Source organism: Bacillus cereus group sp. MYBK108-1 (assembly GCF_051917185.1).
Taxonomy (GTDB): domain Bacteria; phylum Bacillota; class Bacilli; order Bacillales; family Bacillaceae_G; genus Bacillus_A; species Bacillus_A cereus.
On sequence record NZ_JBQAHZ010000009.1, the window covers coordinates 57,672 to 115,342 of the forward strand.

Below are 57,671 nucleotides of genomic sequence, written 5' to 3' on the forward strand. Positions count from 1 at the left end.
AATTTCCGGATGCAACTTCACTGCACATTCTGCAGCCGTTTGTGCATGGAATTCTGCTGGATATGACACTTTAAATAATACATTTTCCATTACATATGACTCTAGTGGTCTTGCTAATTTTAATTCTTGTTTATTGAATAATACATCTTGGAATCCCCATCCTGGCGCAGATAATGCTGTTGGATAACCCATTTCACCTTTTAGAGCAGTCATTGCAAGATGAACACCGCGGCTCGTTGCGTCACCTGCAGCCCATGATTTACGTGAGCCCGTATTTGGAGCATGACGATATGTACGAAGACTAGAATTATCAATCCACGCATGTGATAATGCATTAAAGATTTCTTCACGTGTTCCGCCAAGCATTTTCGCAACTACTGCAGTTGTTGCTACTTTTACATATAATACATGGTCAAGACCAACTCTGTTTAAGCTGTTTTCTAAAGCAAGCACGCCTTGAATTTCATGTGCTTTAATCATCATTTCTAATACTTCACGTACTTTTAAAGCTTCTTTTCCTTCTGAAATACGAACACGGCTAATATAATCTGCAACTGCTAAAATTCCGCCTAGGTTATCAGATGGATGTCCCCACTCTGCTGCAAGCCAAGTATCGTTATAGTCTAACCAACGGATCATACATCCGATATTAAATGCACCTTTTACTGGATCTAGTACATAAGACGTACCTGGTACACGTGTACCATTTGGCACGATTGTTCCTGGCACAACTGGTCCTAGTAATTTCGTACATTCTGGATATTGCAGTGCTAAAATTCCACATCCAAGTGTATCAAGTAATACGTAACGAGCTGTACTGAATGCTTCTGCACTAGTAACCTCTTTATTTAATACATAATCGGTAATCTCTTCTAATAATGCATCTTTTTGCTTAATTTCATTTGTTTTAATCATGCTATTCTTCCCTTTCTGTCGAAAATTCGTTATTATTAATGATGGGTGTCGGTCAAACACCCATCTGGCGGGCGGCGCTAACAACTCCCCAGTTGTTCTTATTTACTAAGTACATGTCGCTCGCCAATATAATTTACACGAGGACGGAACAAACGATTATTTGCATGTTGCTCAATAACGTGCGCACATAACCCCACTGTTCTAGAGCTAAAGAAGATTGGTGTGTAAAGTTGAATTGGAATACCTAGCATCCAATATACTGGAGCTGCATAATAATCAAGATTTGGATAAATTCCTTTTTCTTTTTCCATAATCTTTTCTCCAGCTTCACACATTTCATATAGTGTATAATCACCTTTTACATCACATAACTGTTTTAAAGCTTCCTTCATCATAAGTGCTCTTGGATCCATCTTCTTCATATAAACACGGTGTCCAAAGCCCATAATTTTTTCTTTGTTATATAGTTTCTTCTGTAATAACTCTTCAAATTTCTCAACATTACCAGCTTCTAAAAGCATGTACATAACCGCTTCATTTGCACCGCCATGTAAACTTCCTTTTAAAGATGCAACTGCACCTGTTAAAGCACCGTATAAATCTGATTGTGTTGATGCAATAACGCGAGCTGTAAATGTAGAGTTTGGCATTTCATGCTCACTATATAAAACAAGGGAACGATCAAAGATCTTTTCCTCAAGTTCAGTTGGTTTTTTACCAGTTAACATATAGAAGAAATTCGCACTATAAGATAATTCTTTAAGAGGTTCAATTGGCTCCTCATTATTTAAAATATGATAGCTATTCGCTACAATGTTTGGCACTTTACTTAACAGCTTGTACCCTCGGCTTTTATTCACTTCTAACGAGCGGTTTTCGATATCATTATCGTAACCAGCTAACGCTGACACACCTGTACGTAATCCATCCATGGGATGCGTCTCTTTAGGCAATGCCTTTAGTACGTTGAATACACCTTCTGGTACTGCATATTCTTCTTTTAATTTCTTTTCAAGTGTTACTTTTTCATCTTCATTCGGTAGGTGTTCCTCCAATAAAAGGTGCACAATGTCTAAATACTCTTTTGTTTTTGAGAGTTCGATTAAGTCATACCCTTGAATTACAATTTCACCTTTTACTGTGTCAAGAAACGAGATTTTCGTCTCCGCTGCCACTATACCATCTAATCCCGGGGAAAATTTCTCTTCAGCTTTCATCATTATTTCCTCCAATCCTAATAGATCTTCGTGCACATAACTGTAAGCCTTTACAATATTGTGAAACTACATTTCTATTTCAATGTATCAGAGTTTTTAGAAGATTTCAATTTATTTTATAATGATAAGTTTCCTACACTTTTCTTACTGTAACAATACAATTTTTTGAAAATAATTCTTATATTTTATAAAGAAAGGATAGACTTCTTTGCGTATTTTCAAAAACAAGATATAAAGATTTTTCATATAACACCGCCAAATATACAATTATTCTAATTTTATTTGAGAAATAGAAAAAACGAGCTGTACATAAATACAGCTCGTTACTATATGATATTTATTTCACTATCTCTTAAATATAATTTTTATATAAAACTTATTCATTTTTAATAAAGTTATTATTTTACATAATTAAATTGAATTTCTTCCATTTCCTCATGATAACTTACAAATAAATCATAGTTTTGAAAATACCAAAGATCATCAGAATCTACAAAAAATATAATACCTTCCTTCTCAACTGACACTATTTCGCCATCGGGTTTCTCAGCAACAACCCCTAAAGAATATCCGGGCTGAATTGAACTATCCCCTCCGTACCTTACAGTAAAACGTACAGATTCACCGTGCTTTATACGTAATTCTTCCTGGAACCATTGCAGAGCTTTACGATTAATTGAAATTCTCATCTTTATTCCTCCAGTTTACGCAAACTCTTTTTTTCCTAATCGTTGTTTTACAAAGAAGACGAAAATAATTAAGGCTATCAATGCTGAAATTGCACTCCCTGAAAATAAAATACGATAACCAAACATTTGTGAAACAACTCCAAGTAAAATAGCACCTAACCCGATTCCTAAATCAAACGCTGTAAAAAATGAAGCATTTGCAACTCCTCTTTTACTCGGATCGACAATTGTAAGCATTGCCGCTTGCAAAGCTGGCTGCGCTGAACCAAATCCAATACCGTATAATGTTGCTGCGATAATTACACCTATCAAACCATTTGAAATAGTTAAAACAACTATAGCTAAAATAGTAATACATAATGCTGGAAGTATAATGAATACTTCTCCATACTTATCTAATAGTTTCCCTGAAATTGGTCTTACAATTGTTAATGCAATTGCATATACAAGAAAGAAAGTTCCCGGGTTTACATGAATTGATGATGCAAATAACGGTAAAAAGGTTGTTATTCCTCCATATGCAAACGATAAAAAGAATACTACAATCGTGATTGTTAATACGGATTTCTCAAATAGCTGAATTTTCCCTTTTTCTTTTTGTGGCGTAAATGGGATCTTCGTTATTAATGATAATACGACTGCCATAAAAGATAACAACGTCGCTAATAAAAATAGACCATCAAATGAATAATTTTGCACAACCCATAATCCAATCATAGGTCCGATCGCCATTGCAATTGTCATCGCCATCCCGTACCAACCCATACCTTCACCGCGGCGTGAATCTGGAATAATATCCGTTATTGCTGTTCCAACAGCTGTTGTAGAAACAGCCCATGTTACTCCGTGAATAACACGTAAAACAGCTAAAAGAATAATAGTCGATGCTATATTATAGGAGTACATCGTTAAGCCAAAAAAGATGAGTCCGAAAATAATAAATGATCTTCTACCATATTGATCTAACATTCCTCCAATAATCGGTCGTATTACAACAGCAGCTATTGTAAACATTCCCATCATGAGTCCAACTTGCGATTCATTGCCACCTATCTCTTTAATAAAGAGCGGGAGCGTTGGAACAAGTAAATAAAATCCTGTAAATAAAAATAACATTGCGAAAGTCATTTGAATAAATGATTTCGTCCATAATCGTTCCATAAAAATACCTCCATACACTCGTAAAATATTACGATTAACACCCTCATTGTATATTTTTTTTATCTCTTTTCCCTCCGCAAATAGACGTATCTTTTCATATTAAATAGTCCACCATCAGCTTACATTAGTCTTAAGACTTTGTACGCATATTTTAAACGAAAGTCCTATATATGTACCTTTATACGTGTGAAAAGAATATACTAATTTATTATCACAACTTAGGAGTGATTATTTTATGTGGGTATTATCATCAAGAGTAACTGTCGCGGTTCCTTCGATACCCGAAATACATGCCCCCGCCGTTCATACAGCAAGTTCCGATGTCGGCATTGAACTTCCAGCAATTTGGCAACAATACCAATCACCAGGTCAAGCTACCCCTTCATTTTGGCATCATGGTGCCCATCCAAGTAGCACTACCTTTTATCATCCTAGCCACGCTCCACTACCTCAGGCTCAAGTCTTTTATCATTTCCCATCAATTTATTTTCAAAATTTTTATGGTACGTTTAACATTTAAAACACATCATTTCATAGCTACTACATTTAAACGAAAAAAGCACTTAAGATTGTAATTTTCACAAATCTTAAGTGCTTTTTAATATTTTTTATAAATTTTTCTTATTGCCCATTATTAACAGGGGTCTCTCCTGCATTACCGCCAGTCTCTGGTTGTGTGGTCGCTGGTGGAGTTGTATTTCCTTGACCTCCTCCGTTATTTGCTGGAGGTGTCGTATTTCCTTGACCTCCTCCATTATTTGCTGGAGGTGTCGTATTTCCTTGACCTCCTCCATTATTTGCTGGAGGTGTCGTATTTCCTTGACCTCCTCCGTTATTTGCTGGAGGTGTCGTATTTCCTTGACCTCCTCCGTTATTTGCTGGAGGTGTCGTTCCTTGACCATTTCCGTTATTTTGTTCATTTTGTTTCTTTTCTTCTTCTTGTTTCTTTTGTTCTTCTTGCTTCTTAAGTTCCTCTTGTTTCTTTTGTTCTTCTTGTTTTTTCAGTTCTTCTTGTTTCTTTAATTCTTCTTGCTTTTTCTCTTCTTCAGTTTTTTGCTGTTGATCTTGTTTTGGTTGCTGCGTTGTATCCGGTACGCTAGTATTTGGCGATGAATCACGTTTTTCACCTTTTATACGTAGCTCACTACCTTCTTGAATAACACTACTTGGCATTTTAAAGCGTGATTTATCTGTAGCCATTTCGCTCATCATTTCTTTAAAGATCAACTGTGCAATTTTCGTATTCTTACTACTAATATACTCGTCTTTACCATCTTTCATATACCCAGTCCATACTGCCATCGTATATTGCGGTGTATATCCAGCGAACCAACTATCACGAGTTGCACTTTCTGGAATTTTATATTGAGCTAATTGCTTTGATGAATAGTTTGTCGTACCCGTTTTACCAGCTACATCTAAGGAGCCTACATTTGCCGATGTACCAGTACCAGATGTAACTACAGAACGAAGCATATCTGTAATCATGTATGCTGTAGAATCTGTCATAACTTGTTTTGGTTTTTGTCCAAAACTTTGTGACTTACCGTCTGGATAAACGACTTTCTTAACAAAATGCGGTTTCGTATATTTACCTTCATTACCAAATGCCGCATAAGCACCCGCTATTTCAGTTGGCGATACTTCATTTGTACCAATCGCTGTCGATTCTGTCGGTGCTGTATTAAATGTAATACCTAGTTTCTCAGAGAATTCTTTCGATTTACTAATCCCTACTTCTTTTGCAGTTTTAATTGCAGGAATATTACGCGACATTTTTAATGCTTCACGCATTGTAATTGGACCCATATGACTTCTATCTGCATTTCGTACTTCTTGTCCCGTTGAATACTTAAATGGAGAGTCATCAATTTGATGGTACGTAGCCCATTTTAAATATTCAATTGCAGGAGCGTAGTCGAAAATCGGCTTCATCGTTGAACCAGCTGCACGATCTAATTCAATTGCCATATTATGCCCTTTAAATACAGCTTTATTTTCTCCACGGCCACTACCTATAGCACGAACTTCTCCTGTTTTCGTATCCATAAATGTGAATGCACCTTGGAATTTATCGTTCGGATAATCAATGATATTATTATTTAAAATATTATCAGCAAGTTTCTGTGCTTTCGGATCTAACGTTGTATAAATTTCTAAACCGTCAGAACCGATATTAGCATCTGGTAATTCTTTTTCTACTTCTTTCACAACTGCATCCATAAATGCAGGGTATGGCATTGTTTGTAGTTGAGCTGCAGGCTTAAGCCCCTTTTCTACGTCAACTTTTGATGCTTCTTCCATTTCCTGTTTTGTTATATATCCATGTCGGTTCATTAAACTTAGAACAACATTTCTTCTTTCTGTTGCTTTTTGAACATTTTCTTTTTTCGTTGGATCATAGTTATTCGGTGCTTTCGGTAAACCTGCAAGCATCGCAACTTCTGGTAATGTTAAGTCCTTCAATTCTTTACCATAGTAGTTTTGTGCTGCTGTTGCGATCCCATATGAACGGTTTCCTAAGTTAATTTTATTTAAGTACATCTCTAATATTTCATGTTTTGAATACTGTTGTTCTAGCTTATAAGCTAAATATATTTCTTGCGCCTTACGCTTTGGTGTTTTGTCCATTGATAAGAAGTAGTTTTTTATAACTTGCTGTGTTATCGTACTTCCACCTTGAGAACCATAATCCCCTTTAAGACTTACTAGAACAGCACGGGCAGTACCTTTAAAATCTACTCCGCTATGCTCATAAAAACGTGAATCTTCTGTCGCTAAAAATGCATTTTCTACTAATTTAGGTATTTGCTCATACGTAACATTCGTCCTTTTTTCTTTTCCATATTCATATACCAAATCCCCGTTTTTATCATAAATTTTTGAGGATAACGGATTAACAAGTTTTGCTTTCTCAAGTTTTGGTGCATCCTTAATCATTACGAAAAAGGTAGCAACCCCCGCCACTAAACCAACAATACCAAGTAATAAACAAGTAATTAAAAACTTGCGAAAGAATGATGTTTTACCTTTTGGCTTTTGTGTTTTAGAAGCTGGTTGTTTTTTCTTTTTAACTTGTCGTCGTTCCTCTCGAGAACGATAATTTTCTGACATGTTACTTTCTCCTGCCTTTCAATTCTCCCGTTGATTTACTTAAAAATATTGAGGTCACTTTCTAAAATAAATTTGATTAAGAAAGTATATTGACCTGGAGCATTCAATATTTTCCTAATTCACAGATTATAAATTTTAGAATACTTCTTATACAAACTATTTTCACTTCTATTTTTCCTAATAACGCTGCCCCTTGAAGCATAGAATGTAAAAAGTGAATTTTTAATACCTCGTATAAATAATATACCTTTTTTTCAAATGGTCAATATTTTCTTATTTATAAATCAAAGGTGAAATAAAAATAGCACAACGATATGTACTTCGTGTGAACTTCCTTATAATTACGTATAACAAACATTTAATATATTGCATATAAGTATAATACCTCTTAAATTATAAGGATTTCAACATCACAACCTCAACATCTACAAAGAAGTATTAAAAATGAAAAGTGAGGAGTTGCGTAATGATGAAGCTATCTCCCGTAATTTCAAAAAATATAGTTGCTGTTGGTTATAATCCTTTTTCTATGATTTTGCGAATCCAATTAAAGAATGGTATGTACGATTTCTTTAATGTACCAGAAAGTATTTATACTGGCCTATTACATGCACAATCTAAAAGTTATTATCATAATACTTACATTAAAAATTCTTTCCGCCACACAAAAATCTAAACTTAACACCCACTAAAAAAGAAAGGAGGTTAATCCTCCTTTCTTTTAAAAACATTTTGCAGATGAATTATCTTCGATTCCTCTTATTAATTTCATCATATGCTTGAATTTGTTTTTTCAAACGCCGATCAGCTTTTTTATCATGCACTACAAGAATTGCATGTATAACTCCTGGAACCCAAAATATTAATGTTAATATGAAATTTATGATTGCCTGAATTGGTTTTCCACAAAATAATACAGCAACAGGTGGAAGAAGAATTGCTAATAAATACATCATCCCTTGAAAACTCCTTATTTTGTATTTTATATATCACTTTTCAAAATATACGCAAAAAAACCTACTACCATTTTAATCTTAACCTACCTCTAAAATCAATGTATCTCCTTCTATTTAAATAAGTATTTCAGACTTTTTATTGTTTTCTAGCCTATTTTCTTCCTCTATTGCAGTTACTCCAATTGCAGAAATTAACGTTCCTATCGCTTGTATCCAAATACCAATGAGTGCAATGATTCTCTCATCCTTCTTATCAAAAATACTATCTTCATTTTCTCTCTCATCTTTCAATACATTTGAAACACCTTGATACGCTTGTAATCCAGCCCCTAAACTTTGCATGGAGTTACCCAGTATAATAATTTTCTGTAATACATTTATATCCAACAAAGCTGCTTCTACTCCTAAAAAAGCACCCATCGATTGTAAACTGTTCCCTGTAATGATAAGATAATCATTTTCTTTCAATTGTTCATTTATATTAAAATATGTTCCTATTACATTTGATATATTGCCTAATGCTAATAACTCAATTCCTATTTGATCAAGTAATTTACTTTGATTCTCTAAGCCTATATTTTGATTTTCTCTTTTTTCTTCCCCATCATCATAATTGCTCGCAATGATTTGTAATATATATCCGAGGGCTTGTAATGAGCTTCCTACAATAACAAGATCCGATTCAACTTTCTCTTCTCCAATAAATCCTCTTGTCGTTCCAATAGCAGCTGTAAGATTCCCTCCCACTTGAAACCATGCCCCTGTCACTTTTAAACTGCTTGGATTCATTTTTATCACCTATTTAAATATTTTCTAAAGCTTTCAAAACAAACAAATCTCACCCTTAATCTTTTATTTTATTTTTTAGATGTAATTTTGTGAATGATATAATGTGCTACTAATATAAAAGCACCTTAAAGGTGCTTTTTATATGCATGCTGGGCATTTCAATGAATCTCCATTTTTATCTATTGTTATATTCAATATATATTCAATTGCTTTATGTGACCAAGTTTCAGGTGTAGGCGATTCATTTATATATTGTGGCGCACATGACTTCAGCATTGGAGTACTAATACTCCCTCCAGGATCTAAAGCAACTACAGCCATGCCATGGGGTAATTCCAGGGCCATAGATTTAGTGATACCTTCAATAGCAAATTTCGAGGCACAATATGGCGCAAGCTCAGCCTCACCTTCTCTCCCCCAACTAGAACTCATATTAATGATAATTCCTTCTTTCCTAGCTACCATCGCTGGAACAAATGCTCTTATTACATTTACTACACCATTCACGTTTACATTCATTACATTTTCGAATTCTTGAGCCGTAATTTTCCAAAGTTGTGCATTTTGATTTACAATCGATGCATTATTTATTATCATATCGGGAGCTGTATGTGTATTAAGTATATAATTTGCCCAATTGTTAACTTGCTGAGAATCTGAAACATCAATTACTTGGAAATCATGTATTTTACTGTACTGTTTTTTTAGTTCTTCAATTTTATCTTTTGAACGTCCACAACCATATATGTTCCACCCTAATTCATGAAATCGATCAACCATCGCACGCCCTAACCCTTGTGTCACGCCTGTAATAATTACAGATTTACTAATTTCTTTTCGCTTCATTTCTCTCATCCTCCTTCCCTATATCTTACTCTCTTCATTTTTATTCAGCGATTTACTATAGTATCAACTCAACTCATACTTTAGTAATGGTTTTGATATTGTATACATAAACCAAAAAAGTAACCATCATGGTTACTTTTTGCTATATATCTAAAAATTCATTGTTTATTTCATTATTGTTTTTACATTTCAACTTCTCTTTTCCACATTTCTCACACTGGTAAATATAAACTACACCTAATGTACCTTTTTTAAAATTCTCATTATCCTGCATCTTAATAAAAATATATTTATGTTTACAATGCGATTCACCCAAATAATTTTTAAACCACTTTTTCAACACAACACATTCCACCTTTATGATAGAACCTTTATTTAGCTGCTTTATTACATACTTTTATTTAAATGTTCAATCTCATCTTGCAACTTTTTAAATTGCTCAAAATGCATGGTAATAGATTGGCTACTACCATAATCAACATTTTGTTTCACTAATATAACACCCGTATCATGAAAAAGCGCTTCAAGTTCTTTCCTAATAGACACTTTCGCAATATGAGCTGTTTTAATTGCAGATAAAATTGCAATTTCATTAAACTTTAATTTTATTTCATTTGGACAAAATGCGTCTTCAACTAATATAACTTCATTACTATAAATTAGTGCAACAAGATTACTTGATTTGGCATCTGTTAAATCAACTTTTTTCATAATATCTTTCATTACATTTTGCCTCCTTTATTTTCATATATATCAATTATACAAATTTTTTTAAAAAAATTACTCAACTTTATTATATTAATTTTAACACACTTTTATTGAAATCCATGCTCCAAACGTTTTACTATTCCACAATTTTTATTATATGAACCATCTGGACTATAACTCCATATAGTAATGTTAACAACTTATTATAAAGCAGGTGAAAATTATGCCATCAGTTGTAGGAAATTTAGTTGTACAAAATAGTAATGGATCATTTAACTTAGGTGATTTCTACAACGTTTCTCCGAAAGAAAATACGAAAGCTTATAATGGTTCCGGCGCATCAAACGTTGGTTTTGTTGTTAATACTTTTAGCGGTGTTAGCGCGACCAATACATTTGATTCTGACCTTGCAGATCAAAACCAAGTGGGTACAGCCTAATCTTATGTTCAACTTTTTGTATAGAAAATTTTAATTTGTCTATACTATAATCAGGCTGTTTGACAGCTCTTATCGATTTTGGAGTACCCTATCTTTTTCTCCCTTTCCCTGGGGCTCAGCAGCTAGCACAAAGCTAGCTGCTTTTTCTTATATTATTTGTCTCATAAATCAGAAATAAAAAAAGCTGCCATTTAATATTCAGCTTCTTTTACATTATTTCAATAATATCCATAGCGTTAAATACGTAAGTTTTATAAAAGGCGTCTGTACAAATTACAATTTGTTTTACCGGATTGATATGTACAACAGTCATGTAGCTTGTTAATATGTAACCATCTTCAAAATATGTTACCAATATTTCTTTCTCAGACAGTAATGACGTTAATAATTTATCAGAAATCCTCTCTTTTGCTTCATTTGTTAAAAGCGGTTTTTGTACTTTTAATTTCTCTCCAATAATCTTTCTCATATTTAAAAGTTGTTCGGACATTACTGTAAACGGAACCCACTCTCTTTCTTCTTTTTGTATCTTTACATCGTTCATTTTTTATCTCCTTGATCATTTATACATTTATTTATTCATGCTATCCCTTAGTTATTTTTAATACTTACTAAACTCGAATTTACTTCTAAACTATAATTAGGTTACCTCTTAAAAGAACATTCGTTCTTATTATACACGAACTTACGTTCCTTTGAGAAGAGCTATACTTATTATTTCTTAACAAAAAACATAAATTTATTTATCTCCATATTTTTTCCTTTATCAAATAAACTTTTCATTTCTTATATAAAATGCATATAAAAACTAAAAGGCGACTTCACACAAAGTGAAATCGCCTTTTTCTAAAAAATATTCAAAGCTTATTTTTCTATCCTAACTAATGTTCTTTCTGGAATACATAATTCATCTATATTAAAATGATTTATTTTTAAGTTCAATTCCCCTACTCGTTCCTTATCTTCATCACCAACCCAACAACTAAATAATTCGAAATAGTCTCCATCTTCCAAATAACTTTCCATAATCTTGCATAAAGTTAAAAGTTTTTCTTTCGCTTCTTTTTTTTCCTTTACATTTTGCCACTCGACAAGTTCAATTCCCCAATTAGTTGAAACCTCATATGTGTAATTTGTTTGGAATTGATAATCTTGTACAATTTCAAGCATACTTTCATCTGAAAAACACGGTCCAAAAACAATTACATCATTAGAATCTGGATCCGTTAACGGAATTTCTACATTACAGCCTATGTAACTTGCTAAACTCATTTTATACTCCTCCAATATTCGTATAAAAAATACTTCATAGTATATTTATTTACTCAAATATAAAATCCCTGCCTAAACGAAAAAGTTTTAAATTTTTATCGTTTATTAACCATCTATAACTGAAAACATATACTATGATGAACGAACTCACAAAGCATAAGAAAAGAGAGTGTTGTAAATGCTCTCTTTTCTTACATACTCTATGGAACTTTACAAAACTGAATCAGTGATTTTTATTATTATATTTTATTACATATACTTAGGTTGTACTATTATATGTAACTCTCTCTCTGTATCCGCTTTTTTCGGATGACGAAAATAATTAAGTTCGTACTTTAACACTTTATACTCAACCATCCCAATTATAATCCCTTTCGTTTCTTTTAATATAACTAATAAATCACTTATATTTTCATCATATGACTCAAAAATTTTCGCTCCGCCCTCTCCTTGAAAGATTACTTTCATATATTCTCCCCACCTTAATTTATTGATGTGGTAAATGATGCGTTTAAAACGATTCATTCTTTATCCTAAAATTTTCACAACAAAAAGAACATCCTTTCCAATCGAATGCTCAGCTTTTTACTAATTATCCATGTTAAATATTTATTCAAAAACATTATATGTATTATTTTTTTAATTATGTTCGATATACATTATTAAAGAGTAAATATATGTAATAAACTTGCATAATGAAAACCGTAGAATATCCACTTTCGTTGAAATAATTATAAACCATAATTTCCCATTGTAATTCTTAATATTTAAATGTAATATTGTATTGTCTTACTATCTATTTATAACTCACACACTAATTAGAAAAGGGAACTCTATATGAGTTCCCTTTTCTAATTATGATTACAGTCATTATTTCTTTTCTAAAAATTTAAATGTATCTTTAAATTCTTTATTATTCACTTTAATATCAGCATCTTTCAATAAATCATTGACTACTTGTTGTTTCCATTTACCTGTCGTATCTTGTAGTCTTTGTTGTTCTATATCTTTACGAATTTTATCCTTTACTTCATCAAATGGCTTCAATTCTTTTTTATCCGTCACTTTAATAATATGGTAACCGTAAGTTGTTTTAACCGGATCACTTACTTGGCCTGCATCTAATTTATACGCAGCTTCCTCAAATTCTTTCACTGTTTGCCCAGGAGCAAAACCAGATATTTCCCCGCCCTGTTCCTTTGAATCAGTATCCTCTGAATACTGTTTTGCTAAGGCAGCAAAATCTTCACCATTATTTACTTTCTCTTTTATTTCTTTAGCCGTTTTTTCATCTTTCACTAAAATATGACTTACTTTCATTTCTGGTTTATAGTTATCTTTCACATCTTTTTCTGTGACTGTTGCTTTAATCGCTTTCTCAAATGCAATTTCTGGCTTCATTTTTTCTTTTAATTCATCTTCATTTTTCAATCCAAGTTGTTCTAAAGTCGATTTAAAGTTCTCACCCATTTTATCTTTTGCTTCTTCTACTTTCTTTTTTGCTTCCTCATCTGAAACTTTATATTTATCTAACAATGTCTTACTTAACATCATTTGATATAAAGTACTTTCTCCATATTGTTGTCGTAATTCTTTACTTAATTCTTTCTCTGTAACATTCCCTACTTTTGATGTTACTACGTTGTCTGAGGAACCACATGCAGATAATGCTAGCATCACGCATGAAATAATTGTTCCAATAAATATTTTTTTCTTTTTCAATTCAAATACCTCACTTTTATCATTATGCAAATTAACTATACACAGTCATTGTGAAAACAGTGTGTTTTCTACATGTAATTCATTTCATATGAGTAGACTATATATCATGTATTTTCATTTTTAAACGTAAAGAGTCTTCTTACTATTATGTATAGTAAGAAGACTCTTTACATACTCCTTAAAAACAATACTGCCGCTATAGTTACTTAATAATTACATGTTTTTCAGGTATCCAACTATTCTGCCCGATATCTACCGCATTTCCCACTCTACCCCACACTCGAAAAGATGTCGATCCATCTATATTCCCTTTATAATTCATACATTCAGGCTCTTCATAATAATTTACTCCGTAACCGACAGGATATTTCGAAGTTGCATAAAACCATTTCACATTAAAATGTTTTAAATATGCCCACTGCTTATCGTTCCCTAAACAAATCATATCTTGCTCACCGCCTCCCCAATAACCTGTTAAGATTAAATATGGAATTTTCTGAGTGAGTGCACCTGTAAATTGAGGGGTCATGGGAGTTTCATATAAATTTATTCCGTATCCATCAGGATATTTCGAAACTGCAATACCAATGCCATTCGGTTGCTGTGTATACACTATGTTAGATTGATTTGCTTTGTTGGAATCTATAAACCAAGAAAGTGACTTATTTCCTACTAATCGATTCAGATCACATTTCCCAATCCCAGGAACATTCCCTGAATCCGTATATTGCCACATATCGCATGGATATGCTGGCTTATTCCCTCCATAACGAGGGATCCATACGAAATCAGCTTCAATATTACATGCTCCAAATGATAAATACGTGTGATGCCCTACGTATAATCCTACTTTTTCCGCACCTAAACGGCGTAATTCATCAATAAATGCCTGTGTCCCGCCTTGCATATCTACCATCGTTTGAACTTCTATGTCTGCTACCCAAAACTTAGCAGATTGATCACCACGATTCCAAAAATCTTGTGCCTCTTTCTTTGCATCAGCAATAGATATAAAACGGCAAAAAGCATAATTACCGAATGGGATACTATGCTTTTTCATTTCACTAACATAATTTTGATACATAAAATCCACCGTATTAGAGCCGTCTTGAACTCTAGCAATCACTAAATCTAGCTGAGATGCTGCAATATCCCAATTAATAGTTCCATTCCATTTTGAAATATCTACAATATACCCCATACATTCCAGCTCCTTTTGAATGTCTTATTCATAGCTTGTTTTATTGTAAGCTTCCTCCCTCTAAAACTAGCTATCTATAATATAAATAAAAAGAATCTTTACTGTTTTTCAAAATATATTCTCTTTCAGAAATATTTCTATCAACTTTAACATGTATGCCACATAAACATTCGAAATATACCCTACTATTCATTTATTATGTAATCTCGTCCTATCAATCATTTTTACAGATATTAAAAAAAATCTCCTGTATTATTAAATTATAACTTTCAGTATCGATTTCCTTTCAACTAAAAAATTTCATCCCTCATTTTCTATATATTCTTAAGTCAAAATTACTACCTCTACATGAAATTTGAGATTTAGAAAAATTTTAATTAATTGAAGTTTACTCCTATTAAATTGCAATTTTCCAACCTGAACACTATTGGTGCATAAAAAAGACATTTTCTATTACTGAAAATGTCTTTTTACAGTTTAATAAAACAACTTTGGTGCTAAATCTGTATTTTGTAATTGTGAGTTTTCACTGCTCATAACACAACTTGTGGAAAATAGAATTGGGATACCACAAACCTCATCATTCATTACATCACGAAACACATTGGCCGCAACACCTGTAAACGTTTGACATAAGTTAGAAATATCGTCATTGAAAAACTGAATGACTTCCGCAGCGAAAACCGGAAAAACAACATTCGGTCCGCCAGGGAACTGAGGCTGTACCACAACTTGTTCAAAATAAGGATTATTTTCTAGTGCTACTTGAAATAAATGAGCTATTTCAAATGCATCTAGTGGACAAGGAAATGGATTTACAATTTCATTCTCATTATTCGTTACAATAACTGTCACACTTACATTCCCAAATTGTACAAAAGATTTTAAAAGCGTTGCTAATGCTCTCGCTTTTTCGTTGCTTAACGCATGCACTAAAATAATATAATTACCACCAACAGGAATAAGCGGCCCAACTGTAACAGTTGGATCAGCACCTATTGAATTTTTTAATTCATTAAAATATGTGATCCACGGTGGCGAAAGCTGAGCTTGTACATTTTCTTCCACTATTTTATACTACCTCCTTATACCATTCTTACTAACATAATATGTAACAAACAAAAAAATGCATTAGTTATATTAACCATTTGCGTATTTATTGATTATATTAATTAAACATTTTATTTCCCATTCTCAATTTCCCCTTTACATCTTTAAGCACTTTTACTACTATAAAATTCTTTATTATAAGCAAATCCACTGAAATTTCATATTATACTAATACGACTCTATATCCATTAAATTAATAATACTCAATATTAGGAGCTGATTTCATGGAAAAAAAACCTATCGTGTTCAAAATCCCACCAAATTCAAAGCTAAAAATTACATTTTTCGGTCCTTGTAACGAAGTAATTACAAATGTGTCTATAATTAATCAACTATGCACCCCTAAATGTCAAACTATCACGCAATACCCAGACTTTAAGAAATATGTAACGGAAGTACGATCGCTATCCCGTTGTTAGTCCGCATAATGCACGATTTTCACAACTTTATTACCTAAAATAACCGAGAAAGAAAATAACTGCATTCCTAGACTAAAATTACTCATGTTATGATATTCCATTGATAATTCATTGATTTTTTACACGTTTTTATGAAAAGAACATATATTATCGTATGGAGATTATCCACTCATAAAACCTATCTTTCTTTGGAGCGTACTTTTTATGTATGCTCTTTTTTTATGTAACCGTCCCCCTTCTAAATTGACCAACAATATATTAAAATTCTTTATATACTCAAGGAGGTCAAATATGTTCAAGTTGCATCCAATACTACTCATCTTAGGATTGATTTTGTTTTTATATAGTGTAATCGCCTTTATGCTATTCTTTTCAGTGTATTAGCATTCCCTACACAAATCTATGTTCAATATATAATTTCTATATAGTAAAGAAAAAACATAATGATACGATCTTTTATGTATTCCGTCTTTCTTGTTCTATAAGAAAACTAGTAAACTTACTAACAATGTGTTTTTACAAGCATGTTACTTATTATTCTGTTTATTATCTGAAGAAGGTTGAAGCCCCTACAAATTAAACTACGTTTTACCTATTTACTTATATATTTTAGAAAAACAATAATAATCCCCCACCATTTGGTAAGGGGATTAACTAAACCTACTAAAAAACATTTAATAATCAGTTTTATTTAGTTGGAGAAGGAAATCTTGCCGCTTCAAAGTGAACCGTATTTACACCATTAACATTTTGTACAATTACGCCAGCAATACTACTTTCTGCAAAAACTTCAACTAAATCTCCTGCTTCTAATTGAAGAATAGTAGTTACGGAAACATCATTATTAAAAAATACTCCTGTTCCAAAGAAATCATTATCTATCGCTATTGCCGGATTGCCATTTACACGAATTTCTACTCTAGCTCTGTAATTTACATTAAAATCATTTGGAGAAAATGTTATATTTCCTAATACACTATATACCCCTCTAGTTTTCGGAGTAAAAATCGACGTTACTGGATTATATTCATTCGCTAGATCAAATTGTTCATTTTGAAATAATACTTTAACAGGAGTATTTGCTAGAACAGGTTGATTAACTGTATTCACAGCTCTAAATGCCGATGCCCTTACAAGCTCCTCTTTCTTATCATCACAACACTTCACCTTTACATACTTCCTATCACATTTACTACTTTTCCTATAACAATCATGACTTTCCTTTTTGTAATCTTTACAATACTTACAGTAATAATAAGACATAGTGAGTCCCCCTTTACACTTATTTTTACATAGTATGCTATATAGATTAGAATAGCTTGGACGACCTGTTACTATTTTTAATAGATTAAAAAACCCTCACCATTTCGGTGAGGGTTTACCTTTAAGCTTCTGCAAACTCATTGTTTAATGACTTTATTTAATTGGCGAAGGAAATCTTGCTGCTTCAAAATGTGCACCATCTTCTAAAGGACTTAAAACTCCATCTATACTACTTTGTGCATAAATCTCAACTTCATCCCCTGCATTCAATTGAACAATCGTCGAAACACTTACGACATTTCCAAAACTTATTGGACCAAAAAAGTCATTATCTATAGCTATCGCTGCGTTTCCATTCACACGAATTTCTACACGCGCTCTATAATTTAAAGTTGGATCGTTTGGAAAGAAACCAATCGTTCCAATAATAGAATATACACCTTTAGTCTTCGGCATAAAAATAGATGTTGCTGGATTATACTCATTCGCTAAATCAAATTGTTCATTTTGAAATAACACTTTCACAAAAGTATTAGCAGGAACATTTTGATTCACAGTATTTCTAGCTCTAAACGCCGATGCTCTAACAAGATTGTCCTTGTTATCATGGCACTTACAAGTGTTCTTACAACAATCATGATGCTTCTTTTTATACTCCTTACAATACTTACAGTAGTAATAACAAGACATACTAATTCCCCTTTCAAACTTATTACTACATATTATGTAAGATTGATTTATAAGGTTTGGACTAGCTATTTTATTATTCATAAGGGCGCTATTAACCTGCACCCTTATTTATATACACCACTTCATTCCTTATTAGTTATAAGTTGTATACAGTTCCATATGGAATAGTAAGAAAAGAACTTCCGTACGGTGTAACATGATGTACTGGGTAAAAATACTCTACGGATGAATAATACGGTTGTACACCTTGCTGCTGCATTTGCATTTGTTGTTGCATTTGCAATGCTTGTTGAATAGCTTGGACTGTACTTTGTGCTCCACTATACGTTATAGATGTACCATACGCTGGTCGCATACCAGTTTCAGAATTAAAATATGAATAAAACATGATTTTCAACTCACTTCCGTATAATTTATTACAAAGTATGTTATGATTCTATATTTCAGTGAGTGCTGAAAGCTAATTCACTAGCTTTTATTAAGTTTAAACATTTTTAATATAAATATCATTCTCCAAATAAAAGCACCCTCAACGGATGCTTTTTGTTTCTCGCTAAATGTTCCTACTACCATTATTCATTAGCAATAATTTAGTTGTCCACGAATTTCACCATTAGGATGTTGTACTGTATGAACATTAATATATATGTTTCCAGATATAATCTCATTTACAAGAGTGCCTAATGTTTGACCCGCTAACGGTCCAACCAAATCTTCTTGAGTAATCATTCCCGTAAGAGTTGCGCACTCTATTGAAACTGGATTTGTTATCGGTCCAAATAAAAAGGCTACAACAGGGCCGTTCGTTCCTTTTAATCCAAGATGCAGATGGGCAGCTACTACATCCTCTATATTGAATAAATCTAACTTGAACCTTAGGCTAAGCTCGTCCCGACTTAATTTAAAGAAACTCTCTCCTCGAGCATCTGTTTCTACTGGTGGAACTTCATTTCTACCACGCAACTTTGCAAAGAACATATCTATCACTCCTATAATTTTTATACTTCTAATATATTCTGACCCTTCTTATAAAGTGACAAAAAAGCAGCTGTTAGGTTAATTTTAATTTATTAAATATAATAGTTTAATTTATTAATTATATTAAATTCATACATTTAACTATTACGCTTTTTAAGTTTAATCCATATACTATATTAGATTACTAGAAAGGAGGTGTAAGCATGGAAAGTTGTGTTTTGTTCGTTAATGGACAACCTCTTTTAGTCGTTTCAGTTGCTGGAATCGAAATTGCTAGATTAGAACTTTCTCTTCAAGTAGCATTGACTTTAATAGCATTAGGAATTCCAATTTGTGCATAATAGTTAGATAGTTATAAAAAAGAGGGCTTAAGCTCTCTTTTTTATTCCTTAACATTAAAAAAGACACCAGTTGGATAATGGTATCTATTGAAATATTCACCATAAGTTTCATCACTACTAAATTAATAATCCTAATTCATGTATAATTCCTGAGAACGAATAACCATATGCAAATCCTAAAATACGAACTCCTGGATTCCATCTATGTTCTAAATCCTCATTGTACGTTTCCTTGTAATATGCTAGTTTCGAATATATGTTATATTTGTCGTTAACAATTACTTCATCACTAGAAAATCCATCCATTCTAATCTGAACAGCTACATATTCTACTCCTTCATTTAATAACATTTTTCTAATTCTTCTAATGTCTTCCGCACTATTAACCTTCTATTTAAACGGTCATTATGTTCAATAAAAAAGCAGTCACATCCGAGGTTGCAAACATATACAAAAGGCACTCTTAATGAGCATTAAATAAATTATAAGCTATTTTCTTTTCTTACAAAATAGCTTATGGTTTTTATATAGAAATCATTCTTCAAAAAGCAAGGTTATTCATATGTCTTTTCAAAAATATAGTGATAACACTAAAATGTATTAATAAAGTGAAACTTTAATCAGTCCTCACCAATTGGGCGTTTACGGGCAGCCTGATCCCCACCTAACTTCTTTGCTTGCGCTTAATTTTGAGGTAGGGATCTTACTGCCCGCAAATAGCGGAATTAATTTGATTTTAGCGTTGGTTCCATTACAATAATTTATTAATTAAAGAGCCTCTTTCCATAGGAGCTCTCTTTCATTCTCTCAATTTAAATTTACTATTCCATTATTAATAAGTATAAGTTATTTTCTAAAAAGCAGTTTCTATTACCAGTTTTTATGAAATCTTTTAGTTTTTACTAACAGCTCTTTTTTATTAAACTAATAATACTCCTTAAACCCATTTTACCTACTGCATCATATAATTTTAAACTTAGAATTCAATAAAAAAGTTTCTTACCATTAAATATGCGCACTATATGAGGTTCTTTTAAAACTAGTCTATTTATCATCCCCTTCTAACTCCTCACTTTCTTCACGTATTTGTCCAATTAATGAAAATACAGAACCTACAGCTTGGATCCAACTTCCTATGATATCTATTGATTGACCTTCTTTCTTTTTATCCGGGTCACTATTTACTTGATTGTCTAAATTTTCCCCTGTATCACTTACTAGATCTTCTTTACTATCATGCTGCTCTCCTCTAATACTTTTCAGCTCGTAAACTCCTCCAATTGCCTGCAAGGAATTCCCTATAGCTTGTAATAAATTTCCTACAATATTAAAAGTTTCATCTTTATCTGAAGCATCTTCAAATTCATCTGCTAATGCTGTAAGTCCTCCTAAAGCCTGTATCCAATTTCCAGCAATCACTAATTTAATTTTAGTTTCATCTTTAAAATCAATAACCAATCCTGATATTACAGTTACATTACCCGTTGATTGTATTTCGTTCCCAATTTTTTCAAGAGATATTTCGCCCTGACCATCAGCTTCTAAAGCGTTACCAACTGCTTGTAATGTGTTTCCATATACATTCAGATCCTCCCTTACATTACTACTTATAAAATAGAATGGTGTACTTCCAATAGCGGAAGTTATTGTACCTATAGCTGCTATCAATGCACCAAATATTTCTTTTAATTGGTTCTCCATTTATAACCTATCCCAACATTAAATAATTACTTTTATCCTATTCAATTACACAGCTATCTGTTAAAACGCCACACTGTCCCTTACCTTGTTTCTCTTTTATTATATTGTCTTATAAAAATAATACTAATATATTTTGGTATGCCCACCTTATAACGATAACCCATGTAATTTCAGAAGTTTGACACAGCTCTAGAAAAAGCTTATAAAGAAAAGTGAGGTTCCTGATATTCGTTTCCATAATCTAAGGCATATTCATCCAAAGATGGTAAGTGAACGATTAGAACATACAAGTAGGTATCACGCCGAACACCTACTCGCAAGTTATATCAGGATTTCAAAAGACTGTGGTGGATCAATTGGCAAAAGAATTATTCGGAAAGAAAATTTTTCGTTTCTAACCAGAAACACCGCCTAAAAAAACTAAAATATTACAAGTGAAAAAGGAGCAACAAAACATGAGAGAAATCAAATCTGACAAGGAATTCAAAGACATCATCGCAAGCGAGGAGCCTGTAGTTGTTAAGTTCTTTACTACATGGTGCCCAGATTGCGTACGTATGGACAACTTTATCGGAGATGTAATGGAAGAGTTCAATAAATTTGAATGGTACTCTATCAATAAAGATGAGTTTCCAAGTATCGCTGAAGAGTATCAAGTAATGGGTATTCCAAGTTTACTTGTATACCAAAACGGTGAGAAGCTAGGCCACTTACATAGTGCTAATGCAAAAACAGAAGAGCAAGTTACTGAGTTTTTAGAAGCATACTAAAATGAAAGCCCTCTGGAAAATATTTTTCAGAGGGTTTTCATCTATTTTCACAATTATCTTTTGAATTTTTTCATCGTTTAATGAATTACACCTTGTCATGATAAGAATAATACGTAGTAAGAAAAGTATTCGTTTCCTCATCCATCTACCCTCCTATCTCTTTAGTAAATAAACTCCAATTAGGTTCACACCTTGACTTTGTACTTTTCAACATATTTTTCCTTTACGAAACTTTGTTATCCCCTTCTTAAAAAGCTATAAAACGTCAACAATGTTTGTATAGACCCACACGACTTTCGTTTGATACTCTATTTATAGAAAGAAATTCCTTTAAAGAAAGGTGAGTGATTAAAATGGATACTCTTTCTCATAAAGAAGCTGATAAAGGTGCTATTGTCAGCATTATGGCCTACATATTTTTATCCTCTATGAAAATCATCATCAGTTATATTACCCTCTCTAGCGCATTACGCGCTGACGGTTTAAATAACTTAACGGATATCGGTGCTTCTTTAGCGATATTAATTGGTCTAAAAATATCTCGTAAACCTCGTGACCCAGATCATCCGTATGGGCATTCGCGTGCCGAACAAATCGCATCACTTGTTGCGTCCTTCATTATGGCAACAGTCGGATTAGAAGTTGTTATTAGTGCCATTCAATCTTTCTTAAATCCGAAACAAGCAGCGCCTAATGTACTCGCTGCATGGGTTGCTTTATTTTCTGCTGTCGTTATGTACTGCGTGTATTTGTATACGAAAAAAATTGCAGCACGAACAAAAAGTAAATCATTAGAAGCCGCTGCAAAGGATAATTTATCAGATGCACTCGTAAGCATTGGTACCGTAGTAGGTATTGTCGGTTCTCAGTTCCAAATGCCTATTTTAGACCCTATTGCCGCTTTAATTGTCGGTCTTATTATTTGTAAAACTGCATGGGAGATTTTCGTAGAATCTTCTCATATGCTAACAGATGGAATTGATCCTGATAAAATGGAAGAATACGCTGATGCTATTGAGCATATTGGCGGTGTGGAAAACATTGTAGATATTCGAGCACGTATGTATGGGAATCAAACGTACGTTGATATTACAATTGAAGTAGATGCTCGCATGGATGTTGGAGAAAGTCACTGTATTACCGACAACATCGAAGCTATGCTGCGCAAAAAATTTGGAATTTACCATGCACACATTCATGTTGAGCCAATGAAAAAAGAACCTATTATGACATAGGTTCTTTTTTTATGAACGTTTTATGGAATATAACACATAAAACGAGCCAGCTACCGCCAGCTGCCCATCCTGCTAATATGTCAGATGGATAGTGCACGCCAAGATATATTCGGCTAACTGAAATAGATAATACAACAAAGCTTGCTATAAGAATAATTAACAATTTTTTATGCAACGAAATACGCTCTTCAGTAATTGTGACGTATGCAATAAATCCTAAAAAAGCAGTAGCATTCATCGTATGACCGCTCGGAAAACTATATCCAGTTGCAGTAACAAGCTGCGTAACATCAGGTCTTGCTCGTTCGTACCATAGTTTAAGCATACTGTTTAAATAACGAGATCCGTAGTAATTAATTGTTAGAAGTAACGCACTAAGCAACTTTTTTCTAACGAGAAAATACATTACAAGAATAATGAGTAATGGAAAATATATTCTTTTGGAACCGATAAAAGACACCCAAGTAAAATAGGTCGTCAAATAATCGTTTCGAAAGCTTTGAATAAAATGTGCGACTATATTGTCAAAGTTCTCAATACAAGCGGTATGATACGAAAGTGATAATACGACAAAACAAATGAGTAACGTAAAACTTAGCAAGTATAAATGTCGATATCGTTTCACATACATAACCTCACTATGCAAAAAAATGGAGCGGTTGTTTTAGTTTTCCTCTCCATTTCTTTTTTATGCATAGTTTATTAAAAAATATAATTATTAATTTTTTGCTTCATCTCAGGGATATCTTCTCTTGTTACGGTAAAACGAATCACCTTCTCATCAAGATCAAGCGCCTCAGCGAATAATCCAGCTAAACCACGGGATTTTCTATCTACTTCCATAATAATTTCTAGTCGGTCGTATGCACGTGGCAAGATTAATAATTCTAATTCATCTAATTTCCCATAATGCTCTCCAGAAACCGGAATAAACTCAAATTCTTGTGCGAATGGAACTTGCTTACGTAATCGATGCGGTAATTCTTCACATTCTATATGACGTGCTTTAAACCCTAATTCATTTACACTATCTAAAACACTACTTAATAATGCATTAGGTAACACTTGAACGTAGTCGCGGTCACTTGGGTCTATACTATGTTTAATATCAAGACCTGTATGAATCCAAACCGTTTTCATACCAAGTGTAAGTGGTGCTTCAATTGGCATTGGAAAAGAAAATGGAATTTCAACTTTTTCATTCGGTTCTACAGAAAAAGGTTCTGTTAAGCGTACTCGCTCTAAATCATATGTTGCTGTTACTTTTTTATCATCCACTTCTCGTACATACGACGTCGATAATGTTAAGTAAATGCTTTCAATTTGTTGGCTAACTGAACCTCCAGTTATATGAACCTTTCCAACTATTTCTTCCCCAACAATATACTCATCTTTTTCAAGAACAGTATCTACCTTTGCACTTCCAATACCAACGCTTGCTAAAAACTTTTGAAACATGGAGTCTCCATCCTTTCTAAAGCAGAAGCTACATCTTGTTTTAAATCTTGTACATTCTCATAGTACGGCGTTTTTATTTGTAACATTCGCATAAGCATTTCACGATTATAATGTTCCAAAGTTAATTCTTCGTACCATGGTTTTTCCTGTTTTTCATTAGATTCATATCCTGCATATAATAAAAATAATGAGAAATGACCGAGCGCATAAAAGTCGCTACGAAAGTGAACTTCTCGCATCAAAGCTTGTTCACCTTCGTAAGTTGTAGCTCGCTCATCATCTTCACCTTTCCATTTAGCCAATCCAAAATCGATAATACTAATTTGATTTTCTTTCATTAGTATGTTTGGAATGCGTAAATCTCGATGAATAATGCCTTCACTATGAAACACCGATACAATTTCTAATATTTCATATAAAATCTCAAAAACTTCACGTTCTGTATATACATACCCATCTATGAAAATATAATCTTCAAAATTTTTACCAGGCATGTACTCCATCACAAAGAAGCTCTTTTTCTCCCATAGGAAATGATCATATAGACTAGGAATTGCATGATGATTTAATGTTTGTAAAATCATTTTCTCTTGTTCAAATGATTTTCTACCAGACTCATATCTTTGTTTACTTTGTCTTAATTGTTTTAAGACTTTATATCTATTTATTTGTAAATCATTAACGACATATGTAACCCCATAACTGCCCATTCCAATTACTGATTCAATTTTATAACGCTCTGCAACAATTGTATTTTTTCGCAGTGGTCTATCAAATAATGCTAGTACACGACGCCATTTCATCAGCTACTTGAAAAGAAGCTACGGCTTTTACGTTTTCTTTTATAATGTTGATGTCCATAACCAGATGAACGTCGTTTATAATCGCTACTTGAATACGAGCGCCCTCTACGACGATAATCACTACTTGAATACGAACGATATTTTTTCTTTCCTAATAAAGAATCAATAATTTTTTTGAACATTCCTTCACCTCTTGAGTAAAATTTCCTTTTCATTATACCAATAATTATTGACTATATTTGTGACAGGTTTGTAAAGAGTAAAAAACGACGAGTTATGCCCGTCGTTACTTTCATTCATCCTCTTCATCAAAAACTTCATCAATCATGCATTTCTCTAATAAATACTCAAATGTAATATCTGCGAGATCTTCAATTTCTTCTCGTTTTGGGACGTACCCTCTTTCAATTAGTTGCTCATAAAAAAACTCCGCAATCTCTTCCGTATCAATCACGACTTCAATTTCCTTCATGAGCATCACTCCTTTATTTCTGTTTTATGAAAAAATCTCAAAATTATGTATATGAGATTAGAAAAATAGATTTTATTTTTTATAGGTCATAAGCTTTGGACGAGATGCATACGATTGTAGTACAAGCTATTCAAAGGGGGAAATAATAATGGAAAATCAATATGAAGTAGGACAAACAAAAGAAGAGTTCATGCATGAAGATCAATGGGCAGACTCTCTTATAAAGTGGCTTTTTATTTTTTTAATAGTTGTAGGCATACCTTATACTGCATATGTTGTTGTTCAATTTATTCTCTCTTTCTAGTTAACTATTTTTTCTCTGTCAATTTAACTAAATAATTATGAACAACATCCATTACAATTTTATATTCTTCATCTTTAAATGTATCGAACAATAATTGATAATCGTTATAAATATCAAGTAATCCATCAATGATTTCTTGACGATTCGTCTTAACACTCACTTTTTTCGAGTTGTTAATTGACTTTAACTTTCCTAAATCTAATTTATTCATACCGGCTTTATCTTGTTTCATTTTCTTCAAAATTGCATTTGCCGTTTGAGCATTGGCGAGTAACGTTAAATCTGATTCATCCGCTTCTAACCATTCACCATCCGTAATCCGTGACAATTCATAAATTGTATCTTCCCATGCGTCATTCTTATATCTCCATACTTCTGTACGAAAACCAACAATACGGAAAACATCTTTATCATATCCAGTTACTTGCACAAGATCACCAAACGTGAAATTATAATTTAATTCAATCCACTCCGTATCGCCCTTTTTCATATCTTGCTCTGTAACGTGCTGCAATGTTTGCTCTACGTAAAATCCATCGTGATTATTGACTTCGTATACATAAACTCCATCTAAAACCTTCATATTTGTGATTTTCCCAACGGTTCCATATAGCGTAATCACGACTATGTCCCCTACGTTGTATTTAGGTTGTTTTTTTCTTGCCATCTCTATCTCTCCTTTTTTTGACGTCGTGATTTTGATATCAGTATATGCAACCTACATAAAAACGCTTATCACAGAAGCTTATATTCATAAATTTTTTCAATAAAAATTATAATCTTATAAAATTTACATTACACTCAAACAAAAGCTAGTAACTAGACTAGCTTTAAATCAACAAATTTCATAATAAAAAAACATACAGAATACTTCACTTTAAATAAAGTAATGTATTCTGTATGTTTTCAAATAGTTTTTATCTATCTTGTATGTATAAATCCCAGGCTTCATCAAATATAGACATACTTTCTAGCATTCCGCTCAACTCTAAGTATGAACTAATTTCATCATAGTCTTCAGATTGCTTCGGAAAACTTAAATCATCATACATCGCCTCTGCTAAATCTGAAATTTCATTTCTAAATAAAGCTGCACGATGCTTCATCATATAATGGTAAAATGTCTTTTTCAAAAATATTCCCTACCTTTCTAACTTGGGTACATTATACAAGGCAAAAAAGAAAAAAACCAGCATAAAAGCTGGTTAAAAGTCGAAATAATTTCTTTTTAATAGACGCGGTCTTCCCATTAATTCTTCATATGTTAGTTGTTTTGGTAAATCTTTCGTGTAAATTAAGAATAATTGATCTTCAATTTCTTTTACTGTATGGTCTGATTGATAGTCCATCCCGCACGAGGAACAAGAAATACATGGTGTCTCTTGGATTTCAATGGCTTTCGTACCATCTGGTAATTCCCAATATACAGTATTCAAGCTTTCTTTCGCTTCTGTACTGTCACACCACATACAATTCATACTGCATCACCCTCAGTTTTTTTGTCGTTTTCTTCTAACTTAGCCATTTGTGCTTGATATTTTTTATCTTTTAATTGATCGCGCTTATCACGTTTATCTTTTAAAGATGCATGAGTATCATTATCTTCGTAGTCTTTACGACGGTTCATACGCTGTAAGTCGTCTGGAACGAGGTTAAATTTCTTATCGCTCATAAGACCTGCGATACCAACATCTGAACGTTTTTCTTCGTAGTTCGGATAAATCTCTTTAAAGTATCCTTCCGCTCTTCCTGGAATATAGCTCTCTGGCTCTGGATACGTCGTAATAACACCTTCAAAGTTACGAAGTACAACTTTATCTGCACTTTGTGAGATTAAATAGTTTGGTTGAAGTGCAATTTTACCGCCTCCGCCTGGCGCATCAACAACGAATGTCGGAACAGCATAACCAGATGTGTGTCCACGTAAACCTTCAATAATTTCAAGACCTTTAGATACTGGTGCACGGAAGTGACCGATACCTTCAGATAAGTCACATTGATAAATGTAGTATGGACGTACACGGATTTTTACTAAGTCATGCATAAGTTTTTTCATAATTGGAACGCTGTCGTTAATACCAGCTAAAATTACTGCTTGGTTTCCGACTGGAACACCAGCATTCGCTAACATTTCACATGCCTTTTTCGATTCTTCAGTAATTTCAATAGATGTATTGAAATGTGTATTTAACCATACTGGATGGTATTTTTTAATAATGTTACATAAGTTTTCTGTAATACGTTGTGGGAATACTACTGGTGCTCTCGTTCCGATACGAATAATCTCAACATGCGGAATCTCTCGTAAATTTTTTAATACATATTCTAAAATTTTATCGTTAATTAGAAGTCCGTCACCACCGGAGATTAATACATCTCGTACTTGTGGCGTTTCACGAATATAAGCAATTGCATCATCTAATTGTTTCTTCGGTACACCCATTCCAATTTGTCCACTAAAACGACGACGTGTACAGTAACGACAATACATAGAACATTGATTTGTTACTAAGAATAGTACACGGTCCGGATAACGATGTGTTAGCCCTGGAACTGGTGAATCTTCGTCTTCGTGAAGTGGGTCTTCTAAATCATATTTTGTTTTATATAACTCTTCCGAAATCGGTACTGATTGCATCCGAATCGGACAGCGTGGATCATCAGGATTCATTAGCCAAGCATAGTACGGTGTAATGTTTAACGGGATCGTTTTCGTTGAAATTTTAACGCCCTCTTCTTCTTCAGGTGTTAAGTTAATTACTTTTCTTAAGTCATCTAACGTTTTGATCGTATTCGTTAATTGCCAAACCCAATCATTCCATTGCTCTTCAGTAACATCTTTCCATAATTCGATATCCTTCCAGTGACGATTTGGTTTGTATACATCATGTAACATTGCTATTCCCCCTTTTTATACGCTCATCCTTTATATAAGCAATAGTTATGCCAACTTTACATTGTTGATAAGTAAATGTGCGGAGAACCCTATTACATAAGCGAAAAAATATTTTTAAGCGTTGTATGAAATCAATACTTAACATCATATTCATTACTTTTTATATATGTAAACGCTCTTTTATTGGTGCAAACACACAAAAACCGCCGATTATTCGGCGGTTTTGTCGTACTTGCTCAGTTTATATTGAAGCGTTTGACGAGGGATACCCAACATTTTTGCGGCTTGTAATATATTCCCTTCCGTTTCAATCAACGCTTGATCTATTAATTCTTTTTCTGTTTGATGAAGTGCTTCTCTAAGTGGCATTATACCCTTCTTCTTCGAAAACTTCTCTTTCCGAAATGTACGTGGTAAACAATTGGCTGTTAATGTATTCCCTTCTGCAATAATAACAGCATGTTCAATCGTATGTTTTAACTCCCGTACATTTCCAGGCCACTGATAAGCTTGCAGTCTATCTTTCGCTTCCTCATCAATTTGAAGTACACCTTTTTTATAACTTTTATTATATTCTTTCAAAAAATAAGATGCTAATAATAGTACATCCTCAGTCCTTTCACGAAGCGGTGGGATATATAATGAAAATACGTTTAAGCGATAATATAAATCAGTGCGAATTTTATTCTCTCGTAAACATATTTCTGGAGGCTGGTTCATCGCGGTAATAACACGAACATCTACTTTTCTCGTCTTATTATCACCAATTCTTCTAATGACTCCATCTTCTAACACTCGTAACATTTTTGCCTGCAAATCAAGAGGCATTGAATTCAGTTCATCTAAAAATAATGTACCACCATCAACAAGTTCAAATAGCCCAGCTCTTTCAATCGCTCCCGTATAGCTTCCTTTTGTCGTTCCAAACAATAAACTTTCTAATAGCGACTCTGGTAAAGCTGCACAGTTTTGTGCAATAAATGGCTTGTTTTTTCTTTTAGAAGCTTCATGAATTGCTTGTACGAACAGTTCTTTTCCTGTTCCTGTTTCACCATATATTAAAACATTCGCGTCTGTTGGTGCTACTTTTTGTGCTAACTCTTTCGTCTGTTTAAACCGCGTATCATTTGTCACTATCGTCTCAAATGCAGCGTGCTTTTTAATCACTTTTTTTCTAGATGATCGCTTTATTTTCGACTGTAAGTCAACAATTGTGTCAGTAAGCTTTTGAATTGTAGAGTAATCCTTTGCAATTTCAACAGCCCCAGCAATATTCCCATCTATAAAAATAGGTAACGTCGTATTTACTGTACAAACATCTTCACCATTTAAATTTTGATAATGTTGTACCTGATGTACGATAGGTTTTTTTGTATCTAGTACTTTCATCAATGTACTCGTTTCCCTTGATAAAGACGGGAACGCTTCTAACAGATGTTTCCCTAACACTTTTTCAATCTTCGATCCATCGTGTTTTGCAGCTACAGAATTATAAAATATTGTAATTCCATTTTCATCTACAGCGTGTATAGCCTCATCAATACTGCCCAAAATCGCTTCAATGACTTCTTGTGTCGAAACTGCTAGCAATGTCATCCCCCCTCTTGCCGAAAATCCAGCAATTACATGCCGAATTTTCGGCACACCTATGTGCGATTGTAAGCATGACGATTCCGTTCTATAATTTTAATCAATTTTATATTTTCATTAGATAACTCGAAACTCTAATTAGTACGGCTTTTTCAAACACCCAGCTCCACCTAACTGTTTTGCTTTACAGCCAAATTTTGAGGCGGAAGTTTTACTGCTTTCGAATAGCTAGATAGATCTTTCACCCATATATTCATATCTTCCAACTTATCGAAAATGTAGCAATTATTCGCCAGTCTTCCTGTATACGTATAGCCTAATTGATGAAAGGCAGCATTCATTCCGAAAGAAAGCGATCGAGCAATTGTATAGGAGCAGAAAATAGATCTTTCTTGAAGTTCTTCCTCTAATTTAATTAGTAAACTTTTCATAAATCCATGTTTACGGTATTCAGGTAAAGTAGCACAATTCGTTAATTCTGCATTCCCTTCCTTTATGTTCATTTCTGCAGATGCTGTACTAATAATTTTCCCCTCAAATTCATACACGTAGTAAATTGTATCGTCTTCTTTCATCGTCTGTAATACATAACTCGCTTCATTTAAAGGTGTCGGATACACTTCAAATACTTTTCCGAATACAGTTGCTAATTCTTCTGCATCTTCTTCAGTCGCTTTTCTCAGCAAAAATTTCTCTGGAACTACTTTTTCTTTTATTTCTTTTCCTTTTACACCGCTTAATATAGTATCTTCCTCAATCCAATGCATACTATTTCGTCTTTCATCATTATTATATTTCACAAAAAAGTATGCATCGTGTCCTTGAAAATAATGAGGTATCGTTGCTTCCAACAAAAAACCGAAAGAGAGCCATGTTGAAACATGCTCTCCCTTTCCTTTAATAATACATTTAGTGAAAGAATGTTTCTCTGCTAGTTCGTCAATTGTCTGTATAATACTTTCAACATTTCCTGTATAGTGATCTACCCGAATACGCTTATTAAAATAATCTAAAACACCTTCTACTGTATAACAATTCGTCTGTTCTCTAAAAGATTCATAGTATTTCATTTTTTCACCTCACACCAATCTAGTAATGTACATGCAATAATTTTTGCGGCAGCTATCATTTTATCAACTTCTATATATTCGTTTGGATAGTGTGCTACTTTCGTCTCTCCTGGACCAAATACTATTGTTGGTACGTTTGCAATTTGTGTAAATAAACCTCCATCAGTCCCCCACGGAGATGCTTCAATAATTGGTTCGTTCCCTTCGATTTCAACAAAGTTGTGATGAAGTGTCGTAATGAGTTCATGATTCTCTTCTAGTTCACCAGGAACCCATCTCGCTCCAAACCATTCTACTTCTACTGGATTTTCAACAAACCAATTGTCCACATCATTTAATTCAGCAATCCAATTCTCAAACTCTTCTTTTGCCGCCTCTATAGTCTCATTCGGCGCAACACCGCATCTTCCTTCTAAAATTAATTCATCGGGAACAGAACTTGGCCAACTCCCTCCTTCAATTTTCCCAATGTTAATTGGAATTGGAATCGGAATTTCTTTAAATAACGGATCTGTAATTCGACTATTTCTTTTCTCCTCTAGCTTTCTTACATGTTCTATAACAAACATACTTTTTTCAATTGCACTAACCCCTTCATAGCGCGTTCCACCGTGTGCAGCTTTCCCTTTTACACGTAGACGAAACCACATGGAACCTTGTTGTTTCGGGAAAAACTTCATATTAGTAGGCTCCGGAATAATGACACCATCTGCCTTATATCCTCGTAATATAGTTGCTAATGTCCCTGCTCCGCCACTTTCCTCTTCTATTACACTTTGAAAATAGATGTCTCCTTTTAATTCAATGTTAGATTCAATAATCGCTTCCATCGCAAGCATAAGTGCGACATTTCCGCCCTTCATATCCGTCGTTCCACGGCCATATATACGATTTCCGATTTTCTCACCGCTATAAGGATGATGTTCCCACTGATTCACATCCCCTTCTGGAACTACATCAATATGCCCATTCAATATCATAGATTTCCCGTCGCCACTTCCTTTTAAAGTTGCTACAATATTTGGGCTATCTGAAAAACTTGTACGGGGTGATACAAAATAAGGATGATCTTTCATTTTAGAAAAAGAAGGCTCCCATATATCGAGCTCTAAACCTAATTCACGTAATTTTTCAATCACAATTGCCTGCGCACCGCTTTCATCACCAGATACGCTCTTTTCTTGAATTAATCGTTTTAAAAATTTCACACTTTCCTCTTCATGGCTCTCAATATAATCACAAACTTGCTTTTTTAATTGCTCCATATATTACATCTCCCTTCATTCAATTACTAGTAAGTTAGAACTAATTTGAAAATCAGCTTCTGTATGTCGTTTTACATCTTCTACTGTGTATGGGCTCATTAATTCTTGTAATATAAGTCCACTCGGAGTTACCTCCATGACTGCCATATCAGTAATAATTAAATCTACACATTTCTTTGAAGTTAATGGCAATGTACACTCTGAAACAATTTTTGCATTTCCGTACTTATCAACATGATTCATCACAACAACGACCCGCTTCGCTTTTTGTGCTAAATCCATTGCTCCACCAATACCTGGAACACGTTTTCCAGGTACAATCCAGTTTGCTAAATCACCATTTTCACTTACTTGTAATGAACCAAGAATCGTTATGTCTAGCAAACCTTTTCGAATCATCCCAAACGCTGTGCAGCTATCGAAATAACTCGCTCCTGTTATAAGAGAAGTTGGTAAACCTGCTGCATTACACAAATTTTCATCTTCATTCCCTTTACTTGGCGTTGGTCCCATGCCGACGATTCCATTTTCCGCATGAAACATAACATTTATATCTTCAGGCAAATGATTTGGTACAAGCGATGGTATGCCAATACCTAAATTTACAATCATACCATTTTGTATTTCTTTCGCCGCACGCCTAGCAATCTTATCCCTCACTTCTACGCCCATACCCATTTCCAGTTCACTCCTTCCGACGGTACAATATAATTTACGAAAACACCTGGAACGACAATTTCCTCTGGATCTAAACTTCCAAGCGGGACTATTTCTTCTGCTTCTACAATTGTTATATCCCCAGCCATAGCTACATGGGGATTCATATTTCGTGCACTTTTGTCAAATACAAGGTTACCAAACGGATCTGCCTTTTTCGCATATACAATTGAAACTTCAGCAGTTAATGCTGTTTCAACTAAGTAGGTCTTACCATTCATTTCAACTGTTCGTTTTCCCTCTTCCACAATCGTATCAACACCAACATCAACTAAAACACCACCAAGACCAACGCCACCAGCGCGAATACGCTCTGCTAATGTTCCCTGCGGAGAAAACTCAATTTGTAACCTTCCCTCGTTTAGTTGCCTTCCTGCATTTGGATTGGAGCCAATGTGAGAAGTAATTATTGATTTAACTCTTTCATTTGTAACAAGACGACCGATACCTACATCAGGAAATCCAGTGTCATTTCCAATTAAATTTAAATTTGTAACGCCTTTTTCTAAAATTGCCTGTATTAAAGATGGAGGGGATCCAATCCCTCCAAATCCCCCAAACATCAATGTCATATCATCATGGAACAAAGAAATTACTTCCTCAATTTCTTTTAATTTACCGAATGTATTTGTAATAGTTGTCATGCGATACTATGCCCTCCTTTTTGCATCATCTCTTCCACACTTTTAGAGAAAATTGAAAGTAATTCATCTAACTCGGAATATGTAGTTGTCATTGGCGGTGCTACAAGCAGTGCACTATCTTCTTTTCCTGCTTGCCCTGAAACTGCTTGGTATAACAGCAGACCATTTTTAGCTGCAACTGAAATAAGCTCTGACGCTTTTGTAAACGGTTGCAATTCTACTCCGATTAGCAACCCTTTTCCGCGCACATCAGCAATGATTGTCGATTGTTGCTGAACTTTCTGTAAGCCTTTTATTAAATACTCTCCCTTTTCTGCTGTTTTTTCAGGAAGATTATGTTTCTCCATATATTCAATAACAGCTAAAGCCGTTGCTGCAGACAATGGATTTGCACTTAACGTATGACCGCTCATTACTGAACGTGATCCACGTAATATTGGTTCCATAACACGATCACTTACAACTGTCGCTGCCATCGGTGTATATCCCGCTCCTAACCCTTTACCAAGTGTCATAATATCCGGCTCTACGCCCCAATGCTCCATCGCAAACCATGCTCCAGTACGACCGAGCCCAGTCATTACTTCATCCGCAATAAATAAAATATCGTAATGGTCGCAAATCTCTTTAATGACTTTATAATAGTCTTTCGGCGGAACAACCGCGCCTCCAGCTGCTCCGATAATCGGCTCAGCAATAAAAGCAGCAATATGCTCTGCACCAATTCTTTCAATTGATCTTTCTAGTTCAGTCGCACATGCCAGCTGACAAGTTGGATATACCTTTTGAACAGGACATCTGAAACAATATGGAGCTGGTATAGTCGGATAATCTTCCAAAATAGATACGAAACGTTGTCTACGTAGTGGATGCCCAGACATCGATAAAGCACCCATCGTAATACCGTGATAACTCATCCATCTTGATAAAATTTTATGTTTCCCTTGAATACCTCGCTCTTGAAAATGCTGAATTGCAATTTTCATAGCTGTTTCATTCGCTTCCGTGCCACTATTTACAAAAAAACTCCAGTTCAAATCTCCTACACTTAAATCACTTAACTTCTTCGCTAATTTTTCAGCTGGTTCACTCGTAAACTGTGATCTATAAACGAAAGCAATCTCCTCAGCTTGCTTTTTAATAACGTCTGCAATCTCCTTTACGCCATGCCCAATACCTGCCGTAATTGCTCCTGACGAACCATCAAAATATTTATTGCCATTTTGATCATACAAATAAACACCTTTTCCATGTGAAATCATTGGATACGGCTGACCAACAAGTGGTTTAATTAAGTAATCGCGCATAGCGCTCCCCCATTTCTCCAATTTGTATATATATATGAAGAAAATTGACGTTTCTTTCATAAAAAAGAATCCTCTGCAAAAGCAGTGAATTTATCAAAAAACTATTATAAAATATACAAATGAGTGCTTAAAAATTTTTATAAAACAGAAAATTCAGAACTAAAAAACCGAAGACCAACCCTTTTCTATACGCCCAAATAACCCTCCTTTTTATATGAAATGACTACATCACCAAATGTTTTTATAGCATAATGCCAACTGTCCTTAAATGCCGACATTCTGTACACTTCGACGGAACTCCCGTTAAACTCCTTCCTATTATCCTACTTTAAATTGCATATTTTAAAACAAATTTCGACACCCACCTTACTAATCAATTCAGATTCCTATTCATTATGTAAACTTTTCAGTTTTAAACTATAAAAAAAGAACCGATTAACCACACTAATCAGTTCGTCATGACGCTCTCTTATGGGTTAATACTGTCAATTGCTAAAATAAATAGAAAAATGAAGTTTACAAATTCATCCTACAGCCTATAACACAAAACCTTTTCATAACTTCATTCACAATTACTATCGGGATATCCCTATCCCGAAGTGGCACTCCTTTCCTCAGATTCAAAGTATCTTTCCTTTATAATTTATGTAGGACAATTATCACTTTGTATGTGTATTTGCCTATAATTAAAAAAATCCCTAGTTTTCTAGCGATTTTTGGACATGTATTCAATATGTTAATTGAAATGCACTTTCAATTTGGCATTTATTTTACTTTCGTACAGTCATATGTACTGCTTTACTCTGCGAAATTCTCGTAAGCACCAGCACCTCTTTATGAAAACATATTTGTTGTCAATTTTTAATTTTCCCTTTATAAAATCATTTTTTTTGCATAACCGCTTTCTTGCTTCGCATATAGTTTTAATGATGACAAAGGAGGAATGTTCATGTCTCAATCTGAAATCGAAAAATATGGACAAGAAGTTACACAATACGAACAACTCGCACGTTACTATCAGTTTCGTAATCCTAAAAAATATATAGAATTATATATGAAATATTACGATGCACTATCAAAACTTGTACAGGCGTATGAAACAAGAGACTCACAAGAAGCTGCTTTACCGTCACATATAAGAATTTTTCATGCCGATCCAAATATACCAGCGGTTGACATTTTAGTAAACGGACAAAAGGTTATTAAAAATATTTCATTTAAGCAATTCAGCCCTTATTTATCATTAGTGCAAGGTAAATACCGTATAGATATTGTTCCTGTCGGAAATGAAACTCCAATCTTTTCAGCGTTGGTACCAATAATGGGAAATCATACTTATACTCTTGCTGCAATAAATAGTGATAATCACCTACAATTACAGCCTATACTTGATAATACACATTTACCAGCTGGTCAAGCCAAAATACGGTTTGCACATTTCTCTCCAGATACCCCTGTTGTAAACGTAGATTTAAAAGATGGGGATCATTTATTTGAAAATGTACTCTTTAAACAAATAACAGATTTTTTGCAAGTTAGCCCTGGTACAGCAGATATTGAAATTTCACTCGCAGATAATAAAAACGTTTTATTGACTATACCAAAATTCAATGTTGAACCAAATGTTATTTATACAATTTCAATAGTAGGTTATTCAACTAAAGATCCTAAATTAGAAGCCGTTATACTCACAAATTAAAACAGTCTACACCATTCATTTGGTGTAGACTGTTTATTTTTGAAATGCAATTTGAAATTCTGTCCAATCGTTATCTGATCGACACATAATGGATCCATTATGTTTTTCCACAATTTGTTTACATACAAATAATCCAATACCAGTTCCTAACTTTTTAGTAGTTACAAATGGTTCAAAAATCGTTTCTACATTTTCAGCTGGAATCATTGGTCCATTATTTTTTATCACAATTCGAATAGCTTGATCTTCTTCAAATACATCAATGATAATTTTTCGTTCTTCTTTCATTGATTCAAGAGCATCAATTGAATTCATTAATATGTTTAAAAATACTTGTCTCACTTCACTCCGATAACCAACAAGCGGAATTGGATACGGTAAATTCTTTTCAATCAAAACATTCGCATTGACCAAACTCGGATATAAGAATTGTATAATGTCTTGAAACAAGTCATTAAGCCAAAACCGTTCCGATTCATTCCACATTTCTTTTTTCGATACGAGTAAAAATTGCGAAATACGAAAATTTAATTGATCTAATTCATGCGAAATAATATCTAAATACGATAAACTCGGATGATCCGCCTTTAATAATTTAACAAACCCCATAATGGAAGTAAGCGGATTACGAAATTCATGTACAAAACTAGCTGACATTTGCCCTAAAATCGTCAGCCTTTCTTTATGTGTTTCGTTAATATATTGCTGTTTTTCCTCTAAATTCTTCGATATAATTTCCGAGTATTTTAAAACGGTATAATAAATTAATTTGTCAAAACAAGTATGTATTTTTGCCATAATTGGTTTCAATTCACGAGCGCTAACATCTAATTCACACATCGCTTCGAAAAGTTCATTTCTTCCCACGTTTGCGTTATAAACAAAATCTCCAATATTCGCATCTGCTCCAGCACGTTCAATAGCAATTTTCTCACATAACGGTTGAAGATAATTTATATCTTTATCTTCCATAGTAAGTTCGATAATTAACTCTAGTAAATCCTCTCCATTTTGAACTACTTCTAGTTTAAATGGATCTTTTTCGGAAATTATCATTTTGTTTTTCCAGTTCTCTACGAATTGGTGCCTATTGTTTTTCAAGTGTGAACAAAATATTTCTTTAATATCCTTATCGATTGGAAAAACCTCCATTCCCTCCATTTCCATACGACGAATACCCTTTATATTTTGAATATTAACACAAAAAATACGATTCGTTAATAGATTTTTGTCACATTTTGTTAATTTCTGTTGATAAAATTATTTTTTCTTTCTTATTTAACTAATTGTATACAAATCCCCTTTTTCCTTCACATATTTTCATTATTTCCGTAGTCAAAACGACTTTTTTTGCATCATTTTTAATTCTTGCGTACAATAGAAAATGAAAGGTGTGAAAAATATGGTAAATAAAAATGTGGAAGATTATCTCCAAGAAGGCATTTACGGCCAAAAGCAAAACAAACCAGAAGAACGTAATATGTATTTAACTACATTACGTGAGCGTGTGGAAATCGCTTTAACAATCGGTCAAGTAATGCAAAGTAATGTATACTCTGAAGTGGCGGGTAGCATGCGCTCTTCTCAATCATTACAACTCCTCCTAAATGGTGGCATTGCTTACCCACATTTATCAAAATACATTAAATTAGCAAACGAAAAAAATGTTCCTTTTACAATTGTTCAAAATAAAGATACAAAAACACCAATCGGTTTAGTATTAACTCATGCTACTGCTATAGATAAAGAACAAATTTATGTAGAAGATACTATTTTCAAACAAGAAATGAAGTAAAAGTTACACTTAATTAAATAGTTACTAGAAGCGTAAAAAACGAGTATGGAATCGTAAACATTTCCTACTCGTTTTTTAGTGCAAGTTTTAAGTTTTTCCACTTTATTTTTTAATACATACTAATTTCATTTCTGTCATTTCTTCTATTGCATATTTAATTCCTTCGCGTCCCGTGCCACTTTCTTTCACACCACCATAAGGCATATGATCTACTCTGAACGTTGGAATATCATTAATCATGACACCACCAACCTCTAGCTCATCAATTGCACGCATTGCTTTAAATAAATTATTTGTAAATACTCCTGCCTGTAAGCCGTAACGCGAATTATTTACTTGCTCAATCGCTTCATCAAATTCTTTAAATGTATTTACTGTCATGAGTGGACCGAATACTTCTTGGCACTGCACAGATACATGATCTGGAACATTTGTTAATACAGTCGGTTCAAAAATTCTTGCATCCTGCTTCTTACCACCACATAAAACAGTTGCTCCTTCCTTAATTGCTTCTTGAACCCACATATCAATTCGCTCTACATCTTTTTTTGAAATTAAAGCTGATACATCCGTTTCCTCAAGCAATGGATCACCAACAACAACTGATTCCATCGCTTTCTTTAGCTTTGAGAGAAATTCATGTATTTTCGTTTCATGTACAAAAACACGTTGTACTGAAATACAAACTTGCCCATTATTAACAAATGCTCCCCATTTTACACGTTCAATTATTTCATCTGTTAACTCTACATCTTCATCAATAATAACAGCAGCATTTGAACCTAGTTCTAACGTAACTCGTTTTAGCCCAGCCTTTTGTTTTATTCCGATTCCAACTTTTGGACTTCCGGTAAAAGTAATAGAAGCAACGTAATCATTTTTGACGATTGCCTCACCAACCGTGGGGCCAGGGCCAGAAATGATATTTAAAGCTCCATTTGGCAATCCTGCCTCTTCAAATAACTCAACTAATGCATACGATGATAATGGCGTTTGATCAGCTGGCTTTAATACAACTGTATTTCCGGCAGCGATTGCTGGTCCAACTTTATGCGCTACTAAATTTAATGGGAAATTAAATGGTGTAATAGCCCCTATAACCCCAATCGGCTTTCGGATTGTATATGCAATACGCCCATCTGCACCAGGTGCGGCGTCTAATGGCAATGTCTCACCATATATACGCTTCGCTTCTTCAGCTGCAAATTTGTATGTTTGAACAGTACGATCTACTTCTCCCCTTGCAGCACGTATTGGTTTTGCAGCTTCTTTTGCAATAATCTCTGCAAATTCTTCTCTTCTTTCATCCATTTTTTGTGCAACTTTCTCTAAAATAGTCGCACGATCATATGCAGATAATTTATTCATTTTTGTCATTGCATTTTTTGCAGCGGTAACAGCCTCTTTTACATCTTCTTCCGTGCCTTGTGCAATTTCCGCTAATGTTTCTTCAGAATATGGTGCGTATAATGGTTTATACGTGTTTACAGATTTCCAATCTCCATTTATATATAAATGCTTTTTCATAATTCTTCTCCTTCCAAATATATGTATACAACAATACTTCACCTAGTGAAAGGTTCAACTTATGTCATTGTATCATAGCCCCTATGCCTCAAAAAACATTATGCTCAAAAAAACTCTGCTATATAGCAGAGTTTACGAGCTAATTTGCTCTTGTAACGAAATTTGTTTTTCATCTTCTAAAATAACAATCGATTCTACTATCTTTGTAACTTCTAATCTTTTTATATAATGTCCATCTAATTCTTTCACACAAAACTTATAATTTTCAATTTCAATGGAATCCTCTTCAGCAATCTCTATATTCTTCGTTAAAATCCAACCACCGATTGTATCAACACCATCATCATCAATCCCTAAACCAAATAACGTATTCACTTCACTAACAAGTACTTTTCCCTCTAGTATCGTCTTCGTTTCACTAACTTGTTGAATTTCTGGCTGCTCATCCGTATCAAACTCATCCTGAATATCTCCAACAATTTCTTCCAGAATATCTTCAACAGTAACAAGTCCAGATGTTCCACCATATTCATCTATCAATATAGCAATATGTGTTCTTTCTTTTTGCATTTTTAAAAACAAATCATGAATTGGAATAGAATCGATAACTAAAATAATTGGTCTCATATATTGCTCTACTGTCTTCTTATTAACAGCTTTATGTTGTACAAATTCAGTAAAAATATCTTTAAAATTCACAAAACCTATTACGTGGTCTTTGTCGCCATCAACAACTGGATACCTTGTATATTTTTCACGAGACATTTTTTGCAAAGCTTCTTCAGCAGGCATCTCTTTACTTATAATATTCATTTCAGTTCGAGGTACCATTATTTCTTTTGCAATCCGATCATCAAATTCAAAAATTTTATTCACATATTTATATTCAGATTGATTAATCTCACCATTTCTATAACTTTCTGAAACTAACAACCGTAATTCTTCTTCTGAATGAACCTCATCATGCCCCTTCGGCGGTTTCAGCCCTAGCAGCTTCGTAATGATTCGAGCTGAACCATTTAATAGCCAAATGAATGGGAATGCAATACGATAAAAGAAAATTAACGGTTTAGAAACAAGCAAACTCACTTGTTCAGATTTTTGAATTGCAAATGTTTTTGGGGCCAATTCCCCTATTACAACATGTAAAAAAGTAATTAACAAAAATACTAAAATTACAGCAAAAATGTCTGCTAGTTGAGTAGAGATATTCCAATTTGCAAAAAGCGTATCAAACATTTGCTTTAACGCAGGTTTACCAAACCACCCAATTCCTAAAGCTGTAACAGTAATTCCTAGCTGACAAGCAGATAAATATTCGTCTAAGTTTGTAATGACTGTTTTGACCGATGTTGCACGATTATTTCCTTCTGCAATTAAATAGTCAATTCGTGAACTTCTCACTTTAACAATTGCAAATTCTGCTGCAACGAAAAATGCCGTTAAGGCAATTAAAACAATCACTATACTTATACTATATATGTCCAAATACTTTTCCTTACTTACTTTGTAAGCAAGGAAGCCACCTCCTACTTAATTTTATTCAAGTGAAGTAAGCATTCTAATACTCTAACAAAATTCTACATTAGCAACCACCTTTTTATATATTATATGCATACATAAAAAAGATATTTATCATTATGATAATCTAATTCATTTACACTCGTCAAATTATTCTAAATGTTACGATAAGACATTTTTATTTAAAAGAACTATTCTCCTCAACTCAATTTCGTGAAAAAACACTTTCTTTGCCGATTCCACACTTCTTTTGTCGCACTAGAAGGGAACTTACTTCATAGCTCGAAATCATTCAACAGGATATATATAGGAGGGATTATTTTGGAATATAAAACACCATTTATCGCAAAGAAATTAGGTGTTAGCCCAAAGGCTGTTGTCCGGATCGCGCAACAATTAAATCTTACGATAGAGAAAAACAAATATGGCCACTTTATTTTCACACAAGAGGATGTCGATCAAATGTTAGAACACCATCGATTTCAAATAGAGCAATCTCAAAATTCTCAATCTACTCAAAAGGCTTCCTCAAATGAAGTTGAGGAATTAAAAACTCAAGTTAATACAATTGTTCAAAACATATCATCGAATGATTTTGAGCAATTAGCTAATCAATTAAACACTATTACGAGAAGACTTGATCGAATGGAAGAACAAATGCAAGATAAGGCAAATGATGTCGTCACGTACCAACTTTTACAACACCGTCGTGAAATGGAGGAAATGTTAGAGCGAATTCAAAAGTTAGAAGCTGCCCTAACGAAAGAAGAACCCATTTATATTACTCCGGATTCAAAACCAACATATGAACGAGAAAAGAAACCGAAGCGCCGCAAAATGATTTTTAGTATATTTGGATTATAATTTTTAGACCCTTATTAAAATAATAAGGGTCTTTTTTAATGAAGAGTTATATCCTATACAAATATTATTCTCTTTATTATACATATTCACTTCGCTTTATTTCGTTAACATAATATTTTTACTGTATTCTGTAATTAATGCCTGTGCATGAGCATTCCCTTGAATCACATCACGAAATTCTTTTAAAGAATACAAATGCGTAACCCCTTTTCGAGCATGAATTCTTACTGGTACACCTTGTAAAGTATCATGAAACTGAAAAGGATTATCTATTGGTTCAATTGGAAAACCAAGTGTAAGTAAATACATATACATTCTTTTTGTTACTGCTGCAATGTACCATTCAGCTTTTGTTTCTAACGCATGTATAAATAAAATAGCTGTTAGCCTTTTGAAATGTCCTCTTCCACGAGACGTTTTCGAAATACTTAACTTGCCTATTTCATATACATTCTTCAAATCTTTTACTAAATCATTTTTAGAAAACGGATAGAAAAACTCAGAATTCGATTGTTCAGGTACCGTATACTTAATACATTCTACTGTACCAATAGGATGTTCATCTTCTATTAATAAAAATCGTGATGGATTTAAATTACGTTCTACGAACATTAAGTTTCTTTCTTCACAAAAATCTCCCCATAGTTGCTCGAACCCAAAATGTTCTTCCTTTGTTTGAACACGCTGGAACATATTTAACCGCCTTTCCCATCGCCGCTCTGTTTTTTTGATAACGCTTTCACTATCTATCATATAAGAACAAATCTTCGTATGCAACTAAAAATATTTATGACTTATTATATTCTGCAAAATGAATTAGATTCCAATTTAATCGACTTTTATCCCGCGCTCACATTCCTTTTAATAACACATTTGTAGCACTTTTCAAATCTAAATTACACTACGTTTCTTTCCATACAGCATATAATTCTTCTTAATCTAAAGAAATCCTTTATGAAAAAGGATTTCTTTTACTTCTTAATGCTTTTTAGCCATTTTTCAAAAATTTGTACCATCCCATGTTTTCCAGCTAATTTCTCTTCCCCTTGTTTCGTCTTATATGGATATAACTGCAAGAAAACACCGCATCCAGACTCAATTTTTTTACTATGCATATGGCTTCCTGGATATACACAAATGACTTCATAAATTGACCTTCGATAATAGACTCGCTTTCCATCCTGTTCTTCTACATACTTTATAGACCAGTACTTATACATTTGCTCAGTTGCTTTCGTATTTCCGACGTGCTGAAAAATATTGTACATTGGACTATACTTCACTTCAATAATAATAGAAGATTTATATACGTATTTCCCATCTTCTTTTACATAACAGTCTAAGCGAATATCTGGCTTCTTCGTATCCTCACCATTGTAAAAATTACTACCTTTACTTAATGCAATAAGAGGATGTGTTTCAATTAAGTCATTAAATGCGACATGCACCTTTATATCATCTCGTTCTAAAACTACTGTCGTTCCATCTTGTAATCCATCTACATAAAAATGTTCTTGTATTTGTTCACGGATGGAGTTTCTAGCCTCAAAACCAATTTGCTCTAAAAGTGAAATAACGATAAAAAAAGCGTAATATTCATACACTAAAAACGTTGGCTTATAAACAAATAATAATGATGGAGATTGATCCGTATATTGCGGGAGTACTTCTAAATGATGTAGTAATTGTTGATGTGGTATCGATAAATCATGTAAGTTCATGTTACTTGTTTCAGTAACTTCCCTCCAAAATGAAGAGTGCATTAACATTTGAAAGTATTGTACATTTTCATGCACAATATGCGCCAATATTTTATATTCTTGTATTTTCATTGAGCTCTTTCGTAAATCGGCTTCTTTTAGTAAATGTATATTTTTATATTTTTGCTTCTCTCTATCGGTTACTGATCCATTACGCTCAATTGTTTGTATAATCGTTTTTACAGCTTGAAACTCTTCTGATTTTTTCTTTTTTTCTCTTTCTAATATTTCAATTGTTTGACGTAAAAAACTTTTAGCTTCAATTAAATAATGATAAAATTGCATCGCTTTATATTTAAGAAATGCATTTTCCTTACTATTTTTTTGTTCCATAAACTTACGATTATAATGTTTGGTATAAGGTTTTCGTTCTGCCACTATAGTTCCTTTTCTTGTTGGCTTTCGCTCTTTTCCTTCCCATTTATATTCATTTATAAATTTTGAGCTTGATTCTATTTTCTTAAAGATTTGCTTTATCATTTTCATTTTTTGCGGTAACTTTCTAAGTAACACTAAATAAGAAGAATCCTCAATATCGCTAAGTGCAGAGAAGGTTTTTTTATAGTAACCTCTATCCAAAATCAACTCATTTAAAATTGACTTCACATAGTCTTGAATCATTTCAAATTGATCATCAAAAAAGTTTTTCGGTACGATTTGAAATGCGCCATAATACGTTGTATCTTCTATACGCACTTCAAAATGGTATAGACCACAGCGCCATGGATAAAAGAATTCTGTTTTCCCGTGTTCATATATTAATACTCTTTGTTTTTTTTCATTTATTTCATATTGAGCCTCTTTTATATTTTTCTGTCCCTCATATACTTTATTCCATATAAAAGTAATATTCATTGGGATCTCATAATTGTACTGCAATCTTATTGGTTTTAATTCTTGTACTTTATAAATACATTGAACTAATGCTGTAGTAGATGTACAAAGACGATTTAATAAAATATAATCTCCTTTCCCCTCATTTCCAATGATTAACTTTAATACAAAAGGGAGCGTTTCATTCGTATCAACGATTTTTGTTTCATAACGCCCTTCATTTTGCATATCCATACAACTCCAGTTCTCTACGTTTTTCTCGTATATATGCTAAAGAATGTTCAAATGTAGATACTCTGTTTGCAAGTGTAGATTGCAAAAGAGGTACTAAGGTCGCCCCCCTTTTTGCTTCTTCAGAAAGTAAAGGCCCAACCATCATTTCGGTCCCTCTGATTTTCGTCAATACACGCTGCTTTATTTGTAAATCAAACCCCTCTTCTCTACTAATCATATAGGTATGGTTATTTTGAAACGGTATGTTTTGCAAATAAGTCGCAATTGCATTTGCACATCGGAAAGAAATTCCCTTAGACGCGTCATGTGATGACAATACGACATGCAACTTATCTAATAGCTCTAATTCTTCTTCAGAAAACACTTCAATCATCGCTTTATTTCTCATCCAATTTATCCGAAATTCTCCCGCCGTTACTTTCAAAGGTGGATGTAATACGACTTTCCCCTGTTCCATGCCCATCTCACAAAACGGAATTTTCTGTAACGTTATTAGGTTCGTTCGGTCTAATAATCGATCAGAGAGCTCTTTCGTTGTTTCATCAAAATTTACAGTACCTATAAATATAATATTTTCTCCAATTTCAATTGTTGATGGAATTGAATTCTCTATGTCCTGTACACCCTCATACAAGTTTAAAATACGATTTTTTGTTTCAAGTTCAAGAACAGATAGAAACGGAGTAAACCAATGCTCAATATGAGACATGTTCATTTCATCAAAAACGATTATATACAGTTGATTTGGATTTTCTTTCGCCTTCATTAACGTCCTAACTAACTTCGCTTCAGATTCAATAAAAGTACCATTTGGATGAAGGTAACCAAGTAAATCATGTGGTTCTTGATACGATGGCGAAATTGGAATCCAAACCAACTCTTCCCCATACTGTAACCCTAATGCTTCTGCATAAGTTTGCACAAAACGTGATTTCCCAACGCCCGGTATACCACCAAGAATCGTTAACATATTTGTTTTTACACTTATATGGAAATTATAAATATCCGTTTCATCCAAATATAACCCTTTATTATGCACCATACTTTGTACATACTGTAAAAAGGACGATTCACGCTCATCCCATTCCCATTCATCTTTTTGTATTTTTATATCCTCTACTTCAACTAGCTTACCTTCTTCATGCATTCGTTTTTTTAATTGCTCATATACATAATCACTTACAAAATATAATTGATCTTCTACCGCTATTTCTACATACTTCGTCCAGTCACTGCAGTTTATATATTTACATTCACGTTTCTGTTCAAAATAGGCGATTGAGCTAATTGATGACTTTAGGGATATGTTTCCGTACAATCTTCCATCGTGCCACAATAATTCGGGAGGCTCAAAGTCTTTCGGAAATTTTGGCATAAGAAATGATAAATAACCGTTGCTAAGTTTTCGCTCTAAAGATTCTCTTTTTTTATGATTTGTAACTTTAGGTGCCGGAATCATTTTATAGCTGCTTGCTATTTCTTTCGGTTCTTCTGTACATATTAACTCCACGTATACATTTCCTCTTTCATAATAAAGACGAAACATTACTAATTGCTTTTCTAATTTCCTCTTCTTTAATTCCGAAAAAATTTTTTCATTCTTTTTATTGCTACATAACCCTTCAAATACATATGGTTCATTTGTAAATTGTTCCTGTAAAGTGAATGGTATTGGCGATAAGCATTGTACAAAAAAATTCTCTCCACTCTTCTCTTTCTCAGCTTTTGTAAATTTCCCTAAAAATCTCATATAGTACATTCGTTTTATAAAACTTGGCTGAAGAGCTTTATGTAATTTCACCTTAGTCACCTTCTTTTTTCATACTATTCTTAGTGTATGAAAGAAACGAAAAACTAGAAATAAAAAACCTGACGTTATCCGTCAGGTTCAAAATAAAAACTTATATTAATGAGAAGGAAATGCTTTTTTCTCTTGTAAAATTGCATTATGAGCAATTTTCATTTTCGCAAGTACGTAACGTAATCGATCTTCAGCGTTTTCATCTTTACTTATTTGTAATTCCGCCAAATTTTCAACAGAACTTGCTAAATTTTCAATGACTCCTCTTAGTTCAGGATGATGATTAAAAAAAGATTCTTGCACTAATACTTTCCTTAACTCACTAGCTAAATCAATTATTCTAGACAACTGTTCTTTTTCTTCCATTCTCATCCCTCCTGAATATCTTATGTAGTAAATATTCTCTAAACAAAGAAAAAAGCCCTTTAAATGAAAAGGACTTTTTACATTTTTATATTTCCAGTTAATAACATATATATTGATGTGATAGCCGCAACAATAATTGCCCACATCACATACTTCTCTGCACCTACAAAGCAACGGTTCCCTTGTTCTTTTCTTGCAAACGTGTAAACAATAATTCCAATTCCATACACAATTGAAACGAGTAGTAAATTCTTTAAACCAGCTGCATAAAGAAGCCATACAGAGTAAATAGAAGCAATTAAAGCTAACGCTCCGTTTTTTAATTTAGCGTCTTTTAGTTCGTTTGTAATGACTAATTTAAATTGGAATAACGCTGATAATAAATATGGTAATAAAATTGATGTTGATGCAATGAAATACATAATTTGATATGTTGATTCCGAAAACAAAACGATGATAAATATAATTTGGGCAACACCATTTGAAATCCATAATGCCATGTGCGGTGTTTGCTTCTTATTTGTTTTCGTAAAGACTTTCGGAAATACGCCATCTTTTCCTGCTACATGAGAAATTTCAGAAACAAGTAAAAACCAGCCAATTAATGTACCGACAAGTGAAGCAACTAATCCGATGTTAATCGCAACTGCACCCCATGGACCAACAACGTGCTCTAATACATGTCCCATGGACGGAGTTTCTAACACAGAAAGTTCGCCTCTTGTCATAGCTCCCATTGACAGGACAGAAATTAAAATATAAATGGACATTACTAAAATAAGTCCCAATACTGTTGCCTTACCAACATCTCGACTATTCTTCGCTCTTCCAGATAATACAACCGCTCCTTCAACTCCAATGAAAACCCAAAGTGTTACAAGCATTGTATTTTTCACTTGACCAAGTATAGCGGAAAGTGAGATCGTTCCTTCTCCCCAAAAATCATGTGTAAATGTGTCCCAGCGAAAGGCTGTTACCATTACAACAATAAATAAAACGATTGGAACTAACTTCCCTATTGTTGCGATCACATTCATAATAGAAGCTTCACGGATTCCAAATAAAATTAAAAAATGAAGTGTCCATAATAAAAGTGATGCCCCAACGATAGACGCAACATTATTTCCTCCTTTGAAAATTGGAAAGAAATAACCTAATGTACTAAACAGTAACATAATTGTTGCGACATTACCTAAGATTCCTGCTAGCCAATATCCCCAAGCACTATTAAATCCAATATATTCACCGAAACCAGCACGTGCATAACTATAAATTCCACCTTCAAGTTCCGGTTTTTGTCTTGCTAACGTTTGATATACGAGCGCAAGTGGAATCATTCCCATCGCTGTAATACACCAGCCAATTATTATTGCACCACTGTTTGCTCCTACTGCTAAATCATGCGGTAAACTAAAAACACCGCCACCAACCATTGTTCCAACTACTAATGCGATTAATGGAAAAAATCCTAACTTCTTTTCTATTTGTACCACCCCATCTGTCATTCTAGGTGTTATGTTCGTTCAACTATTAAAGTCACCTTTTTCTCTAATAGACGTTTCTCTTATATTTTTTCAGGAAAACATTACTTATTCTAAAAGAAAATGAGCAAAAATGGAATACTTTTTTGAAAAAATGTATAAGTATGCACAAAAAAACCGCTCATTTTGTAATGAACGGTCATTTCAAACATATAAATTTGTATATTTCTTGTAAATTTAACGAAGTAACTTCTCTTTTTGTAAAAATTGTTTTGCGACTTCTTCACTACTTTTACCATTTACGTTAACTTCATAATTCATTTTTCGCATTTCTTCATCTGTAATCTTTCCAGATAATTTATTTAATACCTTTTCAAGTTCAGGATATTTCTGTAACGTTTCTTTTCTTAATAATGGTGCTCCTTGATAAGGTGGGAATAACCCTTTATCATCTTTCAGCACTTTCAGTCCGTATTGCTCCAATTCACTATCTGTTGAATATGCATCAATTACGTTAACATCTCCAGATTCAATTGCGCTATAACGCAGCTTCGGCTCCATCGTTTTAACATTCGAGAACTTATAGTTATATAATTTTTGCATTCCTTTATAACCATCTTCACGATCAGCAAATTCCAATGTAAATCCTACTTTGGCTTCCTGTGCAACATTCCCTAAATCAGAAATTGTATTTATATTCTTTTGATCTGCTATTTTTTTCGGCATAGCTAGTGCATATGTATTGTTATACTCCATTGGCTTCAACATAATCATATTATATTTCTTTTCCATTCCAATGCGAGCCTGCTCATATACTTCATCACGATTTGTACTCTTTGGTTCTTCTTTCACGAAAGTAGATAAAGCTGTTCCTGAAAATTCTGGGTATATATCTACTTCCCCTGATTTCAACGCTTCAAATACAAATGCTGTTTTTCCAAGACCTGGTTTTAATTGTACGTGTAAATCTGTATCTTGTTCAATAAGCTGCTTATACATTTGAATTAAAATTTCAGGTTCTGATCCAAGTTTGCCCGCAATAACAATATCTTTCTTTTCTGTACTCCAAAGAAATGGAGAAGCAATCATTATACAAACAATACATATCGTCAATATAACACGCTTAGAAGAGCGTTTCGGTCGTTCAAGTATGCGAAGTACTATATCAAAGAATAAAGCGAGTAACGCGGCTGGTACGGCCCCTAAAATGATAAGTGCATGATCATTTCGATCTATACCTAATAGTATAAGCTTACCGAGCCCACCAGCACCAATGAGAGCTGCTAATGTAGCCGTTCCAACAATTAATACCATCGCTGTACGAATACCGGCCATAATGATAGGCAATGCAAGAGGAAGTTCTACCTTCCACAATCTTCTCCAACTATTCATCCCCATAGCTTTCGCGGCTTCTATTAGAGATTCATCTAATTCCCTTATTCCTGTATATGTATTTCGTAAAATAGGTAATAGTGCATACACAACTAATGCGATAATCGCTGGAAGTTTTCCGATTCCTACTAATGGAATTAATAGTCCGAGTAATGCAAGTGATGGCACTGTCTGCATTACTGCAGAAGTTCCTATTATAAATTCAGCCATTCGTTCTTTTCTTGTTAATAAGATGCCAAGTGGCACCGCTATAATTACTGCAAAAAATAATGAAATAAGCGATATTTGTAAATGCTCACTTAATGCAGTTAGTAATTCTATTTTTCGTTCTTGGAACGTTTGTATAAAATTAGTCACTGTTTAGCCTCTTTCCTTCATTTGTTCAACAATGTAATTGACAATATGACGACTTGTTAACGCTCCAATATATTGACCGTTTTTTTCAACTGGAACGACCTCCTCATCACGCACACGAATTAACGCTTCTTGTAAAGAAGAATGTAATGATAGCGCCTGCCCTTCTAATTGCACACTTTGATCAAGCGGCAATACATCTGCTATACTTTTCCCCTGATACCAAGTTCGTCCGCGATTTCCAATAAACTCCTCTACAAATTCATTTTTCGGATTATGTATAATTCCTTCTGGTGTATCTAGTTGAACAACTTTTCCTTCTTTCATAATACAAATGCGATCTCCAAGTGATAATGCTTCTTGCATATCATGTGTTACAAATACGATTGTTTTTTGAATCTTTTTTTGCAACTGTACAATATCCTTCTGAAGCTGTTCCCTACTTAATGGATCTAACGCACTAAATGGTTCATCCATAAGAACGATTTTCGGGTTTGCAGCTAATGCTCGCACGACACCGACACGTTGTTTTTGTCCTCCTGACAATTCATCAGGCATACGATTTCGATAAATATCCGGATCTAATCCAACCATATGTAACAATTCATCGACGCGTGCTTTAATTTCTTTTTTGCTCCATTGCCTCATTTCAGGAACAATTGCAATATTTTCAGCAATTGTCATATGAGGAAACAAAGCAATCTGTTGCAACACGTATCCTATATCCCAACGTAATTCGTTTATATTATATTGTTGAATATCTTTTCCATCGATTAAAAGCGATCCTTCAGTCGTTTCGATTAAACGATTAATCATCTTCATTGTCGTTGTTTTACCGCATCCACTCGGACCGATGAGAACAAAAAATTCTCCCTTTTTAATTTCTAAATGCAATGAATCCACTGCTTTCGTGCCATCTTCATACGATTTTGACACATGATTAAATTGAATCACAAATACAACTCCTTTAATGTTGTTTCCTTTATTTTGATGGAATATGGCATTCATTTCAAATGATACGCTTTTAAATTAAAAAAGAGCTCACATTTGAGCTCTAACGGTCGAACAATATTGTTTTCATAATAGCAGCATATTCGCGAACATACATTTTTCTCTTAGAACGAATTGGTGTTTCAGCAGCTAGTGCCTCCATCTTCATGCCTAAACGCTTTGCAATTATTTTCGTTCGATATAAATGATACGTATTACTTACAACTACTGCATGTTTCACATTATATAAATCCATACTAAACTTTAAGTTTTCATACGTATTTGTAGATTGATCTTCTATTAAAATACGACTCTCATCTATACCGTGTACCATTAAATAGTTTCTCATGCTGTGAGCTTCCGGTATATCTTCATCTTCTCCTTGACCACCTGAAACAATTACTTTCGCTTCAGGATGGGAAAATAAATACTCCACCGCTACATCCAAACGATTTTGAAGAGATAAAGACGGTCTATCTCCAAATAACTTTGCACCCAGTATAAGAACGTACGGAGAGTGATAGCTCAACTTTTCACGAGCAACTTTGTTCATTCTAAACGTCATATAAATGATGTATAGTGGCGGTAATAATAAAATGATAAGAAAGATCCATTTGTTCATAAATAAGTTTGCACTCCCTTTCTTTTTATTATACAGAAAAAGAAAGGGCGGCAGAAGTGTTTTTTAAACGATTGATTTATTAGAAACATTCGCCGCTACTTTACGTTGTGATAGTACATAATAAATAGCGATTCCTAATGAGAAGATCAATATGCAGCTTAATACGTAAAACGGAAGCATTACTCCGGCTTTAGATACACCCGCTGTAAACAGCATTAATAATACAATTCGTATTCCAGTACCAATTAGGCGAAATAAGCTGTCTACACGTCCCATTACTTCGTTTGGAATTTCCTCCATCATCAATACATTTCTCGCCACTCTTGTACCCGCATTTCCAACTGCATGAAAAATTGCAAGTCCATATAAGAAAATTACGGAAGGTTCAATAAACATTGCGGTAATTGAAATTACATAAATGAACATCGTCATAACGATTGAAACTTCTGTTTTTACATATTTCATTATGAGTGGAATACAGATTCCTGCAACAACCGCTCCGACACCGTACATCGTGCCCTCTATTGCGTATACAGAGGCATTGGCTTTAAGTATATCCGAAATATAAACTGGTATTAAATAATTTGCCATCATAACGCCTATAAACGGCATATAAGTGGCCAGTAAGAACCAAAAGAGCTTAGGACGTTTTTTCATAAAGTGAATTCCTTCAAACAATTGCTTCTTAAATGTTATTTTTCTTTTCACTTCTTTTTTCTTTACGTACGGTATACATAAGAAAAGAAAAAATGCTCCAGCAAAAGTTAACATGTCTACTAACAAAATCCACTTCAAAGATACAATTTCAATTAAGAAGCTCGCAGCCGCTCCAGAAATAACTTGTGTTAACTGTCCTTGTATTTCCATCGTTCCACTTAAACTTTTATAATGTTCTGCTTGAAATATCTCTTGGTTGAACGCAAATATTGTAGGATAAAACAATAAATAGTAGAATGATCCGGCTATATAAATAAGAATATAGTGAATAGAATGATAAGGTTGCCCAGCAAATCCCCATATAACCATTATTCCGATTACGGCTATTCCGATTCCTTCGTTACATAGCAATAAAGATTTTCTTGAAAAACGATCAATACTTTGCCCAATGAATGGTGTTAATAAAAACATAATGAGGGTTGCAATGATAGAAACATAACCAAATGTTGTCTCTCCTCCACTCTCTTTAATTAACAGCCAAGGAATCGTTATCATAACAATTCCGGAACCAATAGCAGATAGACTATTGGCTCCTAGAATGTAATACAAGCGAGAATCATGATAAAGTGAGGACATATCACTCCACTCCTAGTTGTTTTTTCACCTCTTTATATACGCTCATATATGCTTTTAATTCTTTAACTACATCATGAATTAATGGTTTTGCATCTTCCCCAAGTTCACCATCTTGCACATGTAATCCATCAAGCACAACTTGTTTTGGAATTGCATTTGCATAAACACCTCTAGCGACCGTTCGCATGCTGTTTAATGCATTTATTCCACCTTTACCGCCACCAGCAACCGCTAACAACGCAACTGGTTTATGAATAAATTCACTACTACTTAAGTAATCTAAAGAGTTTTTCAGCGCACCGCTCATCGCATTATGATATTCTGGTGTACATAATACAACCCCATCCGCAGCTTTCACTAACGTTTTTAATTTTTTTACTGCCTCTAAATCACGTTGTGACTCTTCTCCATTGTATAAAGGTAACTCCTCAATTGCTAAATCATATAATTCCCCTTCAAATTGATCCGCAATATATTTTGCCACCACACGAGTTCGACCAAATTTTCTTGGTGTACCGTTAATAACGACTAGTTTCATGATTATTTCTCCCCTTTGTTTTCAAGTTCTACTTATATATTATCAGAAATTTCTATACAAAACACAATATAAAGAGTTAACTTGTTTCATAAAATAGTATGATAAACAAAAAAGAACTCATACTTTCGTATGAGTTTTGTACAATTACTTTGTTTCATCTCTCATGCTCAATGTACCTAAACTTTCATTTGCTTCAAAATGATTATATGCTTTTTCCGCTAATCTTTTCCGTTCTTCTGGTAATTCTATATATTTCATTACGTTTTCAATTATTTTTTCGTACGGAGTAAACACAATTCCTGGCCACTCTACCTCATCTTCTGGATTACTATTTTCGGAAATAATAAATTTCTTATTTGCGACTGCATAAGACACGCGAGGTGTTTCAAGAATTCCTGATAAATAAAAATGAATATTTAATATAATTTTAGCTCTAGCAATCAATTCATTTCTAACAATTCCCCACGCATTATTTTTAAAAACTATATTTAAATTCGGGGCAATCGCTTTTAGATGATCAAAAATAGCTTGTCGCCTCGGATTAAGAGCACCAATAAACAGAATATCAATATCTTCAATAATCTCATCTTCAAACGCATCTTTTTTTATTTCCAAAGTTGGAGCGTAGTTCATTTCTACATGTTTTATTTCTTTTCCTACCCCTTTTTGTTTAAGCCATTCTATATTTTGTTTACTATAATCCCAAATCACTCTATCTTTTAATAATATTAAATAAAGGGGGTGCGCATATGGACTTCCTTCGTATAGCTGTTCTAAATTATAAACAATTGCATCTTTCGGAAGAAGGTTCGGGTTATATGCGTATGTATGTGCTCCAAAAACAACTGTATTCTTTACATTTTCCAGTATTGTTTCTGATATAATTACTGTATTTCCCTCCTGCTCCAACCTCCACTTTAAAGCTCGCGCAACATCTATGAAACTACCGTATGTCTTTGGGCATATAAAAAGACAATAATCATATTCTTTATTCAAATAAACTTCCATTAATCTTAAATTATTTTTATATAGATCTACATCCGGATGTTTAAGTACCAACTCATTTGCATGTTTTCTTGCTACTTTATATAATCCAGCATAATAAGCAGCGATGCATCTTCTTAATTCGATTCTTTCCCGGTCCTCATCTAATACATCCATGTTTAAAAGAAGATTTGCGATACAATACGCTTTTAAATGATCACGATCATAATAATAGTCTAGTAGTGGCATCAATTCTTCATACGTATTTCCATGCACCGATTCTCCTAGTTCAATCGCCCATCGTATTAATTCCATGATTACTCCACTACTCCTTTAATCGAAAATGTATTTAATAAAATTTCGCATTATTCTCTACTATATTTGCTATATGAAATGGAATCTTTTCTTTTATCGATTCCAAATACTTTTGCGACACCGCCCCTAAATGTTTTTTATGAGGTATATAGAAAGCACTAATAGAAATTTCATAGTCAAATAAGTAATCATACACATGATAATCTACAAATAGTAGATCATCCTTTGGAAAAGGAATTTCCTTCCCTTGCAGAGCATACATCAAAGCAATATTGTTTTGAGATCGTAATCGATACAACCTTGCAAGTTGGTATAATGGTTCAGCCCGGGTTGGTCTATATTCCCAAGCTTTTTGAAAATAAAAAACAGCTAACGCTAAATATTGCTCTTCTTGCCCTTTAACAGTTTCTTTTTCATCAGCATCTGTCACTTCATTTTGTTTATTTGCTGAACGATTTGCTAACTGCTCATAACAAAATCCTATTCGCAATAACGAATAGAATACCTCTTCAACCCATCCTCCTGCTTCCACACGTTTTTTATACCATTTAATTGAATTCTCAAATTGACTTAAATGAAAATAAGTCTGAGCTAAATAAAATAAATATCTTATATGCAAATCTGGCGTTGTTTCTGGGTCGTTTATTCCCTGTAACAACAACCTCTCATCTCTTTCAAATTTATCAGCTTTGCTCCCGCCATCTCCGGGATCATTCACGACAAGAGTCTCTAACCGAGCTACCCTCGTATTGTAATTCGCTCCAACTTTTGAACGATCTATATCCCAATACTCATGAGTAACACCGACAGATTTCCATGGTAAAGAAGCTTTTAAAAGACGTGTAAGCCAATATTTAATATGAACATCATATTGTAATGTAAGATAATGATCTTCCGTTAAGCTCGTTTTATCGAAATTCGGATCAACCTCTAAAATCATATCCGCATCTAATATTAATAAATAATCTGCTTCTGGGTATGTTTTTTGCGCTAACGAAACAGCTAAGCTTCTGTTATAACCAAAGTTTTTAAACGGCTCATGATGAACCGTCCCAGGTATCTCATTTTCCTTACACCAATTTTCAATAATTTCAGGCGTATTATCCGTCGATCCAGTATCACAAATAGAAACAAAGTCTACAATTGATTTTGTTGCATTTAAACATCTTTCCATAATTCTAGACTCATTTTTAACGATCATACAAAGACATAACTTTTTTTCTTCCTTTACAGACTTCA

The 57,671-nt window shown here is 33.6% G+C and carries 62 protein-coding genes and 2 pseudogenes (2 of these 64 cut by a window edge); 12 read left to right on the plus strand and 52 right to left on the minus strand.

The genetic code is table 11. The annotated features are described in order from the left end of the window. The 4 genes from prpD to ACTFSL_RS14700 all read right to left on the minus strand — a co-directional run. A protein-coding gene (gene prpD / locus ACTFSL_RS14685; protein WP_098570734.1) for a 2-methylcitrate dehydratase crosses the window boundary here: on the minus strand, window positions 1–915 show its 5' portion. It extends 522 nt beyond the left edge of the window; 915 of the gene's 1,437 nt are visible here — the first part of the coding sequence; its start codon is at window positions 913–915; its stop codon lies off the left edge, out of view. 98 nt (window positions 916–1,013) lie between these two features. Further along, window positions 1,014–2,135 (minus strand): citrate synthase, encoded by a 1,122-nt coding sequence (gene mmgD, locus ACTFSL_RS14690; RefSeq protein WP_002041090.1) that lies wholly within the window; start codon window positions 2,133–2,135, stop codon window positions 1,014–1,016. A gap of 395 nt (window positions 2,136–2,530) precedes the next feature. After that, window positions 2,531–2,821 carry a HesB/YadR/YfhF family protein gene (locus tag ACTFSL_RS14695; protein WP_088339136.1) on the minus strand — a complete coding sequence of 97 codons (291 nt, stop codon included), beginning with the start codon at window positions 2,819–2,821 and terminating at the stop codon, window positions 2,531–2,533. 15 nt (window positions 2,822–2,836) lie between these two features. Next, on the minus strand, window positions 2,837–3,982 hold the full coding sequence (locus ACTFSL_RS14700) for an MFS transporter (protein WP_033690965.1): 1,146 nt from the start codon (window positions 3,980–3,982) through the stop codon (window positions 2,837–2,839). Window positions 3,983–4,217: 235 nt separating this feature from the next. Between ACTFSL_RS14700 and ACTFSL_RS14705 the strand changes: the two genes are divergently transcribed. Further along, the gene (locus ACTFSL_RS14705) at window positions 4,218–4,502 is read left to right on the plus strand and encodes a hypothetical protein (RefSeq protein WP_000270101.1); all 285 of its coding nucleotides are present in this window, start codon (window positions 4,218–4,220) and stop codon (window positions 4,500–4,502) included. Between the two features lie 101 nt (window positions 4,503–4,603). Here the strand turns inward: ACTFSL_RS14705 and ACTFSL_RS14710 are convergent, their stop codons facing one another. Then, window positions 4,604–7,096, minus strand: a complete 2,493-nt coding sequence (locus ACTFSL_RS14710) for a PBP1A family penicillin-binding protein (protein WP_135277702.1) — start codon at window positions 7,094–7,096, stop codon at window positions 4,604–4,606. Between the two features lie 466 nt (window positions 7,097–7,562). On the opposite strand from ACTFSL_RS14710, the gene ACTFSL_RS14715 reads away from it, so the two are divergent. Further along, entirely contained in the window at window positions 7,563–7,772 is a 210-nt protein-coding gene (locus tag ACTFSL_RS14715) for a KTSC domain-containing protein (protein ID WP_000977081.1), read from the plus strand. 67 nt (window positions 7,773–7,839) lie between these two features. On the opposite strand, the gene ACTFSL_RS14720 is transcribed toward ACTFSL_RS14715, so the two are convergent. From ACTFSL_RS14720 to ACTFSL_RS14740, 5 genes are all read right to left on the minus strand, one after another. Next, on the minus strand, window positions 7,840–8,052 hold the full coding sequence (locus ACTFSL_RS14720) for a YqaE/Pmp3 family membrane protein (RefSeq protein ID WP_000990233.1): 213 nt from the start codon (window positions 8,050–8,052) through the stop codon (window positions 7,840–7,842). Between the two features lie 114 nt (window positions 8,053–8,166). Then, window positions 8,167–8,841: a DUF6944 family repetitive protein gene (locus tag ACTFSL_RS14725; protein ID WP_440041926.1), complete on the minus strand. Its 675-nt coding sequence runs from the start codon at window positions 8,839–8,841 to the stop codon at window positions 8,167–8,169. Window positions 8,842–8,979: 138 nt separating this feature from the next. Then, window positions 8,980–9,687: an SDR family oxidoreductase gene (locus ACTFSL_RS14730; RefSeq protein WP_440041927.1), complete on the minus strand. Its 708-nt coding sequence runs from the start codon at window positions 9,685–9,687 to the stop codon at window positions 8,980–8,982. 142 nt (window positions 9,688–9,829) lie between these two features. Next, window positions 9,830–10,030 (minus strand): hypothetical protein, encoded by a 201-nt coding sequence (locus tag ACTFSL_RS14735; protein WP_000915146.1) that lies wholly within the window; start codon window positions 10,028–10,030, stop codon window positions 9,830–9,832. Between the two features lie 44 nt (window positions 10,031–10,074). Beyond that, on the minus strand, window positions 10,075–10,410 hold the full coding sequence (locus ACTFSL_RS14740) for a hypothetical protein (RefSeq protein WP_000651907.1): 336 nt from the start codon (window positions 10,408–10,410) through the stop codon (window positions 10,075–10,077). Window positions 10,411–10,618: 208 nt separating this feature from the next. Here ACTFSL_RS14740 and gerPF point away from each other — a divergent pair, with 208 nt between their 5' ends. Next, on the plus strand, window positions 10,619–10,834 hold the full coding sequence (gene gerPF, locus ACTFSL_RS14745) for a spore germination protein GerPF (protein ID WP_001141569.1): 216 nt from the start codon (window positions 10,619–10,621) through the stop codon (window positions 10,832–10,834). Window positions 10,835–11,042: 208 nt separating this feature from the next. Here the strand turns inward: gerPF and ACTFSL_RS14750 are convergent, their stop codons facing one another. The 6 genes from ACTFSL_RS14750 to ACTFSL_RS14775 form a co-directional block, all read right to left on the minus strand. After that, window positions 11,043–11,378 (minus strand): YolD-like family protein, encoded by a 336-nt coding sequence (locus ACTFSL_RS14750; protein WP_002024004.1) that lies wholly within the window; start codon window positions 11,376–11,378, stop codon window positions 11,043–11,045. Window positions 11,379–11,698: 320 nt separating this feature from the next. Beyond that, on the minus strand, window positions 11,699–12,106 hold the full coding sequence (locus ACTFSL_RS14755; RefSeq protein ID WP_000050503.1) for a hypothetical protein: 408 nt from the start codon (window positions 12,104–12,106) through the stop codon (window positions 11,699–11,701). Window positions 12,107–12,355: 249 nt separating this feature from the next. Next, window positions 12,356–12,574, minus strand: coding sequence for a hypothetical protein (locus ACTFSL_RS14760; RefSeq protein WP_440041928.1), 219 nt, complete (start codon window positions 12,572–12,574; stop codon window positions 12,356–12,358). Between the two features lie 402 nt (window positions 12,575–12,976). After that, window positions 12,977–13,828: a peptidylprolyl isomerase PrsA gene (locus tag ACTFSL_RS14765; protein WP_000727355.1), complete on the minus strand. Its 852-nt coding sequence runs from the start codon at window positions 13,826–13,828 to the stop codon at window positions 12,977–12,979. Between the two features lie 202 nt (window positions 13,829–14,030). Then, on the minus strand, window positions 14,031–15,029 hold the full coding sequence (locus tag ACTFSL_RS14770; protein ID WP_326264022.1) for a glycoside hydrolase family 25 protein: 999 nt from the start codon (window positions 15,027–15,029) through the stop codon (window positions 14,031–14,033). 477 nt (window positions 15,030–15,506) lie between these two features. Further along, window positions 15,507–16,097, minus strand: a complete 591-nt coding sequence (locus ACTFSL_RS14775) for a hypothetical protein (RefSeq protein WP_000392281.1) — start codon at window positions 16,095–16,097, stop codon at window positions 15,507–15,509. 266 nt (window positions 16,098–16,363) lie between these two features. Here ACTFSL_RS14775 and ACTFSL_RS14780 point away from each other — a divergent pair, with 266 nt between their 5' ends. Next, entirely contained in the window at window positions 16,364–16,558 is a 195-nt protein-coding gene (locus ACTFSL_RS14780; protein WP_000412555.1) for a hypothetical protein, read from the plus strand. Between the two features lie 687 nt (window positions 16,559–17,245). Here ACTFSL_RS14780 and ACTFSL_RS14785 read toward each other — a convergent pair. The 4 genes from ACTFSL_RS14785 to ACTFSL_RS14800 form a co-directional block, all read right to left on the minus strand. Next, complete coding sequence (locus ACTFSL_RS14785) at window positions 17,246–17,821, minus strand: hypothetical protein (RefSeq protein WP_000122943.1); 576 nt, start codon at window positions 17,819–17,821, stop codon at window positions 17,246–17,248. Between the two features lie 153 nt (window positions 17,822–17,974). Then, on the minus strand, window positions 17,975–18,511 hold the full coding sequence (locus tag ACTFSL_RS14790; RefSeq protein ID WP_002183539.1) for a C1q-like domain-containing protein: 537 nt from the start codon (window positions 18,509–18,511) through the stop codon (window positions 17,975–17,977). 136 nt (window positions 18,512–18,647) lie between these two features. Beyond that, on the minus strand, window positions 18,648–18,899 hold the full coding sequence (locus ACTFSL_RS14795) for a DUF3947 family protein (RefSeq protein ID WP_088338513.1): 252 nt from the start codon (window positions 18,897–18,899) through the stop codon (window positions 18,648–18,650). Between the two features lie 191 nt (window positions 18,900–19,090). Next, a complete protein-coding gene (locus tag ACTFSL_RS14800) occupies window positions 19,091–19,489 on the minus strand; it encodes a CHRD domain-containing protein (RefSeq protein WP_000464546.1) in 399 nt (132 codons plus the stop codon). 203 nt (window positions 19,490–19,692) lie between these two features. Between ACTFSL_RS14800 and ACTFSL_RS14805 the strand changes: the two genes are divergently transcribed. Then, window positions 19,693–19,830 (plus strand): DUF3956 family protein, encoded by a 138-nt coding sequence (locus tag ACTFSL_RS14805; protein ID WP_000443219.1) that lies wholly within the window; start codon window positions 19,693–19,695, stop codon window positions 19,828–19,830. A 117-nt stretch (window positions 19,831–19,947) separates the two neighbouring features. Here the strand turns inward: ACTFSL_RS14805 and ACTFSL_RS14810 are convergent. Beyond that, a pseudogene (locus ACTFSL_RS14810) lies at window positions 19,948–20,213 on the minus strand (hypothetical protein). A 661-nt stretch (window positions 20,214–20,874) separates the two neighbouring features. After that, on the minus strand, window positions 20,875–21,531 hold the full coding sequence (locus tag ACTFSL_RS14815; protein WP_017674109.1) for a DUF6944 family repetitive protein: 657 nt from the start codon (window positions 21,529–21,531) through the stop codon (window positions 20,875–20,877). A 133-nt stretch (window positions 21,532–21,664) separates the two neighbouring features. Here ACTFSL_RS14815 and ACTFSL_RS14820 point away from each other — a divergent pair. The 3 genes and pseudogenes from ACTFSL_RS14820 to ACTFSL_RS14830 all read left to right on the plus strand — a co-directional run. Continuing rightward, a pseudogene (locus ACTFSL_RS14820) lies at window positions 21,665–21,929 on the plus strand (site-specific integrase); the annotation flags it as partial. A 57-nt stretch (window positions 21,930–21,986) separates the two neighbouring features. Continuing rightward, window positions 21,987–22,301, plus strand: coding sequence for a thioredoxin family protein (locus ACTFSL_RS14825; protein WP_001206934.1), 315 nt, complete (start codon window positions 21,987–21,989; stop codon window positions 22,299–22,301). 353 nt (window positions 22,302–22,654) lie between these two features. After that, on the plus strand, window positions 22,655–23,536 hold the full coding sequence (locus ACTFSL_RS14830) for a cation diffusion facilitator family transporter (RefSeq protein ID WP_000380385.1): 882 nt from the start codon (window positions 22,655–22,657) through the stop codon (window positions 23,534–23,536). Here the strand turns inward: ACTFSL_RS14830 and ACTFSL_RS14835 are convergent. The 5 genes from ACTFSL_RS14835 to ACTFSL_RS14855 form a co-directional block, all read right to left on the minus strand. After that, window positions 23,526–24,161, minus strand: coding sequence for a phosphatase PAP2 family protein (locus ACTFSL_RS14835; protein WP_000833370.1), 636 nt, complete (start codon window positions 24,159–24,161; stop codon window positions 23,526–23,528). The genes ACTFSL_RS14830 and ACTFSL_RS14835 overlap by 11 nt on opposite strands. A 77-nt stretch (window positions 24,162–24,238) precedes the next feature. Further along, window positions 24,239–24,994: a sporulation protein gene (locus ACTFSL_RS14840; protein ID WP_000486622.1), complete on the minus strand. Its 756-nt coding sequence runs from the start codon at window positions 24,992–24,994 to the stop codon at window positions 24,239–24,241. Beyond that, window positions 24,976–25,797 carry a serine/threonine protein kinase gene (locus ACTFSL_RS14845; RefSeq protein ID WP_000872063.1) on the minus strand — a complete coding sequence of 274 codons (822 nt, stop codon included), beginning with the start codon at window positions 25,795–25,797 and terminating at the stop codon, window positions 24,976–24,978. Before ACTFSL_RS14845 ends, ACTFSL_RS14840 begins: the two co-directional genes overlap by 19 nt. Beyond that, complete coding sequence (locus tag ACTFSL_RS14850; RefSeq protein ID WP_000473371.1) at window positions 25,797–25,979, minus strand: hypothetical protein; 183 nt, start codon at window positions 25,977–25,979, stop codon at window positions 25,797–25,799. The genes ACTFSL_RS14845 and ACTFSL_RS14850 overlap by 1 nt, the downstream gene beginning before the upstream one ends. A gap of 110 nt (window positions 25,980–26,089) precedes the next feature. Then, window positions 26,090–26,269, minus strand: coding sequence for a YozD family protein (locus ACTFSL_RS14855; RefSeq protein ID WP_000658451.1), 180 nt, complete (start codon window positions 26,267–26,269; stop codon window positions 26,090–26,092). Between the two features lie 148 nt (window positions 26,270–26,417). On the opposite strand from ACTFSL_RS14855, the gene ACTFSL_RS14860 reads away from it, so the two are divergent. After that, entirely contained in the window at window positions 26,418–26,573 is a 156-nt protein-coding gene (locus ACTFSL_RS14860) for a DUF3930 family protein (RefSeq protein ID WP_000431486.1), read from the plus strand. A gap of 4 nt (window positions 26,574–26,577) precedes the next feature. Here ACTFSL_RS14860 and ACTFSL_RS14865 read toward each other — a convergent pair whose 3' ends face one another. From ACTFSL_RS14865 to ACTFSL_RS14910, 10 genes are all read right to left on the minus strand, one after another. Further along, the gene (locus ACTFSL_RS14865) at window positions 26,578–27,240 is read right to left on the minus strand and encodes a hypothetical protein (protein WP_000101499.1); all 663 of its coding nucleotides are present in this window, start codon (window positions 27,238–27,240) and stop codon (window positions 26,578–26,580) included. Between the two features lie 250 nt (window positions 27,241–27,490). Beyond that, on the minus strand, window positions 27,491–27,706 hold the full coding sequence (locus ACTFSL_RS14870; protein WP_000750717.1) for a YozE family protein: 216 nt from the start codon (window positions 27,704–27,706) through the stop codon (window positions 27,491–27,493). 72 nt (window positions 27,707–27,778) lie between these two features. Next, window positions 27,779–28,051, minus strand: a complete 273-nt coding sequence (locus ACTFSL_RS14875) for a YokU family protein (RefSeq protein WP_000995763.1) — start codon at window positions 28,049–28,051, stop codon at window positions 27,779–27,781. Next, window positions 28,048–29,469: a lysine 2,3-aminomutase gene (gene ablA / locus ACTFSL_RS14880; protein WP_000902142.1), complete on the minus strand. Its 1,422-nt coding sequence runs from the start codon at window positions 29,467–29,469 to the stop codon at window positions 28,048–28,050. The genes ACTFSL_RS14875 and ablA overlap by 4 nt, the downstream gene beginning before the upstream one ends. 210 nt (window positions 29,470–29,679) lie before the next feature. After that, window positions 29,680–31,065: an arginine utilization transcriptional regulator RocR gene (rocR, locus tag ACTFSL_RS14885; RefSeq protein ID WP_011110073.1), complete on the minus strand. Its 1,386-nt coding sequence runs from the start codon at window positions 31,063–31,065 to the stop codon at window positions 29,680–29,682. A 164-nt stretch (window positions 31,066–31,229) separates the two neighbouring features. After that, a complete protein-coding gene (ablB, locus tag ACTFSL_RS14890; RefSeq protein ID WP_000878594.1) occupies window positions 31,230–32,129 on the minus strand; it encodes a putative beta-lysine N-acetyltransferase in 900 nt (299 codons plus the stop codon). Further along, complete coding sequence (locus tag ACTFSL_RS14895; protein ID WP_000436698.1) at window positions 32,126–33,394, minus strand: peptidase; 1,269 nt, start codon at window positions 33,392–33,394, stop codon at window positions 32,126–32,128. The genes ablB and ACTFSL_RS14895 overlap by 4 nt, the downstream gene beginning before the upstream one ends. A 15-nt stretch (window positions 33,395–33,409) precedes the next feature. Then, entirely contained in the window at window positions 33,410–34,072 is a 663-nt protein-coding gene (locus ACTFSL_RS14900) for a CoA transferase subunit B (protein ID WP_000525293.1), read from the minus strand. Further along, window positions 34,057–34,755: an acetate CoA-transferase subunit alpha gene (atoD, locus tag ACTFSL_RS14905; protein WP_000208102.1), complete on the minus strand. Its 699-nt coding sequence runs from the start codon at window positions 34,753–34,755 to the stop codon at window positions 34,057–34,059. Before atoD ends, ACTFSL_RS14900 begins: the two co-directional genes overlap by 16 nt. Next, window positions 34,752–36,062, minus strand: coding sequence for an aspartate aminotransferase family protein (locus ACTFSL_RS14910; protein WP_001205882.1), 1,311 nt, complete (start codon window positions 36,060–36,062; stop codon window positions 34,752–34,754). Before ACTFSL_RS14910 ends, atoD begins: the two co-directional genes overlap by 4 nt. Window positions 36,063–37,011: 949 nt before the next feature. On the opposite strand from ACTFSL_RS14910, the gene ACTFSL_RS14915 reads away from it, so the two are divergent. Then, window positions 37,012–37,761, plus strand: coding sequence for a DUF4397 domain-containing protein (locus ACTFSL_RS14915; protein WP_000083284.1), 750 nt, complete (start codon window positions 37,012–37,014; stop codon window positions 37,759–37,761). Between the two features lie 33 nt (window positions 37,762–37,794). Here ACTFSL_RS14915 and ACTFSL_RS14920 read toward each other — a convergent pair whose 3' ends face one another. Beyond that, window positions 37,795–38,928, minus strand: coding sequence for a BA2291 family sporulation histidine kinase (locus tag ACTFSL_RS14920; RefSeq protein ID WP_000425086.1), 1,134 nt, complete (start codon window positions 38,926–38,928; stop codon window positions 37,795–37,797). 235 nt (window positions 38,929–39,163) lie between these two features. On the opposite strand from ACTFSL_RS14920, the gene ACTFSL_RS14925 reads away from it, so the two are divergent. Further along, entirely contained in the window at window positions 39,164–39,556 is a 393-nt protein-coding gene (locus tag ACTFSL_RS14925) for a YueI family protein (RefSeq protein ID WP_000247558.1), read from the plus strand. A gap of 102 nt (window positions 39,557–39,658) precedes the next feature. Here ACTFSL_RS14925 and ACTFSL_RS14930 read toward each other — a convergent pair whose 3' ends face one another. Continuing rightward, window positions 39,659–41,083 (minus strand): aldehyde dehydrogenase family protein, encoded by a 1,425-nt coding sequence (locus tag ACTFSL_RS14930; protein ID WP_000716453.1) that lies wholly within the window; start codon window positions 41,081–41,083, stop codon window positions 39,659–39,661. Window positions 41,084–41,215: 132 nt separating this feature from the next. Then, on the minus strand, window positions 41,216–42,571 hold the full coding sequence (locus ACTFSL_RS14935; protein WP_000356250.1) for a hemolysin family protein: 1,356 nt from the start codon (window positions 42,569–42,571) through the stop codon (window positions 41,216–41,218). A 354-nt stretch (window positions 42,572–42,925) separates the two neighbouring features. On the opposite strand from ACTFSL_RS14935, the gene racA reads away from it, so the two are divergent. Next, the gene (gene racA / locus ACTFSL_RS14940; RefSeq protein WP_000456023.1) at window positions 42,926–43,468 is read left to right on the plus strand and encodes a chromosome-anchoring protein RacA; all 543 of its coding nucleotides are present in this window, start codon (window positions 42,926–42,928) and stop codon (window positions 43,466–43,468) included. Between the two features lie 96 nt (window positions 43,469–43,564). On the opposite strand, the gene ACTFSL_RS14945 is transcribed toward racA, so the two are convergent. The 12 genes from ACTFSL_RS14945 to ACTFSL_RS15000 all read right to left on the minus strand — a co-directional run. After that, window positions 43,565–44,161, minus strand: a complete 597-nt coding sequence (locus tag ACTFSL_RS14945) for a hypothetical protein (protein ID WP_000487796.1) — start codon at window positions 44,159–44,161, stop codon at window positions 43,565–43,567. Window positions 44,162–44,439: 278 nt separating this feature from the next. Beyond that, window positions 44,440–46,290, minus strand: a complete 1,851-nt coding sequence (locus tag ACTFSL_RS14950) for a hypothetical protein (protein ID WP_440041929.1) — start codon at window positions 46,288–46,290, stop codon at window positions 44,440–44,442. After that, entirely contained in the window at window positions 46,280–48,097 is a 1,818-nt protein-coding gene (locus ACTFSL_RS14955) for an AAA family ATPase (RefSeq protein ID WP_440041930.1), read from the minus strand. Before ACTFSL_RS14955 ends, ACTFSL_RS14950 begins: the two co-directional genes overlap by 11 nt. 105 nt (window positions 48,098–48,202) lie before the next feature. Then, complete coding sequence (locus ACTFSL_RS14960) at window positions 48,203–48,463, minus strand: hypothetical protein (RefSeq protein WP_000391445.1); 261 nt, start codon at window positions 48,461–48,463, stop codon at window positions 48,203–48,205. A gap of 77 nt (window positions 48,464–48,540) precedes the next feature. Continuing rightward, the gene (locus ACTFSL_RS14965; RefSeq protein ID WP_000129444.1) at window positions 48,541–49,968 is read right to left on the minus strand and encodes a basic amino acid/polyamine antiporter; all 1,428 of its coding nucleotides are present in this window, start codon (window positions 49,966–49,968) and stop codon (window positions 48,541–48,543) included. 213 nt (window positions 49,969–50,181) lie between these two features. After that, window positions 50,182–51,693 (minus strand): ABC transporter permease/substrate-binding protein, encoded by a 1,512-nt coding sequence (locus ACTFSL_RS14970; RefSeq protein ID WP_000181014.1) that lies wholly within the window; start codon window positions 51,691–51,693, stop codon window positions 50,182–50,184. 3 nt (window positions 51,694–51,696) lie between these two features. Beyond that, complete coding sequence (locus tag ACTFSL_RS14975) at window positions 51,697–52,644, minus strand: ABC transporter ATP-binding protein (RefSeq protein ID WP_226368535.1); 948 nt, start codon at window positions 52,642–52,644, stop codon at window positions 51,697–51,699. Between the two features lie 100 nt (window positions 52,645–52,744). Beyond that, the gene (locus tag ACTFSL_RS14980; protein ID WP_001045715.1) at window positions 52,745–53,302 is read right to left on the minus strand and encodes a YdcF family protein; all 558 of its coding nucleotides are present in this window, start codon (window positions 53,300–53,302) and stop codon (window positions 52,745–52,747) included. Between the two features lie 63 nt (window positions 53,303–53,365). After that, window positions 53,366–54,595: an MFS transporter gene (locus ACTFSL_RS14985; protein ID WP_440041931.1), complete on the minus strand. Its 1,230-nt coding sequence runs from the start codon at window positions 54,593–54,595 to the stop codon at window positions 53,366–53,368. A 1-nt stretch (window position 54,596) separates the two neighbouring features. Further along, the gene (locus ACTFSL_RS14990; RefSeq protein WP_000780355.1) at window positions 54,597–55,133 is read right to left on the minus strand and encodes an NADPH-dependent FMN reductase; all 537 of its coding nucleotides are present in this window, start codon (window positions 55,131–55,133) and stop codon (window positions 54,597–54,599) included. A 144-nt stretch (window positions 55,134–55,277) separates the two neighbouring features. Beyond that, the gene (locus ACTFSL_RS14995; RefSeq protein WP_000420431.1) at window positions 55,278–56,432 is read right to left on the minus strand and encodes a hypothetical protein; all 1,155 of its coding nucleotides are present in this window, start codon (window positions 56,430–56,432) and stop codon (window positions 55,278–55,280) included. Window positions 56,433–56,466: 34 nt separating this feature from the next. Further along, window positions 56,467–57,671, minus strand: partial view of a glycosyltransferase gene (locus ACTFSL_RS15000; RefSeq protein WP_000526219.1) — the 3' portion only. Its footprint extends 16 nt past the window's final position; 1,205 of the gene's 1,221 nt are visible here — the last part of the coding sequence; its start codon lies beyond the right edge, outside the window; its stop codon occupies window positions 56,467–56,469.

Bases quoted from the DNA above. Each gene is read 5' to 3' on its own strand.
- mmgD (WP_002041090.1), bottom strand. From the start codon at position 2,135: ATGATGAAAGCTGAAGAGAAATTTTCCCCGGGATTAGATGGTATAGTG.
- ACTFSL_RS14695 (WP_088339136.1), bottom strand. From the start codon at position 2,821: ATGAGAATTTCAATTAATCGTAAAGCTCTGCAATGGTTCCAGGAAGAA.
- ACTFSL_RS14700 (WP_033690965.1), bottom strand. From the start codon at position 3,982: ATGGAACGATTATGGACGAAATCATTTATTCAAATGACTTTCGCAATG.
- ACTFSL_RS14705 (WP_000270101.1), top strand. From the start codon at position 4,218: ATGTGGGTATTATCATCAAGAGTAACTGTCGCGGTTCCTTCGATACCC.
- ACTFSL_RS14710 (WP_135277702.1), bottom strand. From the start codon at position 7,096: ATGTCAGAAAATTATCGTTCTCGAGAGGAACGACGACAAGTTAAAAAG.
- ACTFSL_RS14715 (WP_000977081.1), top strand. From the start codon at position 7,563: ATGATGAAGCTATCTCCCGTAATTTCAAAAAATATAGTTGCTGTTGGT.
- ACTFSL_RS14720 (WP_000990233.1), bottom strand. From the start codon at position 8,052: ATGATGTATTTATTAGCAATTCTTCTTCCACCTGTTGCTGTATTATTT.
- ACTFSL_RS14725 (WP_440041926.1), bottom strand. From the start codon at position 8,841: ATGAATCCAAGCAGTTTAAAAGTGACAGGGGCATGGTTTCAAGTGGGA.
- ACTFSL_RS14730 (WP_440041927.1), bottom strand. From the start codon at position 9,687: ATGAAGCGAAAAGAAATTAGTAAATCTGTAATTATTACAGGCGTGACA.
- ACTFSL_RS14740 (WP_000651907.1), bottom strand. From the start codon at position 10,410: ATGAAAGATATTATGAAAAAAGTTGATTTAACAGATGCCAAATCAAGT.
- gerPF (WP_001141569.1), top strand. From the start codon at position 10,619: ATGCCATCAGTTGTAGGAAATTTAGTTGTACAAAATAGTAATGGATCA.
- ACTFSL_RS14750 (WP_002024004.1), bottom strand. From the start codon at position 11,378: ATGAACGATGTAAAGATACAAAAAGAAGAAAGAGAGTGGGTTCCGTTT.
- ACTFSL_RS14755 (WP_000050503.1), bottom strand. From the start codon at position 12,106: ATGAGTTTAGCAAGTTACATAGGCTGTAATGTAGAAATTCCGTTAACG.
- ACTFSL_RS14760 (WP_440041928.1), bottom strand. From the start codon at position 12,574: ATGAAAGTAATCTTTCAAGGAGAGGGCGGAGCGAAAATTTTTGAGTCA.
- ACTFSL_RS14770 (WP_326264022.1), bottom strand. From the start codon at position 15,029: ATGGGGTATATTGTAGATATTTCAAAATGGAATGGAACTATTAATTGG.
- ACTFSL_RS14780 (WP_000412555.1), top strand. From the start codon at position 16,364: ATGGAAAAAAAACCTATCGTGTTCAAAATCCCACCAAATTCAAAGCTA.
- ACTFSL_RS14785 (WP_000122943.1), bottom strand. From the start codon at position 17,821: ATGTCTTATTATTACTGTAAGTATTGTAAAGATTACAAAAAGGAAAGT.
- ACTFSL_RS14790 (WP_002183539.1), bottom strand. From the start codon at position 18,511: ATGTCTTGTTATTACTACTGTAAGTATTGTAAGGAGTATAAAAAGAAG.
- ACTFSL_RS14795 (WP_088338513.1), bottom strand. From the start codon at position 18,899: ATGTTTTATTCATATTTTAATTCTGAAACTGGTATGCGACCAGCGTAT.
- ACTFSL_RS14800 (WP_000464546.1), bottom strand. From the start codon at position 19,489: ATGTTCTTTGCAAAGTTGCGTGGTAGAAATGAAGTTCCACCAGTAGAA.
- ACTFSL_RS14805 (WP_000443219.1), top strand. From the start codon at position 19,693: ATGGAAAGTTGTGTTTTGTTCGTTAATGGACAACCTCTTTTAGTCGTT.
- ACTFSL_RS14815 (WP_017674109.1), bottom strand. From the start codon at position 21,531: ATGGAGAACCAATTAAAAGAAATATTTGGTGCATTGATAGCAGCTATA.
- ACTFSL_RS14825 (WP_001206934.1), top strand. From the start codon at position 21,987: ATGAGAGAAATCAAATCTGACAAGGAATTCAAAGACATCATCGCAAGC.
- ACTFSL_RS14830 (WP_000380385.1), top strand. From the start codon at position 22,655: ATGGATACTCTTTCTCATAAAGAAGCTGATAAAGGTGCTATTGTCAGC.
- ACTFSL_RS14840 (WP_000486622.1), bottom strand. From the start codon at position 24,994: ATGTTTCAAAAGTTTTTAGCAAGCGTTGGTATTGGAAGTGCAAAGGTA.
- ACTFSL_RS14845 (WP_000872063.1), bottom strand. From the start codon at position 25,797: ATGAAATGGCGTCGTGTACTAGCATTATTTGATAGACCACTGCGAAAA.
- ACTFSL_RS14850 (WP_000473371.1), bottom strand. From the start codon at position 25,979: ATGTTCAAAAAAATTATTGATTCTTTATTAGGAAAGAAAAAATATCGT.
- ACTFSL_RS14855 (WP_000658451.1), bottom strand. From the start codon at position 26,269: ATGAAGGAAATTGAAGTCGTGATTGATACGGAAGAGATTGCGGAGTTT.
- ACTFSL_RS14860 (WP_000431486.1), top strand. From the start codon at position 26,418: ATGGAAAATCAATATGAAGTAGGACAAACAAAAGAAGAGTTCATGCAT.
- ACTFSL_RS14865 (WP_000101499.1), bottom strand. From the start codon at position 27,240: ATGGCAAGAAAAAAACAACCTAAATACAACGTAGGGGACATAGTCGTG.
- ACTFSL_RS14875 (WP_000995763.1), bottom strand. From the start codon at position 28,051: ATGAATTGTATGTGGTGTGACAGTACAGAAGCGAAAGAAAGCTTGAAT.
- ablA (WP_000902142.1), bottom strand. From the start codon at position 29,469: ATGTTACATGATGTATACAAACCAAATCGTCACTGGAAGGATATCGAA.
- rocR (WP_011110073.1), bottom strand. From the start codon at position 31,065: ATGACATTGCTAGCAGTTTCGACACAAGAAGTCATTGAAGCGATTTTG.
- ablB (WP_000878594.1), bottom strand. From the start codon at position 32,129: ATGAAATACTATGAATCTTTTAGAGAACAGACGAATTGTTATACAGTA.
- ACTFSL_RS14895 (WP_000436698.1), bottom strand. From the start codon at position 33,394: ATGGAGCAATTAAAAAAGCAAGTTTGTGATTATATTGAGAGCCATGAA.
- ACTFSL_RS14900 (WP_000525293.1), bottom strand. From the start codon at position 34,072: ATGGGTATGGGCGTAGAAGTGAGGGATAAGATTGCTAGGCGTGCGGCG.
- atoD (WP_000208102.1), bottom strand. From the start codon at position 34,755: ATGACAACTATTACAAATACATTCGGTAAATTAAAAGAAATTGAGGAA.
- ACTFSL_RS14910 (WP_001205882.1), bottom strand. From the start codon at position 36,062: ATGCGCGATTACTTAATTAAACCACTTGTTGGTCAGCCGTATCCAATG.
- ACTFSL_RS14915 (WP_000083284.1), top strand. From the start codon at position 37,012: ATGTCTCAATCTGAAATCGAAAAATATGGACAAGAAGTTACACAATAC.
- ACTFSL_RS14920 (WP_000425086.1), bottom strand. From the start codon at position 38,928: ATGGAAATGGAGGGAATGGAGGTTTTTCCAATCGATAAGGATATTAAA.
- ACTFSL_RS14925 (WP_000247558.1), top strand. From the start codon at position 39,164: ATGGTAAATAAAAATGTGGAAGATTATCTCCAAGAAGGCATTTACGGC.
- ACTFSL_RS14930 (WP_000716453.1), bottom strand. From the start codon at position 41,083: ATGAAAAAGCATTTATATATAAATGGAGATTGGAAATCTGTAAACACG.
- ACTFSL_RS14945 (WP_000487796.1), bottom strand. From the start codon at position 44,161: ATGTTCCAGCGTGTTCAAACAAAGGAAGAACATTTTGGGTTCGAGCAA.
- ACTFSL_RS14950 (WP_440041929.1), bottom strand. From the start codon at position 46,290: ATGCAAAATGAAGGGCGTTATGAAACAAAAATCGTTGATACGAATGAA.
- ACTFSL_RS14960 (WP_000391445.1), bottom strand. From the start codon at position 48,463: ATGGAAGAAAAAGAACAGTTGTCTAGAATAATTGATTTAGCTAGTGAG.
- ACTFSL_RS14965 (WP_000129444.1), bottom strand. From the start codon at position 49,968: ATGACAGATGGGGTGGTACAAATAGAAAAGAAGTTAGGATTTTTTCCA.
- ACTFSL_RS14980 (WP_001045715.1), bottom strand. From the start codon at position 53,302: ATGAACAAATGGATCTTTCTTATCATTTTATTATTACCGCCACTATAC.
- ACTFSL_RS14985 (WP_440041931.1), bottom strand. From the start codon at position 54,595: ATGTCCTCACTTTATCATGATTCTCGCTTGTATTACATTCTAGGAGCC.
- ACTFSL_RS14990 (WP_000780355.1), bottom strand. From the start codon at position 55,133: ATGAAACTAGTCGTTATTAACGGTACACCAAGAAAATTTGGTCGAACT.
- ACTFSL_RS14995 (WP_000420431.1), bottom strand. From the start codon at position 56,432: ATGGAATTAATACGATGGGCGATTGAACTAGGAGAATCGGTGCATGGA.